This is a genomic window from uncultured Faecalibaculum sp. (assembly GCF_910588395.1).
GTDB lineage: Bacteria > Bacillota_I > Bacilli_A > Erysipelotrichales > Erysipelotrichaceae > Faecalibaculum.
The window spans coordinates 1-48,620 of record NZ_CAJUPA010000017.1 but is presented as its reverse complement, the minus strand read 5'-3'; the positions used below and the strand labels follow the sequence as shown (position 1 = coordinate 48,620).

Here is a 48,620-nt window from a genome sequence, read left to right as displayed (position 1 = left end):
GATGGCCTTGCCTGCATTGAGCCACGCCTTATCAAGCTCCGGTGCGGTATAGGCTGTTCCGTTGGGATCCTTATAGACCGCCTTGACTCGGACCCACAAGAATTTACCATCTTCGTAGTCCGGGTAAGTCGTCCCCCAGGAACCGCCTGTCTGGGCAGTATCAGATGTGGAAAGGTAGTATTCGTTGGTCAGCGAAACCAGCTTTTGTGTGGTTCCGTTGGCACCATCGTTGCCCTTGATTTTGGCCCATGTGTATCTCGCAGGGTCGGGGGAATCGACAGGGTTGCTGTCGTGATACTGTCCAATCCAGTCACCGTCTGGGCTGCTGAATGTCTGGCCGCCGTCGTTGGAGTATTTGACGTGAAGATAATCCGACACACCATCCACCACATTGGCAAAGGTCAGTTCATATTCCGCCTTGATGGCTCCGGTGCTGTCAAAAGCCTTGAATCCGTACACCGCCATGTCATCAAAGTCCGTGCTGGAAACGGTCAGCGTTTTACCATTCCCACACTCAGTCCCTGCCTTGTACCAGCGGATCGTGAATTTGTCGGTGACATCGGTCACGCCATCCCGGACAAAGGCTGTCAGTGTCGTAGTCCCTACACCGTTGACAAAGATGGTCCCGGCTGTGGAAGAGATACCGGCCTGATATGTCTTGTATTTCTCCACCAGCTTTTCCACCTGTGCCTGAATGGTGCTGGAAAGCTGTGATTTTACCTCGGTAAAGTTGTCGAAAGTAGTCTTGCTCCGGGATGGGTCCGTGAAGCAGATTTCCTGTTCAACGACCCTAGCTTGAACGTACAGAGTTGGCTGATAGGCGTCATCCTCAATCGTGAACCGGTCACCGATGGCACCATCCACAAAACCGTCCACCTCGTACTCCAGCTTTGGTACGGAGTTCTTGCGCAGTTCTGCAAGGGCACGACCATACAACATGGCCTGGTCTTCCACATCGCAGTCCCAGTAACGGGCAATGTACCCCTCTGCCTTATCAGGATTGACAGCCGGGAACCTGTCTTTTGCAGACGGGTTCAGGATGTCCTCGCCTCTCAGCCAGATACCGTCTGACTCTTTGGCATGAGAGTATCCCGCAAGAGTCAGTCCATCCTTGCCCCTGGGACGAATGGCGGTGTACAGGTCAGAGACATCCGAAGTCTTTTTGATCCCTTCGATTTCCTTGCCGTACCGCAGGATTTCGCCTGTCCTATCCTTGCCGGTTTGCTTCACGATGTAGAGATTCATATGGGACAGAGAAAAATCCCGGTTCAGGACTGTCTGGAAATCCAATTCCACGTCAAAGCTGTTGGCAAGAGAAAAGAGGCGCTTCAAAATCGTCTCCCGTCCATCCCATTTCAGTTTCAGCGCCCTGTCCGCCACCTCATTGTGGATGATCCTGAGGTCCATCGTTTCAGCGCCCCACTGCTGGATGTAGGCGGCAAGAGTCTTTGCCTCGGGTGCTTCGTACTTGTCAACTTCCTCATTCAGGAATTCAAAAGTCAGACCAAAGCATTCAAAGGATGTGTATACCTCATCCTTTTCTGTCTTCACTATGTTGAGGTAGTAGTCCTTGTTTTCGTGTCTGAATGACAGTTTGTTTCCCACTTCGATGATTTGCGTATCCTCACCGGTAAGCACCTTGCCCTCAAAGGTGTAGGCTGACCCGGCAAGATACAGATGCAGGGCCTCATCGAAGTAGTGGATGGCGTCCGGTCTGTCATTGTCCAAAAAGCCCAGGACATCATCCCGGGCGTTGAGGATCGCAATTCTTGGTGTACTCATAGCCATGCCTCTCTTATCCTTGCAACAACGGTCGGTTTAGGGGAGCAGAAGGATGAGAAGTAGAGTTTGACTTCCGTCTCCCCTGGCTCGGCCTTGAACCACTTCGTCCCCAGAATCTCATCCTGTGGCTTCGGCATCCCGGCCACCAGAAACTGACCGGTGTTGCCGTCGATTTCCAGCTTTGACCCCTGCCAATAGCGGTTGGGAACGTCACGCCATTTGTTGACGTTGCATTTATAGAAATCCAGTGTGTCAAACCCGGCACAGTACATCCGCTTGTTGGGCTGCTGTGCCCACACCTTGCATGTGACCTGCACTTTGGCTGCCACAAGGTTCGCCACTTCTGGGCAGTTGTAGGTGAAATACCCTCCCCAGTAAAAGAAGGTGATTTTGGATCCCTCTTTCTTGAGGTCAACGTGTCCCCAGTCTCCGTACCAGGGATTGTCACTGTGAGTGTGACTGGTCTGATAGGTCCAGGACCTGAGCACATGTCCAGCGTTGACTGCACTGGACGCCTGACCGCCAACTGTGATTTCGTACACCCCGGTGTTGCCGGACATGTCTGTTTTGTACCAGGTCATCCCTGCGATCAGCTGATTGTCGGCAGTCACGACATTGACCGTCATTTCCCCTGTCTGTCCCATCTGGGAGGCCCAGAAACACAGGTGTCCGTAAAGGTACCAGTTCTGAGCACCGGAAGCGCCGTTGGAATCTGCAGGGATGGTCAGGGTCCTGAGCCCACCATAGGCGTTTCCGGAAGCTGTGCCGGGGTTGTCAAGGCACAGGTAAGTCCGGCCATTGTAGCCCATGGTTTTCAGGGTGCCTTTGCATCCATAGTTCGGATGCATGACATCATGCCCGTTTGTGTCGTTGGGGGCAGAAATGAAGTTGTTGATATTTAGCAAGTGCTCCATCTGCTGATAGGTCACGCCGTCCGCTTCTTCCCGCTTGCCAAACTCCATGGCGCCGTGCTCGGAAGCAATCCCGACATAGCCGTTTTCGTGGTTGTGTGTGATTTCGTAGCGGATGGGGACAGGGACTGAGCCGGTATTTTCCACCATGATTGTTCCTGCGCCGTCCATCTGGAAAGTCTTCTCTGTGGTGGAGTACTTGAACGGATCCGTGCAGAAAATCTTGAATTCCCCCGTCGTGATGTTGCTGCCGGGTTCGGGATTTTCGATTTCGGATTTGGTCCCGATGAAGTATTTGTCCGGTTCATCCGCAAAAACGACCTCGACCTGGGCTGGCTGCAGCAGTCGGCAAAGCTGGTTGAAAGCTTGCCGGAATTCGAAGTTCGACTTGGCCGCAAGCAAATACCGAACAGTGATGACCCTGGCAGGGATCCGGCTATTAAGAAAGATTTCACCATTCATCCCGGCAATGGTGTTGGTGTTTATTTCCGTGGAGATGAGTTCACGGCCAGAAACATGAAGTGTCCGATAACCGGACACCTCATTTTCCAGCCACTTCCCGTTGATGCGCACAGCTTCATCAGGCAGGGATTCCGTTGCTGCGGTGGTTTGTCTTACTGTGTCAACAAATTTGTATGTCATCTGTCTCCTCTCAGTTTCTGCTTGATGATTTCCTTGCGCTGCTGTTCTTTGGTCATTTCGTCAGCTGTCGCCCTGGCAATCTCCCTGTCGTTGACGTTGATGGATACAGTCGGGTAAACCTCCACATTCAGGCCGTAAGTCTCATCAACCGACATGGAACCGCCGGCAAAAGAGGCGCGTCTGGGAGCTGCGAACTGACCGTAGGAAATCAGGTCATTGCCAGCCCTGGCGACCATCTTCTGGGTCTTGTCCATACCGATTGCAAGGCCTTCGCCGATGTAGCCACCGATTTCCATGAACACCCTGGAAGGGGAATGCACTTTGGCGGCGGCCGCTGTGGCTCTGGCTGCAGCATTGGCAAGAGACGCCGCAATGCTCTGCACTCTGCCAAGCTGAGACGCCATGCCGTTGGCCAGCCCCATTCCGATGTAAGCGCCGGCGGAGAACGCAGCACCGTAGAATCCGGACATGGCCGCCACGGCAGAAGAACATGCGGATCTGGCGATTGCAGGCATCGGGGAAACGCCGGACCTCAGTCCAGTGCTGGCTCCAACGCCCATGGCTCTGCCAGCCGAAGACATTGCAGAAACACCGGACGTCATGGCCCTGAGCATGGAGCTGACGCCGGAAGTGACTGACCTTGTGGCGTTTCTCATTCCGCTTGTGATGCCAGAAACAACTGTGGACATTCCAGATCTGACAGCAGACGCCATCCTGGACATGCCAGCAGCCGCAAGACTGCTCATTGTCGCAAAGGACGCAGTTGCTCTGAGCGCGGCAGACGCAAGGGCTGTCAGTGCTCCGCTTGCGGAAGATGCAGCGCCAGAGACTCCAGAGAATCCAGAAGCCATGACCAGTGCTGCAGATCCGGCCGATGTCGATGCAGCAGTGAGCTGGGTCAGCCCGGCCGTGAATACTGACAGTCCTGCGACAGCTCCAACCAGTCCAGCCATGGCGGCGACAGCGGAAGCAGAGAACTGGGTGATTGCGTTGGCTGCCGTGGTCACCTGGGGAGCACACGCGCCGACCTGCTGCAGCTGTGTCGTGATGCTGCTGAAATTCTGCATTGCGGCAATGGCACCTTCTGCGGACGCCTGAATCATCGTGAGTCCAGTGCCCAGTGCCTGCATCTGAGTGCCTGTGTCGCCTAAGCCCGAAGAGGCAGCGGCAATCAAACCAATGCCTGTAGCTACAGTCCCAAGACTGGCGCCCATGTCAAGCAGGTTAAGGTTGGTGATCTTCTCAACACCTCTTGCAAGTGCTTCGAAGCCACGTCCACAATTGAGGGCTGCCTTTCCGACAGAATCAATCACTCCGGAGATTCCATCAAAAAAGCTCTTGATGAGCCCGCCGACAGAATCGATAACTCCCGACACTCCATCCAGAGCATCCTCAATCGCACTGCCGAACTTTTTAATTGCATCACCAATCGAATCAATGATCGGTCTAACTTCGCTCAGCAGATTGGAGAAAGCGTTGATGATTTCCGGCAGCTTGGAAACAACCGTTTCCACCATCTGGGTGATGTTGGGGATGAAAGGACCGCAGGCTGTGATGATCTGTGCGATTGCGTTTCCAGCAATGGCAACCAGCTGGTTAAAGTTCTGCATCACAACATCCACAAGCGGAGTGATTGCTTCGGTGATGGTTGCGACCGCATCGGCAATGCCTTGGGCACATGTGGCAAATGCGTTCGCAAAGTTTTCGACATATGGCGCAATGGCGGTCAGAACTTCCGCCAGAGCCGTTCCGATTGCCTCAACGATCGTCCCGATCGCATCACCAAGGGCTGTGACAAACGGCGCTGCATTGGCGAATGCCGTGCCCACACCGGCGATGATTGCTGCTACACCTTGTCCCTGAGATGCCACAAGAGCCAGCGCTGCACCGATGGAGACGATGACAGCGGCAAGGGCCAGCAAATTGACGGGGTTTGCCATCTTCATCGCCTCACCAAAGCCTTCGAACGCAACCCCGATAGAAGCCCCGACAGACTCAATTACAGAGCCAACGCCCTGCAGGGCAGACTTGATTCCATCTCCCAGACCCATGAACAGGTCTCCCATGGAAGATAAAACTTGAGCTACCTTGCTTTTCATGGCTTTTGTGTCTTTTTCAGGCTCATCGGTGCCTTTTTTGAACCGTTTCAAGAATCCTTCGAGGGGGTTAAAGTTCTTCAAGAAGGAGAAGCCTTTGAAGGCCGCAATAGCCGCCATCACACCAGTCACAACATTTCCCAGAATGTCACCATCGATCCCGGCGATGAAGTCGGCAACAGCGCTGGCAGCATCCGCAAGGATACCAACCATCTGGACAAACAGGTCCAGCAGTTTGTCCAGGGCTCCGGATCGGGACATCGTCATGAACATGTCATTCACGACCTGCCCGACCTTGCCGAATGCAGTAGCCACTTTGTTTGCAACACCTGTGTCTGCCATTTTCTGGAACACCTGGCTGACGATTTCCAGCAGTGCCCTGAATTTGGCTGTGATACCGGACAGGACACCAGCCAGGAACGACATGTCGATGGATCCAACCATGTCACCAAACGCTCCGGCGACCTCGCCAACCAGATTGGCCAGATTTGCCAGCTGCTGAGTGATTTGCGGAAGCGCTCCGCTCAGGAAACTCTGGAAAGCCTTGGAAATGCCATCACCGAGCTTTTTGACGCCTGTCATGATCGGCTCAAAGGCTCCGGAGCCCATGGATGTGATTTGGGCAATCATCTGCGCAGCGGCCGCCTGAGCGCCCTTGAATCCCGTGTTGATGAGGCCTTTCAGACTGTCGATCATGCCGGCAATGCTGGTTCCGGAAGCCGCAAGGCCTTCGTCAATGGTCGTCAGCAGGTTAGCCATCCCCTTCTTTCCTGCATTGGCGAGGTTTTTCAGGGATGTGCCGATACCTTCGATGGATTTCCGGGCTGTCTCCGCCATTTTGGATCCAGAACCGGCCACTTTGATAAGCGCATCATTGAACTGGTCCAGCGAAATATTGCCTTTCTGCAGCTGTTCGTACAGTTCCTGGGTATTCCCGGAAGTGATGCCCAGCTCCTTGGCGACCTCTGTCAATGCGTACTTTCCGGCCGTTTGCATGGACATCCACGACTGCATGTCCACTTTTCCGTTGGCAAGCATTTGGGTGTACTGCGTCAGTGCCCGGTCTGCATCCTCGGTGGAAGCACCGGAAGCCAGCATGGCGTTATTGAATGCGATGGCGGTATCGGTTCCCTTGTCCATGTTGCCCAGCGTCAGGGTCAGGTTTTTGGCATTGGCAACGATCCCGTCCAGAGTCGTCGGCAGTCCGTCGATGCCGTCCGACATTTTCTGGATGTTGGCCTGTGCCTGGTCTGCAGAGTAGCCCATCTGAGACATGACCTTCGGAAACTGCTGCAGGGTATCATATCGGCTGATAGCTCCGTCAATGGACCCTGTCAGGGCCGAGAAAGCCTTCTGCCCGGCCGACTGCAGGAAGCCAAAAGCGACTGTCCCGGCAGCGTTTGACAGGGCTGAGAGCTTCTCTTTTACGCCCTGGACCTTCTGGTTGAACGGTCCGTCCTTTGCGTCAATAGTCGGTTCGGCTTTGGTAGTTGCCAGTGCCTTGATCTTTCGCCCTGCCTCGCTGATCAGCTGACTCGCCTTGTCTTTGGCATTGATGATGATGTTCTCCGGGTGAGCTGCAACCTGCTTCAGGCTGGATGCAACCTTGCGGATCTTCTCGGTTGCCTTGTCCTTTGCGTCCAGTTTGGCTGTCGCATTCAGGGCCTTGATCTGGTTGATTGCGGCCTTTGCCTGCTTTGCTGCCGGACTCGCCTTGTCCTTTGCGCTCAGAGTCGCTTCCGCCTTCTGGCTGTCAGCCTTTTTCAGTGATTCTGTGACTTTCTCGACGATGGGGGATGCCCTGTCGTCGGCTGCCAGTTCTGTCTCCGCTTTGGTCTTGTCCAGGCTTTCGGCTGCCCGCTCCACTTTTTTGATGGTTGCGGTGGCTCCGGCATCTTTGGCCTTGAGCATGATGTTTCCGATTCGTTTGACAGTGGCGTCCAGCGATTTCAGCGTGGATTCGACACGTTTCAGCGCATCGGTAAGTCCGTCATCTTTGGCGGAGAGAATGGCCTCGACCTTGTGACTGCTCACGTCATTCTCCCTTCTTCTGCTTCTCCTGCAGATACTTTTTCATGGCCCGGATGTAGGGGTTCTCTTCCTTCTTCCGGGTCTTTCTGGTTTTCGATGTTTCCCGCTTCAGTTCCTTTTCGTAGTCGAACAGGTCGTTCATCCGGTGATAGATGAGCCGGCCTTTCCTGTCCCGGAGCGTCGCCTTGTTGTTGGCAAAGGCCTGCGCATGGATCCAGTATTCCCGGTCGATGTTCTTGAGCCTTTCAGCCTCACAAAGCAGCCGGTATTCCTTCATGTCCAGATTCAGGACCTGCTCCATGGTGTTGTGTCCGAAAAAGCGAAAACAGGTAACAGCGGCGTCTTCGATGATTTCGTCTATGCGGAAAGGCTGGGCGTTTCCGTTGTCTGCTCCGCGATGATTCCCATCTTTTTCAGACGCAGCCTGCAGACATTCGCTTTCGACAAAAAACCGATGACCTCATTCAGCAGTGCCTCGGGGTCTTCGCAGTCGTCCTCGATGTAGGATTCAACCGCCGTCCGTTCCAGAGCGGGCTTCTGCCCCGCATTCAGCGCCCAGATCAGGTCCACCAGATAGCGCAGGTCTCCTGTGTCCCGGGCCATGACGATGGCGTTTGCCAGACCCATGTCGATTTCGGAATCTCCGGCAGCCCGGCGGTCCATGGTCTCGATTTTCTTCAGGAAGGCAAAGGAAGCCTTGAGCGGATAAGTTTTGTTGTTGATGGTGATTTCCATGTTTTCCTCGTCTTTCTACAAAAATAAAGGAGCCGATTTCGGCTCCTTGCTTGATTGGTCTAGGCTGCGGCCTTTTTCAGCACGTCTTCGAAAACGTACTGTGCCATCTCCTGCTGTTCTGCAGTCAGGGTCGCAAAGCCGTGCTGCGGTTTCTGTTCGCCACCGAAGTCGATGGACAGCTCCGCGAAGTCCTCAGAGTTGGAAGATTCTTCGATGTTCGTGATAAAGCCCTGGGCGTACTCCGCCTTGAATTTTCCGGAGTTTTCTCCGCTTCCGGCTTCGTCCATGTTGATTTTCCAGAGCTCGAACTTCTCATCGTTCATCATCGCGTCCTGGTAATCCTGATAGGTTGTGTCACCCTTTGCCACCAGAGAGGTCAGGGAGTATTCGACTTCCGCTGCACCCGGGACACGGACGGTGCCGCTTTTGGTCTTCACAGTGTCTGCATCCTTGGAAATGCTGCGGCTTCCTTCCTTCTGCCATGCCAGCACCTTTGCGTTTTCTTCGGTCTGTTTCGACAGCTGACGCAGTGCAAAGATGATCTTGGATCCCTGGACAGGGTCTCCATCGGCAAACAGCTGCAGGTCAATAATTCTGTTTTTGGTCATTTTTTCCTCCAGTATTTGAATTCGAAAATAAGGACCCCATGCATCAAGGGGTCCTTTGTTGTGTTGTCGGGAATGACTGATTCCTCGCTTCCGCTCAGGCACCAGCCAAAGCTGTCTGTTTCGTTGATGGACCTTGCCAGCGCCTTGGCTTTCAGCATCATCAGGCTCAGATCTCCGCGTCTTCTGGGGTTGTTAATCCAGATGTTGACGGTGATGGACATCCGCCCGAAGGCAGCTCCTTTCACCAGAAACTCTGCGATGTCCTGAGTGTCTCCAAGATGCACGAAAGGATAGGGCGTCCCATCCGGTGGCAGGTCTCCATCAAACACAGAATCCGGCCACAGGGACCGGAGTTTGAGAAGCATCGCTGTGTACAGTTCCTGAGATGCAGGCATGTCACAGCTCCTTCATGATGAGTTTTTTCATATCGTCCAGAAATACCTCTTTCTGCTGGTCAAAGGCAGGCTTCATGTAGGGCTGGGCAGCCATGAACCGGGTTCCCACCTCCACATATTCTGCGTACTCCGCCGTTGCTGTCACCTTGCCGGTCATTCCTCCGTCGGTGATTTCAGGAAGAATGGATCCTTGCAATTGACCGGTCGAATAAGGATGGCTGGGACATGGATAAGGTGCATTGGCTTTTGCTTTTCGGGTCAGTTCTGCAGTGTTCAATTGCACGATTCTGGCAATTTTGCCCTTGTTGACAGGAGTCATGAAGTTCTTCGGAATCTTCATCTTAACCTTGAGTCTCATCCAGGCACCTCGGAGACGATGAACGTCTGCTTTGTTCTAAGTTGGCGTGTCAGGTCGATTTTGTATGTCTTCCCATCGATGCGGATCAGATCCGGCTGCTTCCAATGCCCCATGACATGCAGAGTCTTGCTCCCCTGGGGAATTTTGTCATAGAGCAGATTCAGCATGTCGGTTCCGGTGTCCATGACGCTGGCCCACACAGGGAACGTGTGTTCCCTGTCGGAGTAATTGCCGGTTGTTTTGTCATAATCCCCGGGAATCCGCTTCACAAAATAGACTTTCTGGTCGTATCTCATATGAATCGGATCTTTCTGGAAACATCTCCGGCATTAGCTTCCTTCCATGCCTCGATGTCGTTGGCAAAGGCGGCAAAGTCATCCGTTGCCTGGTAGGTGATACTCTCCCCTTCCACGTTGTGGGATGACATGCCTTCTGACCCAATGCGGTTAAAGCGCAGGACAGTCACCTCGGTAACGATGTAAGCCAGTGCGTCTGGCACTTCGTCCGTGCCCAAAAGAGAGCACAGACGCTGCTGCACCAGCCGCATGATGGTCGTCAGCTGCGGATCCCTGTCAGTATCGGTAAATCCCAGCAGCGCCTTGATCTCTTCCAGCACGGTTTGACCTATTCGGTTTTCGCTGTGTCGGCAGTCACGGCTACTTTGATGACAGCGGACAGGTCTTCGGGGAAGAATTTGACGCCGGACATCACCAGAGTATCCACGGTTGCGCGGTCAGTAGCCAGGCTGTGAGTCATGCCAACCAGCCCGGTCTGGTCAGAAGTCAGGCCGAATGTGTTGGCGACTTCGCCGTTGGATGTCGGGATGTAGGCGCAGAACAGGTTTTCTTTGGCGGTCGCCACCACGGTGCCTGCAGTCAGGGACGGAGTGATGAAGGCGTCACCCATGCCCAGGAAGTTTTCGATGTAGGACATACCGAAAGCAGTCTGCATAGTCACCTGAGCGGTAGCGAGATATTTGGCAGCGTCAGCAGTGCTGATGAAATAGATCGGGGTAGCATCAACATCATCAAACTTCGTCTGCACAGCTCCCCATGCAGCCGCCATGGCTGCCTGCAGGCCGGTAGCAACAGCGGTTGCGGTACCGGTTCCGGTGCCCAGCAGCGTGAAGAAGCTATCCTTGATGTCCTTCTGGATAGACTTGATCAGCACCTGGTCAGTCTGGTCCACTGCGGTGGTGCGTCCGATTTTCTGGATCGCCTCTGCGGAAGTTGCCTTGCGGTACTTGCTCAGGGCAATCTCGAAGGTGTTTTTCAGCTTGCGCTCGATTTTGGTCAGGCCGATGACTTCACCTTCTGCTGCTGCAGTAGTCGGCTTTGTCTTGACCTTTGTTTCGTACATTTTGATGGTGGTTCCCACCGCCATCGGGATCATCTCGTTGGCAGAGATGACACGCAGCAGGGTGCTGATGTTTTCAGACATCCGGCTGGTCAGATCAATGGAGACTGCCGGTTCCAGGTCAGCTGCGGCGGTCAGGTTGGTTTCTGCAGCAAACAGCTGCAGGTCGATTTTCTTGGTCATGTTGTCCTCCTAATTCTGAAAGAGTGCCATGTTGTCGCTGATGAGTTTCAGGCGCTTTGCACGGTCCTTCTCTGCCATGATCTGTTCTCTGGTCAGGGTGGAAGTGGCTCCGGCCTTGGGCTCAGTGACATGCACCCGCTTCTTCACGGCTTCATCCACGGCAGCGTCAAAAGCCTTCGTGAATTCGTCGATGGACGCCTTCGTTTCTTCGGCGTCTGCTCCGATCAGGCGTGAAATCACAGTGTCTGCGAAGGAGTAACCGCGTGTCTGCAGTTCATCGCGGGCAGCCTTCATCATTGCGTTTTCCTGTTTTTCCAGCTCAAACCGGTGGACCTTTTCTTCCAGGTCCTTCATCCGCTGGGCATTGCGTTCAGCCTCAGACATGTTTTTCAGCCTTTCTGCTTGAGCGGCTTCCGCTTCTTTCTGGGCTTTATCAGCAGCTTTTTCCTGCTCCCTCTTGATGCGGCTGGCAATCAGCTGGTTGATGGCTGCCTGCTGTGCATCTGTCAGGGATGCAAGAGGATCCTGATTCTGTTCAGGTGGCTCGTTGCCCTTGGGAGCTGCGGGAGTCGTTTCTGCTGCGCCCTCGGCAAAAAGCTGGAGGTCGTAGCACGGGTACAGAGATTTGATAAATTCGGTCATGTTTTTCCTCCTAGAGTTTTCGGGGTCTTCCTGTCTGGACCACTGTTTCTGCGGAATTAAAAAGGGCTCCGCAGGAACCCTCCAGCTTTTAACGCCTTCCGTACTGGGCGATGTCGTCATCCGTCAGGATGTCGTGACCTTGATGTTTTTGGGGTAGTTGTCTGCAATGGCAGACACCGATGTGATAAACGCCTTCATGAGCAGAGTGGACGCTGAATCTGGGTAGTCGATGGTCAGGTTGTATCCATCTTCGGCTTCAACCACGCTCATAAGACAGTCAGAGTGCGCGTTCAGAGATGTCACAAGACCGCCATAGAGAGCCGAGACAGCGGCGCAGACAATGTCCGTGCCCTTTGGTGCGTATCCGGCATGCCCAGTGATCTGACAGGCTGTGAGGCCTTTTGTGGTGATTTTAATCACAGGGCACCCGCTTTCTTCATGGCCTTTTTCAGTTTGTGCTTTCTCCGCAGGTCCCCAATCCATTCAAAAGAGGCCAATAACCCCGCGAAAATAAGCGCCAGGAATCCCAACACAAGGACAAGCGTCCAGGGGATCCAGAACGGAGAAAGTACCCATAGCCATGGGATGGCTGTCAGGTTCAATGCTTTCAGGATAACCAGAATGGTTCCCAGCAGGTAAAACCAGCTGAAACCGAGTTTTGTGTCTTTGTCTTTCTTCATATGTTTCCTTTCTTCAAAAGAAAAAGAGCCTTGTGGCTCTTCCGTTTTATGTTCTGCTTTTTTGATAAAAATAAAAGCCCTGGATAAGGGCTAACATAAAGATGGCATAATAGGCTTTGTATTTTTCCACTTTTCGTAGATCTTACGGATGTTTTCTGGTGCATCGTCACGTAAGACCATTCCATCTTCTTCCCAAGAAAAAATAAGCCACGGTTGAAACTGTTTTCGCATTTTTACTCTTTTTTCATCATATACAGTCATTTTAATGTGTCTTCAATGAGCGTCTGTAAAATCGGGTCTCTTAAACCGTTTCTCTGAATCAATACACACCCATCCGCTATAAGTTCGTTCAGTTTCTTATCTTCAAAAAAGCCGTCTGCCGCATTAGCGCTAACATATTTTTCTATATACAGAGGATCCAAAGCTAACTGATTACGAACATATGTTCTAAGCTCATTTTCCATCCTTTCTTTTGCCTCTTCTATTGTAGCATTTTTATTAGTGTTGGAATCTTTTGCAGTTTTGATTTTATCCCAGTGCTTCTTATGAGCAAGTTCATGCATTAGCGTCTCTTCCCCAGTTCTTGCCGCAAAATATCCTTTGTCTTTTTCATAACGCTCAATTTCATCCTTTTCGAAGAGTTTCTGACTTATGTACAGTTTGTTTTTTTCGTAATCATATGCTGCCAATCCCGGAATATCCTTGTCATTCATGATGTAGACGCCGTCCAACTTTAAGCCTTTGCCTACAGTTTGAAGAATCCTCTTCGTTTCCTGCAACGCCTTTTGAGCATACTTAGAATTTGTCTGTGTATAAAAAAGACCAAATTCATCTGCTTGATGGAATTTATATTTGCCTTTTCCAAAGCTGACAGTTTTCTTGATGGCTTTACCCATGAAATCAAATCCGACCGCTTTATCACGACTCAATGCTTTCCACTCCTGCCAGCTAATGCCCGACTTCTCATAGTCGGCCATCCATTCATCGAAGTGTGAAACATCCTCATCAGATATCTTGTCAATTCCCAGATCCTTCTCCATCTGTTCCCGGTCAACGGCAGGAGCAGTGAAACACCGGCAGTTGGGGTGAAGTGGCGGAGCGGTCTTCCCAGGCTCCATTTTCCGCATAGGATAAGTGCGTCCATCATGCTTTCTGCATTCTGGACAGCAGCTTGGATTGGTCAGGTACATGAAGTCGTTGAAGCCACACTTTTCGTATGCATCCTGTTCTGCTTGCGTCTGCACTCTGGCCAATTCTGTCCTCATGAGACGTGAGGCCTGCGCTTTAGTGGTGTTCCCAATTTTCTGGAGCTTCCGTGTGAATGGTGCTGCCCCTTTGCCCAGGATGAGGCATTCAGACAGCGCCTTGTTAAGCTGCTTCTGCAGCTGCGTCTGCTGTTTTCCCCAGATTCGCTTGGAAAACTCCTGTCCGTGGAATGAGGCCCTTGCGATGGTCTCCACCATTGGCTGGATGTCGTCCAGCACGGTGTTTCCGAGGATCCCGGCCTGATGCTGAAATGTGTCGTAGGTCCGCTGCCACAGTGCCATGTCGATGGTCTCTTCCGTCTTGGATTGAGCCTTTAAAATACGCAGTTTCATCTGCGATTTGAGCATTTCCAGCCGGTTGATGCGCATTGTTGCGTTGTACCTGAGCATTTCCTCGTTGGCTTCATCCGAGAAGTAGATGGAAGCCCGCTTGTCTGTGCCTTCCGCAAAGTCCTTCGCTGCCAGTTCGCAGTAAAACTTGGCTCTTGTGGCGTACCAGTCAATGTCGGTCTTGCTCAGGTACTTTCTGGCTTCCGCCATGGACATTTCTGCGTTGTTTGCAAAGCGGCTGTAAAATAGCGCGATCTCGTCATCCAGTTCACTGATCATTCTTTGATAGATCTGGTCAATCTGGTCTTCCCAGTCTTTTTCTTCCTTCTTCAGGCGCTTGAGGTTTCTCTCTTCCCTCTTGCGCCAGTATTCGTAACCTTCCGGGAGCGCAGTCATGACTGCCTTTCATCGTCTTCTTCCGGATGTTCCTCTTCGTCCTCGTGGTCGTGAGCGTTGAAGTCGTCCAGCGGTTCCGGCTGGGCTTTTTCTTCTTCCTCGATCCGCTCAATTTCAGCCTGCACATTGTCCACGATGGACAGAGTTTCCAGCTGCGTCCGCCTGGAAACGATGCCTGACAGCTGTGCGGCCGTCTGAGCCTCTTCCAGGGCGTTTGCAGGCAGGTTCGGAGTGAATCTGTACCGGAGTTTTCCCCAGTCGTCAGCTTTCGTCTTGCCGTTGATGAGAGGGTGAGAAAACAGCAGCTGCCACCGCCGGTTCATGCCGGATTCGAACTTCCTCTGTTTCGCCTTGAACAGGTTCAGGGTGTTCAGCAATTTGTACTGCATGGCAATGCCACTGGAAGTGCCGAACTTCTCATCATTGATGTTCGGTACCATGCAAATCTGGTAAATCAGTCGCTCCATGGTGTTAAGCAGATGCTCCTGGGTTTCGTCGGCATTCGGTTTGCCCATGAACTCCACCACCAGCTGCTCCCCACCGATGTTTTCGAGGTTGATGATGCGCTGATTCCGCAGCTCCAGCTTGTCCGCTTCGTCCATCTTCGCCCCGAGGATCTTCAGGTAAGCATCTGCGAAATAGTCAACATCGTTGGCCTTTTCGGATAACGCTTTATTGAATCCGTTTATCAGCGTCATGGCTGATTCGTAGATTCCCTGCCGTTCGTCGTTTTCAATGAACTCTGCAGCTGGTACTCCTTCAAAGTTGTGGGGGACAGAATCTGTGATTTGATAGCTGCCCTCGTTGCGCTTGAAGTAGTAAATGTGGGTCGCATCTGAATAGGATCCCACTTCCTCATCGTCCGCGTTTTTGTACCAATGGACGAAGTACAGCGGGTCTTCAACGACTCCTTCGTCGTAGATCATGAAAGCCTCTGTCGGCGGCAGGTAGGTGATGCCCAGTGTCTTGTTCCGGGTCACGAAGTACATTTCGTAAGCCTTGCCGTAGATAGATGTCAGCTTTGCCAGTTCGGCGTTGTTGTCGTCCTGGTCATTCATGTTCTGGACCTGCTCCACGATTTCGGCGATGGACTCTTCGTCGCATGTCGTCTTGACCGGATTGCCGATGAAGAATCCATTAAAAGTGTCGACAATGTACTTTGCGAAGTTCACGACCAGCCGGTTGTCTGGCTTGTATTGCGGCTTTGCTTTCTGGCTCAGGATCGGGTAAACGCCCTTGTAAGCATCTCCCAGGGGCTTGTATCGCATGGCAACCTGAGCCTTTGCTTTCGCAATGTATTCCGCCAGAATGTCCGGCGTCATCTGTGTGTCTCTTGAGATTCTAAAAATCACATGTCCTCTCTTCCACCCGGTTCAACCGGACCTTCCTGTCTTTGCGCCACTCCTCGACTCCGTATCTCAGGGCGGCGATGGCATCGTCAAAAAAAGGAACCGGGTCATCCAGGTAAGTGTTGGACTTTTCGTCCTTCTTCCACTTCCACTGACTCAGTTCCTTTATCGTGTTTTTGCATGATGGATGGACAAAGATGCGCCGTCCTTTGAGCCAGTCTATCTGCGACTTGACGGAGTTCGGCTCCTTGCTGACAGGCTGGCATTTGTATCCGGCCCGCCGCCACATCTTGATGCGGTCAGGCTCCGCGGAATCAGCCCAAATCCGGCGATTCTTTGGCAGCCCCCGTTTGTTGGCAATGTCTATCCATTCTTCATTGTCTTTTTCGTACCCGTAAATCTCGTTCAGGATGAAAATGTCACCGTCTCGGTATCCCAATGTCAGGATCGCCTGGGCGTGATTATATCCAAAGTCCATCCCGATGCAGATGTCGGAATAGTCCTCGAAATTCTGGCTGATGTCGTCCGATTTCCAGTTCTGGAGTATCAATCCAGCCGTCTCGCCCCATTCCCCAATGCCATAGACTCTGTATCCTTCCGGGTCCCGCTCTTTTCGCATCATCATCCGGCGATGATAGGCCTCGTCAATGAAGCGGTTTTGGAGATAGTTGCTCTGATGTGTGAACACATCCGGGTGCTGGATGTCGAAATACTTGGATTTTATCCAGTGAGTCGCCGAAACCGGGTTGAAGCTGAAAGTCATTTGGTAAAACAGGTTCGGATTGAATGACAAATCGCCTCGAAGGCGGTCATCCAGAATGTCCACATCCGCCTCGTACAGCTCTGTGGCTTCCTCAATCCATATCCATGTCAGTTTTCCGTTGGCGAAGGTGATGGATTTCACTTTTTCGCGCTGTCCGTCGTCCTTCATGCCCCGGAAAATAACCATGTTTCCCGTTACCCTGCAAATCAACTCCATGGGGTTCTGACGAATCTGCCAGTAAAGCTCTGCCTGCTGCCCGAATATCTTGTAAATGGCGCTGCGCAATTCCGCATAGGTGCTGTCCTTGTTGGATGAGTCCACTTTGCGAACACAAAGAAGATTTGCACCGCGGTATTTTGGATCCGAAAGCTTGAGAATGAAGTCCTGGGCGATGTTCACGCTCTTCCCTGACCCGGCGCTGCCTTTGGCCAGTCTGTACCGTTTACGGCAGGCATTGAAGTCCTTGAACGAAGCATTGAAACCAACTTTAACTGTCTTCGCCATAGTCGACCTCTATCTTGATGCCCAGATCACCGGTCAGATTGACGTTCTTCTCGAACAGTCCGTGAGCCTTTCCCAGCAGTTCAGCGGCCTTGTTGCGGTCCCTGGAGCTCACCCTGACCTCTTTTGCGATTCCGTCCATGGTCAGCAGTTCGTCCTGCTGTTCACCTCTCATGACTGCTGTCAGGTACTCCATGACTTCCTGTGCATCGGCAGTCTTTTCTGTCTGGATCTCTTTCATTCGCTGCCGGATGTACTCTTTGACCTCGGGATAATTCAGCATCCTGCAAGAGTTTGCGTAGGCCGCGCTTTCACTTTTTGTGTTTCTGTAAACGGCCAGGTATGCCTTTGCGGCCTGGAAGCCGTTTGCAAGGTATTCGTCCGCGAACATCTTCTGTTTGTCTGTCATGTCGGCCTCCTTTCTGGGTTCCTTTGCAAAAAACCGACAGCCGTTGAAAGGGGTAGAACGGCTGCCAGTTTTTAGAAAGGAAATCTATGAAGATAGGGCCCTGCAGGACTCGAACCTGCAACGGTCATGCGACCGCCCCGCCAGATGGTTAAGGGCCCATGTGTCCACCCCTCAAAGCCGGAGACCATAGGCGACGCGATTGCGACACGGAAAAAGCTAAAGGTGTTCATCACCATGGTCTCCAGATTTCAGGGGTGGTCAGCAGAACATCACTTGCAAAAGATATTTCTTGAAATGCTTCAGCATTTCTATTTGGTCCTGCTCATGCTGCATTTCCATTTCGTACAAAAATTGTTCAGCTGAAATGTACTTCTGGATATTCATGTCAGCGAAGTACCGAACCGGGAAGCGGTCCAGGATCTGGGGTCTTATGTTCAACCCCGTTTGCTCCTTGCTCAGGAACTCCGGCATCCCTTTTTGAAGGATCCGATAAAAGAAGAATGCATCCACTCTGTCCCGATCCGGTTCGATTACGCAGTATTTTGAATCGACCGTCTGGTCTTCATGAAGATACACCAGCTGTCCTTTAGTAGCTGACACCTGCAGAAGCGTGCATCCTTTTGGATATACCTTGCCTTTCTTGGCCCGCTCATAAGTGGCTACATCAGGCAGCTTACACCTGACTGTTTTGGCGTTGATCATAGGTTGGTCCACTCCTCGAACAGCTCCACGAATTCCTGGAACTCTTTTCCAGTTTCAACGTTTTCGGCCTGCATCTGTTTCATCATTTCCAGAAGCTCCAGCTCCTGCTGCTTTATTTCCTTGTGTCGGTCAATGATGGCCCGCATGGACTCCGTCGGCGGTGGCAGCACTTCTTCCTCGAAGTTTGACACGTATCGCGGGATATTCAGGTTGTAGTCGTTTTTCTCCAGCTCCTGGAACGTCACCACATGAGCCAATTTGTCGATGTCACGGCGCATTTTGTAGGCGCTCATGACGGTTTCAATGTGCTGCGACTCCATGATGTTCTGCTTCGGCCTGTGCGTCATTTCATTTTCGGCGTTGATGACCAGTAGGTCGTCAGAGTGATTGCGAAAGACCATGACAGCCACCGGAATGTCTGTTGCCGCAAACAACGCCCGAGGCAGTCCGATGACTGCGCTCACTCTGTGGTCACAGAGCAGCTGCTTGCGGATATCCGCTTCGGTGTTGCCTCGAAACAACACGCCATGTGGCAGGATGGCTGACATGATGCCGTCATCCTTGAGCATGTCCAGCCCGATCAGGACAAAAGCGTAATCGGCCGCCTTTTTCGGTGGTACCGAGTAGCTGCCGAACCGGATGTCATGCACCCCGTTCCACTTGAGGGAGTAAGGCGGGTTGGTGATAACCGCATCCACCTTGTCATGCGGAAAGTCGTCTGCTTTTGTGACTGTGCCATCCTGGATCCGATAGACAGCCTGCACGTCCTCTGTGAGCAGGTCACCGTGCACGACCCATGCAGATATAGACCGGACAGCGAGGTTGAAGCACAGGAAAGGCACTGCCGCAGATGACAGCTCGTAGCAGATGAACTCCGCATCCGGGTTCCTGCTCCATGCTTCCAGCGTCAGAGAGCCTGTCCCTGAACACAGGTCAGCAATCAGCTGCCGATTTCCGGTTATCTCTGCCACGATCTGGCAGATGCTCTCCGGCGTATAGTCCTGCATCAAGTTCGACCTGTCCGCTTGATTCTCCTGGAAGTAATCCCGGAGATAATCGTGCTTTGTGTTTGGAAACATTTTTTTGTAATTTGAGCATATTACTGACAGCTTTGTGCTGTCGTTGATGACTTCCATCATCGCTGCAGGCAGTTCGTGAGGCTCTTTGACTCCAAAAAGCTCATGGATCTTATCTCTGATTTCTGACATGCTGCGGCCCCCTTCCGGCGTGATGACAAAACAAAAAGGGCGCACACGGTACCATGCACGTCCTTGTTGTTTTTGTCTGGTCGATTTCTTCGACACTATCATTTTACACCCTTGACCAGGGTGACTAGTCACCACTTTCAGAGGATTTTGTCCAGTTCCCGGTACAGATGGCTGTGGATCTTGCCACGTGCATATCCATATTCGTCTGCGATGCAGTCCAGGGATTTGGACGTGTGATACAGATCGTGAAGCATCGACTGGTCTTCCGGACACAGGAGACTGGCTTTTTCGGCCTGCAGCAAACTGTAAGTCAGCCAGTCCAGCTTCTTTTCCAGTTCGTCTTTTTTCTCAATCAGCCAGAGCATCCGCTCATCTCCCGTTGACGGGCTTGTTGTCGTGGGCATGGGAAGGGATGACCTCATCTGCTCCGGCGTCATTTCGATGCCGTGATGGCTGAGACCTTTCATGTCCTGGACCACCTTCAGGATCTCCAGATTCGTTTCGTCGATGTCTCTTTTGATGCGGTATTTTTCCCGGTAAGCCGCCAGGAACATTCTTGTGCTTGCCTTCAAATCAAACTCCCTTTCGTTCACATATCCCGAATGACTGTCTTGACGGAATCAATGCAGGAATCCCATGCGGCTGCTGTGTAGCCTTCGGATTTCAGCTTCATGTCTTCCAGCTTTTTGAGCAGCCGGGAGCGGGAGATTTCATCCCGCCGTGCCCAGTTGTAAGCGAATGACGCAAGATTGAGTCCTGCCGTGAACCACATCAGCCCTATTGCCCAGTGTGCTGCATTCTCCATGTCAGATGACCCCCGGCTCCATGCGCCGTGCCAGCTCTTTCTCGGCCAGCTCCAGGACTGCAGCAACATCGCCCTCTGCTGTGTCTGTGATGGACTCTGCGGAGTCCTTGATTGCGAACATCGCAAACATCAGCTTTTTCACTTCATCAAACCTCATCTTTTCGGGCACATTCACTTTCTCTTCTGCTTTCATTTTCCTTTCCTCTTCCAGTTCTTTCCTGATTTCGTCCATCCTTGCGCCGGCAGCCAGTTCAGCTGCCTGCCGGATCGTGTCGTTCTTTTTGTAGGCCTGCTGCTGCTCGTTTCGCCAGTTGCGTTCTGCGGCGTTGTCGTGAGCGCGACGGCCCTTTAATTCCGGCAGGGGTGCTGCGGCTGGCATTCCACCAGCCTTTTCGTAAGCCCGCTGCTTCTTTGCCAGGGCCGCTGTCAGCTGGACACGGATGTCGTCAGGGGGCTGTATGAGGCCCCGCTCCCATTTGCTGACGATGGACTGGTCTGTACCGACAGCCCTTGCCACCTGCGTCTGGCTCCATTTATTTTTCTTGCGCCATTCGGCGATTTCAGATCCGGTCATTTTTCCTCCAAAGGCTCCACCTTGAAATTGACGATTTCGTTCATGGCATACCTGTACAAAAAATCCGACATCAGCAGTCCCAGACTATCTCCTGTGTAAATAACCCGTGAGCATAAGAGTTCGCCGGGGTCCTTTTCACCCTTGAACAGGATCGTTACTTTGAGTTTCATTCGTTCTCCCCCATCCAGCACAGCGCTGCTTTTTCATCATCAGTCAGACTCTCGATTGCACGACGACAGTCTGCTTCAGTCTCAAACCAGATGTCGAAAGCTGTAACATTGCGTTCTTTAGCACTCATCAATATCTTGTCGCCTCGCTGAGGATAGACGTGGTATCTATCTCCAAACACCAAACCATCCATTCCCTCATGTCCCCCAGCATCCAGAAATTTCTTTCTGGCTTTCAGGCGATGAACCGTGCGTTCGGCTTCTGCTTTGGTCTGGAAGACGTTTCCCATTTCCTTCCTCAAATCATCCATTAAACAATCTACCCATTTGAAAGTCTCAACTGAACCGCAGCCGTATATTGTGTAATATTTCTCTTCACACTCCGGCTTCCACGGCCCCTTTTCTTCCAGAATACGGATCGTGCCGTCGTCCTGGATTTCGATACGCTTGTCGCCGTTTTCGGCGACGAATTCTTCGAGTGTCATTTCACTTCCCCCAAAATCACTTTCACTTCATCAAGAGCCTGGCTGACTCTCTTATCCAACTCGCTAGGCCAAAAGTTCTCTCTTTTGCTTTTGATCCGCATGGTCCTCAGACACTTCTCTTCATGCCTGAGGACCATCACTGCTCTCTCAATCTTTTCGATGGCTTCGTCGATGGTCATTCCTGGTCCTCCAATTCCTCAAGTTTGTATGCGTTGTTTTCGGTTTTCTCGTACGAATCGACATAGTATTCTTTTTTGTCACCGTTGTAAGTGACCTCAAACAGTAACTTCAGTGCTGGAAACGCGAAGATTCCCTTCCAGTTTTGGAGCGTCTTGCAAGACCAGACAAGCACAAAATTTTCGGTTGAAATTGGATATTCGTCTTCAGGTTCTTCCATGCTCCGTGCAATCAGGATTCGTGCGTTTTCTTCATGGTTCACAGTTTTCATTTCCCCTCATCCTCCAATTCCATCCGCAGATACTCCATGGCCTTGTGCAGGTCTTTGTCCCTGCTCTCCCCGTCCTTGTGTCCTGCTCTTGCAAGGTACTTGATCACATTCCCCAGACAGAATCCCAGGTCCCATCCCTTGATGACGTCGATGGGTTCGGGGGTGAGCTTGTAGTGATCGGGTGTTGTGTGGGAAGGCTTGATGAGTTCCGCATCCTCTCCCAGTGTCAGGATGGGGCCGTCTTCCTTTTCGAACCTCTCCAGGAAGTCTTCGATGTTTGTCCCAAGGGTGGCGGTACAGCCATTTTTGTACTTGACGATTCGTTTCCCGCGCAGCCGGCAGTAACCGTCAACAATTTTCACGATATAGCGGTCATCGCCCTTTGACCTCCACCACTCGCCGGTTTTCGGGTCCGGCTCCTCTTTCCTGGCTTCATCCACTGCGTCGATGATCGCCTTTTTGATGGTGATGCCTTCGGCATTGGCGTCGTTCAAATGGAGCAGTGCGCACTCTGATCTCCCACCAGGCAAGCCATCAAACGGACATTCACGGCAATCTACCCCATGGCAGTTGATGCTTGACTGGTCAATAAGTTTTACAAGCGTTTCAATTTTTGTCATTTTCCTAAAGCCTCCATGATTTCCTCGATGCTGAATGCTTTTGTCGTTCCGTCTGGCAGCCGCATGTTCGGAACGGCGATGAAGGGGATCTCCTGACCTTCTTCCAGGCTGGGGAAGTCTTCCTTTGTGGCGACCCCCGAAATCACGTTTCGTTTAATCCATTCTTTTTCTTTTTTGCTTATCATTTCTTATCATTTAACCAATTTATGCAAGTTGTACTTCATCCGTTCGCAAGTAGTAGACAAGTCCGGCCCGTGTCCTGACTGTAAGTGGATGGAGTGCGTCGATGTCGACGCTTGTGATGACTCCCTTTGCGGGGACTGGCATACAGGTGATGAGTCCAGGCTTGAGGATCCTGACGGGAACTCCGATTTCGTACTCATCGGGAACGCTGCGGCCCAGGTTCTGGCGCGCTTCCATCTCCAGCTCGTGTCTTGCTTTCTCGAGCTCCTCGCCTGCGAGCCTGCCATCGGCGAAATGCAGACCTTTGCAAGCCCTTCCCAGCAGCACGGACCTTCTGACCGTTTCGCCTGTTTTATACCCAATGGCCCTTGCCGCTTCGTTTGGATTTGGATAGGTCTTACCGGTCTCAAGACAGGTCATAGGACCCCAGTTGCGGTATCTGTCCGGTCTGACTTTCATGACCGACCTCAGTATCCCTGGTCCTGCCGCTGGTGATTGATCTTGTTCTTCGCCAGATAAGCCTGGTACACATCCTTGAAATCCAGCTTGAGGTTGCGCATCAACCACATGAGCTGACTGACTGGCGGATAGTTGTTCCATTCACTCAGGCGCAGCATCATCGGCTGGAAGGCGGAAACGACACGCCGTGTCTCAGTGGCGGCAATGGGGTTTTCGTACTCACTGAAAGCAATTGCAGTAAATTTGGACAGCGGCAGCCCGGTTACCTCGTGATGGGCAAGCTGCCAGCTGAGGACGAAGTGCAGGACATCCACGAATTCCTCCATCACCTTCTTGTCGTCCACCGGCGTCTGCGTCTTCTTCCACCAGCACCAGTCAGCTTTCAACTCATGGTTGAGTTCTCCGATTTCGTCCAGGATTGCCGCTACGTACAAGTTCCCATCCAGCAGGTCTTTGTAGGTGATGCCATTGCCCTTGACGATGCGCTCGTCCAGCTTTGCCTGCAGCTTGAGCATCTTCCGCCAGCGGGTGATGAACGCCTTGCGGTCCATGAGTTCTGTCATGCTGCCACCTCTGCATTCAGCCATTTGGCGATCTCTTCCGGGTCCGGTGCGGCTGAGGATCCGTAACTGGGGCAGGCCCCGCTCTGGAAGACAGGGCAGGTGTCACAGTCGTCGAATGCAGCTACGCATCCTGATTCCAGATAGGTCAGCAGTGTCATTTCCTGGACTCCGTGAGGTCCGTCTGCTGCATTTGCCAGTGCGGCGGAAATCTCCGCTGCGTATTTTTCGTGATTTTTCATTTCCGTTTCCCTTTCCGTGCCTTGTGGATCCTGTCCCAGGCTTCGATTCCTTCCCACACCTGCGGGATGCCGCAGGTGCAGAGCGCCTGCCCCAGATGGAGCTGCCGGTTACAGTCTGCGCATCGGTAGACTTTCACGAACCGGCCGCCCAGCAGTGTGGCCTTGTCATTCCATTCCATGGAAACTTTCGGCTTCATGATGTCCGGCATCATTTCCATCCCGCTTTGTGCAAATTATCGTAGGCCTCTCTCAGGTCTTTTCTCATCTTTTTTAGCTTCGTTTCCAGGTCAGAAATCCGGTATTTCTGGCCGTATTTTTTGGCCTCGTTCAGCTCTCTGTGGACTGCTCTCATGGCTGCCCGCTGCTGCAAAATCATGGGGTGTTCGTCAGCGATTTTGATTGTTTCCATGTCTGTTTTTCCCTCTCTCAAAACGGCAGGTCGTCAGCTTCCAGCGCCAGCGTTTCATCCGGGCTGTAGGGGTTGTCGTGACTGGGTCTGACATTCCCGTCATATTCGAAGCCGCTCTGACGGCCATTTCCAGCCCCGTAGGAGCGATTCTGTGTCCGGACGGGTGAATATCCGCCGTAAGTGCTTTGCGGCCTGTCAGCGGGCTGTGTGCCGTTGTTCCTGCTGTCCAGAAGGTCCATGGATTCGACGATGACTTCTGTGATCTCAACATTCTGTCCCTGCTGGTTCTCGTAGCTGCGATTCTGCAGCCTGCCGGTCACTCCGATCTGGCTGCCCTTGTGGGTGTACTGATTCAGGACCTCTGCTGTCTTCCCCCATGCCTGGCACCGGAGGAAGTCTGCATCCGGCTGTCCCTGTGACTTGAACCGGCGATTGACTGCCAGTGTGAAGTTGGCAACTGTCTTTCCGGCCTGAGTGGTTCGAAGTTCGATGTCCTTTGTCAGCCGGCCTGTAAGGTTGGTGATGTTCATGCCTGTTCTCCCATGAATTCGTTTGTCAGCCACACCTGACCTTTGCCCGTGACTTTGGTCGTCTTGGTGATCCGCACGGATCCGTCCGGGTTGGAGATGGTCCGCTCCCTGATTTCGAAATAGCCTTTCTCCACGGCCTTCTGTGTCGGCATGTTCCGGCTTTCCCCGGTCTTCATCAGCCAGCCGTTTGTCCTGAGCCAGTCAAACAGCCGTCTCTGTCCGACTTCCACGCCGTTCTGCCGCAGCAGCTTTGCCATGTCTCCGATCAGGATGCTCGTGCTGGATGTCTCCACTGCTTCTGCAAACAGGGCCTTTGGCTTCATCTGTGCGTTCTGGAGTTCTAGCTGCCGGCGGGCTTCCCGTTCTTCCTTGAGCGCCTGGAATGTCCGGATCAGGAAGTCTGGATCGCTGATCAGCTTTTCAGCGGTTTGAGCGTTAGCATAGACGCCATGCTTTCTCAGTGCGGGCAGCACTTCACTGGTCACCCATCGCTTGAAGCGTTTCGCCGATGGCATCTTTGATCCGAGGATCAGACTGTACAGGCCGCTCTCATTGACCAGCCACCCGCCTCTTTGCCCTAACTCGATCCCGAAATGGGACTGAGTTTTTCCATCGACCATCTGTCTGTCTTCCTCGTCAACATGGTCAACGATTGCTTTGTTTGTTCTTTCGTACCCGAGTACCTGGGCAACATCCTTACCGACGAAGTAAGGTTCATCGCCGATTGTGAGTGTGCGGATCCCGGATCCGTCAAAATCAAATGTCTGAATTTCGTTCATTTTTCCCCTTTCTCTCCCAGGCTGAACTGTGCCCGGGCTTTTTCCACTTCCGCCAGCATCTGCTGACGTTCCTGTTCGTTTTCAAAATCCCGTCCCATGTCGCTGTACCAGTCCGGCAGCTGTCCGGAGAATGGTCCGGTTTTCGGTTTCGGCTTCATGTCAGGATCTGCAGCAATCATTTCCAGATACTTCGGCACATTCGTGACCTTTTTCTGCGGATCCCGATACAGCCTTTCGCTCAGTTCGTCGATTGCCGCCTGTCCAGTTTCCGGAAAGTGTGAAAGAAATTGGTCAAGCTCAGCAGCGGCCATTTTCACGTTGTTGTGGGGCCCTATAGTAATTACTTTTTGCTTGCTGCTTTTATATTTTTCTTGCATTCTTTCATTCTTGCTTTCTTTTATAGTGGTTGCTCGCTGGTTGGTCGCTGGTTGCTCGCTGGTTGGTCGCTGGTTACATACTTGGTTGGTGTCCTGATATTTTTCGTAGTTTGTCAGCTGTATAAGCGTATATGTGGACGTTGTTGACTTGGTTATCTCGCTGGTTGATTCTAGCTTGTTTAGAGCGGTCCTTATTTGTTGTTGCGACAACCCTGTTTCTTTCGCCAGCTTCTCCCGGGACGTGATTTTTGCGCCTTTTGGCACGTCAACACCTCGCCATTTGCCTGGCTTGCTGTTGGCTGTCAGGAGAAGGTGGATGAACAGCGTCTTGGTCGGAACATCCGTATACCACTCCCAATCAGTCATTTTTCTGTGGAGTTTTATCCATCCGCTGTCCATCAAATTCCCTCCGCTTTCCTGGCTAGATTTCTGACAGAGTCACGCAGACCTGCGGGGAGATCGCCCAGTGTTTTTCAACCTCCAGATAGACGATTTCTTTGTCGTCTCCGTAGGCGATTCCGTTGAGAGCATCCAGCACGATCTTGGCCAGGTTGTCTGCGTCCGGCCGTTTCTGGGGGCGCAGCTCGTCTGTCAGCATCTGTTCCCGCTTTCGCTGGCTGGTGCTTTTCGGGATGGTGAAATAGGCGCGGATGTGGGCTTTTATCGGCCCATTCAGGCGGTGTTCCTGCCCGACGTGATGCATGTATGCCAGCTGCACAAGCTGCTCATACTGGGCCGTTTTTTGAGGTGTGACAGCCCTCCCGGAGGCCCGCACGAAGCGGGGGCGGCCCTTGGCGCAGGGCTCGCCCGGGATGGTGAAACTAATCTGCTGCCGGCTCATCTCTCACCTCACCAGTCACAGGGTCTGTCCTTGCGTCCAGGTCATCCTGCTCCGGGGTTTCTTCGTATTCCGCTTCGATGTACTCCGTCTCATCGTGAGCCAGCGTCAGGTCCTTCATCGTGTCCTGGTCAGCGTTCGGATCGTAGTGCTTGATGGTGGAATCGGACTGAACCTGCATGGCGATTTCGGTACTCATTGGTGCGTATTTCAGCACCCGTTTCAGCAGCGTTTTCTTCGCCATTTCGTCGAAATTGGTCTTCCACGGAGACGAATAGCCCTTGGAATAAGCCTGACTGTAGGTCCGGGCGAACTTGTCCATTTCCGGCTTGTAGGCGACTTCAAACGCATAGTCGCCGGACTTGGTTTTGTAGAAGGCGTAGTAGGCGACTGCCTTGCCCCTGTCTCCCTTTGCAGGGACGTGCTTCAGGACAGGATCCAGACCGAGCTCGTATGTAAACTCATCGTTTTCATATACCGTCTGAGCCTGCAGCATGGTGATTTCACCGGAGCGTCTGGCAAGCTGGATTAAACCTTTATCACTTAGCCCTCCGGTTTCCCATCCCGGAGGAGTGGACTATCTCTTCATCCATTACTGGATGCCACGCACTTCGAGCGGTAGCTCATCTTCCGCCCTACCTGGCTACATTCATCACCAGTAGTCTCTACACCACTTTCCAAACCTTATGACCTCTTATCGTTCCGCCCCTTTTGAGGATCTTCGATAAGGTTGCTGCGTCCGTTTTGTAATACGCAGCACACTCTTTAACGCTCTCGAATGTTCTCTCATCTGTACTGACCTTTTTTCGGTGCCCGGCATTTGTTTGCGGGTGGGTCAGGTGCCGCTTTTTGAGGCTCTCGCTTTGCTTTTTTCTGGTTTCTGGAGACGCCTTCTTGCCTTTGTTGGCCGCACTTAACCTGGCTTTGGTCTCATCCGATCTAGGCAATCCCAGTGTGTTATATTCAGGGGCCTCATCGTGGATGTATCGGAGTTCTTTTTCTTTGAGTGTTTTTCTGGTTGTGTCGTCAGGAAGTATTTCGAGCATTTCAAACCGAAAATTTTCTTTGCCATATCTTTCGATGTCTTCGGCAAATAGGGTGCTGTGGAAGATGTTCCATTTTGCAAAATGGTCTTTCTTTCTACGCTCTATATTTCGTGATTGGCCGATATACTTCCTGCCGTTTATAAGGTTCGTAATTTTGTAAATTCCTACCATGGTTCCTTTCCATGGTTTGGAAAATGGCACGGTATTGCCCGATTTATTGGAGGGTTTCACCGTTAGCCCTGTTAAGGACACCCCTGAGCATCAGGGTTCACGCAGTTTTAGTTGAGCCTAAAGAGTTAACCCAACCTGGAACTGCACTTCCATGCGGCCTTTGTTTCGGTAAGGAATCAGGTAAGCCTGACCAAGCGGAGTGTTGGGCTCCAGACCCAGCTGTGCTGCATTCATGACGGCGCCGATGAACGATGCGGGGGTGCATTCACCTAGCTTCGGGTTGGTGGTAAGCGCTGTCATGCAGATGCGGTTGAACCTGTCCGGTCCTATCTGTGCAGGCAGCGCCCGTGCGATTTCCGAGGTGTAGGCTTTCAGCCAGCCTTTGATGGTCGTCGGCTGTCCACCTGCCTTGACTGCGTTGTGCGCTGCTGCCTTCTGGATGGCTCCTGACTGGTTCGGTGCTTTGGCTGTTGTAGTTGTTGTCATGCTCTTGCTCCCTTTCTTTTTCTGACGACAAACGGCCTTGTTGTGGTCGTTGTGAGATACTCTGTGTATTCATCCGGGTGGTCTTCCCGGTAGCTTTCCTTGTCAAAGCTGGTCCTCTTCTGAGTCTTCCAGCTGATGCTGTACAGCCCGCAGTTGCCCTTCTGGGCAGTCTTCATCTCTTCCTTGAGCTGGGCATCCAGTTCCTTCTTCTGGGCCGTCAGGTCCTTGATTTTGGCTTCCAGCGCTTCCCTGGCCTGCAGAGTGTCTTCCATGTAGTCCAGTTCGACTTCTTCGTCGAAGGACTCCGGGTACAGCTTTGCAAGTGTCTCAGAGGTGCTGTCAGAGCCATCAGGATCCGGCGCCTCCTTTGTCTGGACTTTGCTCCAGAACTCCTTTTCCGCCGCCACAAGGGCCTGGATTTCGTCCTCATCGCGTTCGATGCGGAACCAGTGGAATCCCTTGCCCATGACAAGGATGGCGATGTACCAGGCATCTGCCCCTGTCACCGCCATGTAGTGGTAACACTGGGCATAATAGGCGGCAGGGATGTCGCCGCCGGAGTAATCTGTTTTCGTGAGGGCGTTTGCCGTCTTGCACTCAAGACCTGCATTCTCCCCGACGATCAGCCGGTCCACATTGCCCAGCATCCACGGATGTTCCTTCGACTGGAAGGAGTAACCAGAGCGCTGGACCTTGAGCCCTGTGGATTCTGTGAATCTTTCCGCCACGTACTGTTCCAGGTCCCGCCCGACCCTCATCGCCTCGTTGTCCGGGATGTGAGAGTCGATAAGCCCGGTCTTTTCGGCCCACAGGGTATAGGGAGATTTGTAGGGGCTCAGACCCAGGACTGCCCCGGCGTCAGATCCGCCCAGCCCTTTGTTGCGCTGTTTCAGCCATTCATCCCTGCTGTCTTCCAGCTTGTGGGCGATAGCGTGTTTTTTTATTTGAGCGATGTTCATGCTCTTTCCTTTCTTTCCGGCAGGCCTGTAACGCCGAAGGAGTGGCGCCCAGGGCGATGGATTTCAAGAAGGAGTTTTTAATGGATGTTCATGGACAAAACAGTCGTTTCGATGCCTGTGATGGCGCGCTTCTGCATCGTCCCTGACTCCTTCGGCCTTACCGGCCTGCCGTTGTGTCTTAGATCCGGCCCTCATGCGAGAGGGCATGCTATAAAAACATAAAGTTGATCCAGAGGGTTACACCTCGCTTTCTTGATTTTTTTGAACGAGAAATATTAGAATAAACGCCCTCTCTCATCAGAACCGGATCTTTGTGTTAAAATCTGGCTGTGTGTGTCGCCTGGCTCTCAGTGGAGTCAGGCCTTTTCATTTTCCCGGATGTATCTCCAGTGGTATCCCCCGCAGCAGAACCCCCTTCTCGCTGCCTGATAAATCGTGTTGGGCGACCTTCCGGCAAATTTCCCAGCTTCCACTGCACTGTGAAAGGTCTCCCCGGTCTCGATGCAGCGGATTTTCAATCTTGGTTTCTTTTTGTAATGGCAGACACCCCGGTTCGGGATAAATCTCAGGCGATGCCCTGCGACGGTGACTTCCGGTCCACACAGTTTTGCGACAGCTGACAGGTCACCTCTTGTGATGCCCAACGCAACACCGCATTCGAGGAGCGACGGGTAAATGGTGCCAGTGTCCAGATTCTTGACAATTGTTGATCGTGCCATGTCAGCCAAACACCGCCTGCATCACTGTGGGAGCCACCAGAACAGCCGCAACCAGCAGAGGCACTCCTACATAGCGGATGATGTCGTCGATCAGCTCGCGCTTCTGCCGGCGTTCGGCTTCCTGCCGGTCAAGTATCATCTGGCGGTCTGTTTCCTGCCGCCAGGACTCATAGAAATCCGGAATCATGGCCGAACCTCATCATCCAGCAGGTCCATCAGCTGCCGGAGCTTCTTTTCTGCGTCTTTGACTTGTTCTTCCGCCGAACATGCAGCCGAGCTGGCGGAAGATGCCCATGACTCAGCTTCATCGGCTATGTCGGCCGCGTTTTTCGCCTCTCGCTTTGCTTCTGTGAGCAGGCTGCGCATGTCTTTGACCGCCTGGATGATCTTTTCTTTTTTGGAGTCAGTCATTTCTGTTCTCCTTTCTTTCTGTCTCTCTCTGCCTTCCAGGCTTCGAATCCCTCAAGATTGACCGGATCCGAGAAGAAGTCCGCCAGCTTCTGGGGTGTGATGGCCCTTGCCAGCGCGCTGATGGTTGCGTTATCCAGTGTCATGCTTTCGTCCTCTCCATTACCGGAAGAACCCCTTCCTTTTTAAGCAGATCGTAGATAAACAGCCTGCCTTTCTGTGTCCAGTAGGTATGGACCCTGCTGTGGGCTTCTCCGTCAGATCCGCCAAATGTCTGGGTCTTTGTTGAGGTGTAACCCTGGTCCTGATACTTCGCATACAGCAGCCAGATATCTCCTTGCCTGTACTGGACTCCGGCATCATGCAGAAAGCCGTTCAACCATCTGGCCGACTTTCCAAAGTCTTTTGCTATCTTGCTAATACTCAGCAAATCTTTGCAGTTCAGAACCACATCGTAGTAAGAAGCCTTCGGCTGCAGCTCCTGGATCTGTTGCGACTGGATGGCGTTTTTCATCTCCAGCTGCTTCCGTGCTTCCTGCTCCCTGATCCAGACTTTTGCCCTTTCGATCGGGTCTTCGATCATGTATGAGTCCTTATGATTGATAGCCTTTTCCAGGTCAATGAGCTTCTGTCTGATGGCTTTACCTGTCTCGGTTCGCTGGATCATACAGATGTGTTTGGCCATGTCGAATTTCAGAAGATGCTCCTTCCTAGGCTTGCCTGATAGACCGTCCGACCTATTCGCCAAAAATGGCGAATAGTCTTTTTGTTCCTCAAAACCGTATTCGCACATTTGTTTGAACCAGTTTGAGTAGTCTCTTTTAATGTTCAGCTTGTCATGCAGCTCTCTGCCAATGACCACCTTTTCGCCGGTGTCAGTTGTATAGACCGGAATCAGGTCCGAGTTGAATATCTGTAATTCGTTCATTCAATTTCCTTTCTGCTATGCTTCCCCTTAGAAAGGGGGTGAAGAAAATGAAGTTGATTTATGCATGTCTCCTGGGGAACTGGGTATGTCTCAACGATGACGAGAACTGTACCATCGGAGATAACAACCAGAGCCCTAGTGTTTGGTATGAGGAATCAGCACCCGTCTATGCTCCGTTGAAAAGAACTGCGGCGGATTCTTATTACCAGCTGAATTATGTGAACCTTGTCTATAGAGGGGTTCACTACAGAATCAACCCCGTATTCATTCAAGTAACTGAAGGGTAGTGACTGGCAATCTTCGCAATCACATCTCCGGGATCCTCCAGACAGAGTTCGTTCCTTTGCTGGAGGATCTTTTGTTCAAACACCCGATCAATACCGAAACGGATTTTCTCCCAGTCCCGGTAAGACAAACCTTTAACAGCATCAAGAACTTGATTCAGTTTTTCTTCGGTCATGACATCTTCCTTTCCTCTTCGTCCAAAACATCGAATGTGTGTAAAGTGATTTCTACAGTTCAAACAGAAATCGCCAGGCTGCATACACAGCACAAACAACGAAAGCGTAGATTCCGTAGATCACGACCACAGCTTTTGCCTCGTCCTTCCCAAAAGGAAGGTGGAGCAGAAACATGAGAAGCGACCCCAGAACCGCGACCGCCAGGACGATAAGGATATTTCCGTCGACCTGAATCATTCGGAGATTTTCTTTTCGTTCATGCCGCCATCAACTCCTCTGAGTTGTCGAACGGTATTCCGTCCCACAGGCCGAGGGTCACATCCAGGTCGAATGGAAGTTCGCACAGTTCCCAGTCTTCTGCGAGCAGGTCATTTGTGCTGAATTAAGCGTGGTCAAGCCAGGCACTGTAGCCGTCTACCGTCTGCAGCGTTGCCCCGTACCCATTTGTTGGGTAGAAGCATTTTGGATAGCGTTTCTCTCCGTTCCAGAGGTCTGTTTCCCAGTGAGGTCGGCGAATCGCCATCTTCTTTTCCTGTGCAGTTTTTGTTGCTTCGATGATGTTCATGTGTGTCTCCTTTTTTTTGCTTATCCCTTAACGGTCTGCGATTCCTGACCGGTTGCGGCTCCTACCAGCGGCTGTGCCAATGTTGCGCCCAGCAGGACATATGCGAGCTTTTCTTTCTGAGCATCGTCCAGTTTCTGGACTTGCTCACTGAGGAAATCGAAGGCTTTTTCCTTCTCTGCTTTCAGCTTGTTATCCACGTGGTTTACGTCCTTTCTATGCGCCTTTGCGTCTTACATACATATATTAATGTCTTTAAGACGGATTTGCAAGGCTTAAATACGGATTTTTATTGCCTTAAGACGCAAAAACGGTTATTGTATATTTGGAAAGGAGGCCACATGAATACAATCGGCGAAAGAATCAAAAAGATTCGAACCGACTCAGATCTTTCGATGGATGCGTTCGGAAAACGAATTGGAGTCAACTCATCTTCGATAGCGAAGCTGGAGCACGGGGTGAACAGTCCGGCTGAACGAACGGTGAAACAGATTTGTTCTGTGTTTAGTGTTAATTACTCATGGCTGACAGAAGGCGAAGGCGAACCCTATTCCAACGTCGGGAACACCATTCTTGACATGCTCGTTGATGAGTACAACCTTTCGGACCTGGACCGCAGAATCATGCAAATGTACCTCAGCCTCACGGATGCGCAGCGTGAGGGGATCCATGCATTTGTTAATGGCATGATCCAGTCAGAAAACAAAAAAAAGGCCGACTAATGTCGGCTTTTTTTTACTGTCGGATAAAGAAATGCTGGACTAATTCCATGATCTTGGTGAGGGTCCTGGTGTCATCTATCTGTTTGAGCATCCAGATGATACGCGAAACGATGTCTTCCTTCACTGTTTCCCTCCTTCACTGCGCTGTTGACAATATGATTATATGAAATCTGTACGCAATTTCAAACAAATTAATAATGGATTTTGCGAAATTCTTTTCATGTAAATGCAATTTTCACTCTAGTGTTGTTCTTTCGTTGCGTACCTAGTACGATTATATGAAAGATATTTATTATTTTTCAGAGAGGGACACAAGAGTATGGGATTTTTTTCAAAACTCGCCGAAAAGGCCGAAGCTGATGAACTGGCTCGTTCAGTCGATTTTGATATCGAACATTACGCATCTCCGACGATGAATATCAACGGAGATGACGTGGAACTGGAAAAGTCTAAGAAACCGGGAATCTGGAATGTGATTCACGACGATCATGTGGTGGGCTGGATCCACGGACCAACAGAATATCTGGTGGACCATGCTGATGAAATCAAAATCGTGATAGGTGAAGATATTCCAAAAGTCAGGATCGTGAAGCCAGAAGATTTTGACGAAGCAGAAGAAGAGGAATTCACCGGTAAAGACACTTCCATGGTAGGTGATTTTTTGGGATGCGGAAAATCCGCTATCCAAAACTGGAACCAGACAAGGAAAAAGCACAAATCTGAGCTGAGCACACGGATAAAACCGCACAAGTCAAAAAAGGTGTTGGGCATCGGTGGACTGAACGGTGTCATCATCCGCCAGCAGGCTGACGGGCTGATTTACTTCAATAACGAAGAGAAGTTCTACCGACTGATCAGCTATTCCTGGTCAGGCCCGCAATATCAGCCGGTAACAAGCACAGAGACCGTTTCTCAGACGACAGGGAAAACAAAACGAAAAGGCAGACTGCTGGGAGCTGCCGTCGGGAGCATGGTTGCTCCTGGAATCGGAACCGCAATTGGAGCAATGGCAGGAACTGGAAACAAGAAGACAAACGATAAAACGGTTTCTCAGTCAGTGTCTCAAGTGGGGATGGCCGAAATAGCGATGCCTGCGGTCCTTGTCTTGAAAGAAGTTGACAGCGGTGCGCAGATCCGTCTGGATTTCGACTGCCTAAGCGAAACCGACAAAACGCTGTCTCAATTTGCGTTTGGCACAATTTCGCAGGCAGCTGCATCCAACACGGAAAATGAAGTAACCAACCCGTCGTCATCTTCTCCGTTGGATCCATACGAAGAATTGAAGAAACTGAAAGAACTTCTGGATATGGGGATCCTCACGCAGGATGAGTTCGACAAGAAGAAATCAGAACTACTGAGGCTGTAAAAAAAGACTGAGGAAGGATCTGACAGGTCCTTCTGGTCTATTTGTTCGCCGTTTATATAGGAGAATCCTATGTCACTCAAAAACAAGATAAGAAGCTGGCTTTTAAAAAAAGAATCAGCACCTAACGACAATCGGCCCAATATCCCGCCACACCAACAAGTGCTGACAGATCAGTACCTTCCTGTTTCGGATCCAAACGTTGCCCGTCTCTCAACGTATGTCACGCAAATCAATGACATCTTGGCAACAGCCTGCAAACTTGCAAAACAGAGCTTTGACCCAATCGATATTCACGAGCTAACGAGAGTCGAGTTCGTAACCAATCCCCCAACGAAGACCGGCAGACCTCCGAGGGTATTTGAAAAAGCCACATTTGGCAGGGACAGTGTTTCTGACAACGCTATGTATGGCAATGTGTCGTTGGATCAGGCAGGGAAAGTCCTGGGGTTAAACGTGACAGCATGGAAGGCTCGCGGGCGCGGGTCGCTTGGAATGCATGTAACCACAGGAGCCAACGATGGTGACATCCAGATCACAAAAATAACGATGTTAGATTCGGATGGGATTAAAACCGTCGTTTACGATCGGCCAAAGACAAAAAAGCCGAATACAAATAAAAGCCGAGTCCACGAAATAAAGGATGACGAAGAAAGGGCTGCTCTATTGCCGGCTTCGCAAAAATACATTCAGTCGATCGTCGGAAGCAAATACCAGAACTTCCCGGAGCCTCCTTTTATATCCGAATATAGAGAAAAATTCACTCAGTGGAAAAAGCACATGAATGATGCTGTGATGCCGACCAGAACCGTTCCCCGTGAACGAATGGTGCGTACAGACGGACTGCTTCCGGGAGACGTTTATCTTCTTTACTGGGTAGATAAATTTGGAATGAGTCGGAAAATCCCGGTCTATTTTGAATTCGATTTCGGTATAGATTTCGTGAAAGAGTACGAAATGTTACTGAAAAACAACTACATTTCGAATGACGGTATCACTTTGACACCCAAAGGAAAGTCGGTTCTAGAAGAAAGATACCAGATTGTCAAAGACTGGAACGAAGGAAGAAGGCGATAAAGCGAAAAGCGCCAGGACTTAGGATCCTGACGCTTTAGGGAACTCCTTCTACGTTGGCAGACGAGCTGTTTGCATTATACCATGCTATAATCAGTCCATATAAAGCGGGGCCCTTGATGGACCTCACTGGGTGCCGGTCTAACGCAGGCTAGACATGACGATGATGCCTGCCACACGATATGCTCCTGCTGTCCCATCGTCAGGAGGATGGCGAAAGGAAACCTCGGGTGTACAACCGGGGTTTTTGCTTTATAATTCATACATAAGAGCGACCGGTACTCCACGGAGCCGGTACGTGCAGAAGCCTCCCAGATCTGTGTGACGCGGGAGACTTTTGTGTTTATTAAAGCTGGAAGGTGTTAAAAAACAGCGCTTTTTAACACCTTGAAAAACGACGTTATTAAAAATTGCTGATTTTTGCGAAAGTCTTCTTAACATTCCCAATCCTTGTGATGGTGTATCATGGACTTGCCGGAAATGTGCTTGATGGCAGGCCATCCAGCTCACATTCCGAGCTTTTTGCCCCATCCAGCGTAAACACGATTTTGATTTTGGCGTTTGTCTTACCATCATCGTCATCATACAGGTAAACCTTATCCACAAACGTCTGAATCAGTCGGGCTTCTCCGCCGGGAACGTCTGCGATGTTGGTCTTGAGCTGCTGCAGATAATACCGGGCATGTTCAGGTCCCAGGGGCCTTTCCTGCGCCCTGACAATCGCCAGTTCTTTCTGCAGTGCATCCTGCCGGGCTTCCAGCTCCGTCATCTTTGCGATGATCGTGCGGGGAGCGTTGCCGGCCATGACAACCTGGGTGAGTGCGTCCAGCTGCTTGACGTTTTCGACGATTTCCTGCTCCATGGCTCTGGCCTTGCTTACGGTCTCCTGATCCACAAGGATTTTGGCCACCTCCTGCACCAGGTAGTCGATGCGCTCATCTGTCAGCATCTCCTGACACATCTGCACCACTTTGGCTTCCAGCACTTCTTTCCGGATAGGCTTTTTCGTGCATCCGCTGTTTTTCTTCTGGCCAAAGCATTTGTAATAGCGGTACACCGTGCCCTTCTTGCCCTTGCCGGACTCTCCGAGCATGGCTTCTCCGCAGTTGCCGCAGAACAGTTTTCCGGTCAGCAGGTAGCTGTCTGGCTTGTTGGTATGTCGCTTTTTGCGTCCCATGGTTTCAAGGGCCTCCTGTACCCTCCAAAATACGTCCGGATCCACAACCGGATCTGTCTGGTCTGGTATCTCCAAACCGTTGTAGCAATAATATCCGATGTACTTTTTGCTGCGGAGTACCGTCCTCAGAGATGACCTGCCAAAGGGTGCCCCCTTGCGTGTCCGATACCCTTTTTTGTTGAGGATATCGGCCATGACTGCGAAAGAAAGCCCCTCATCCGCCATGCTGAAAACCTCCCGCACGATGTGGATCGTGGTAGGGTCTTCCACCAGTTTTCCATCAACGTTCATCAGTCCCAGGGGCTGCGGTCCACCCAGGTGGTGGCGTTTCTCCACTGACTCCCGGATGCCGCGTTTGACTTTCTGGCTCAGCTCTGCGGAGTAATACTCTGCCATGCCTTCCAGCAGTCCTTCCATCATCAGTCCTTCCGGAGTCTGGGGCACTGCTTCCGTGGCGCTGATGACAGTCACTCCGTTGTCTTTCAGCTTTTTTTTGTAAATTGCGGAGTCGTACCGGCTGCGAGCGAACCGGTCCAGCTTGTAGACCACGACAGTATCAAAGCGTCCTTTTTTGGAGTCCTTGATCATGCGCTGGAACTCCGTCCGCTTATCCACATCATGGCTGGCGGACTTTGCCCTGTCAATGTAGCTGTCGACGATCATGATGTCGTTATATCGGCAGTAGTCCCTGCAGACTCGATCCTGTCCCTCGATACTTTGCTCGTGCTGCTTTGCACTGGAATACCTCAGATACAGGACGGCGCGGGCTTTTGGTGATATACTGTTGATAAACTCTTGATTACCCCGTGGCTCAGCTGCGGGGCTTTTTTTTCGTGTCATGGTCCTCCTTTCAATCAAGTTTTTAATTAAAAACTTGATTCATCGGCCGTGTTTGACGCTCCACGCCATAGACACCAGGCACAGAGCCGCAGGGATGGCCGTCAGCACTGTGGTGATGCCCAGACAGGCGCCGGCCTGGATGTACAGCAGCGCAGATACCAGAGCCGTCCAGCGGTTCCAATACCCGAGCGCTGCGAGATTGCAGCAGAGTGCTGCCCCCAGCAGGAAGAAAAACGGCATGACTCCGTAGAGCATGATGTCACTCAGAAAGTAGGCGACGATGCCAGGCATACAGAAAATGATGTACGTCATGAGCGCCAGCTCACCGATTGCCAGCAGCAGGGAAACCAGCAGGCACCAGCTGAAACGCCGGTACCAGGGCAGGGGACGGCCCAGATCGGGACCGCCGGCTATACAAGTTTCCATCCTGAAATTAGGGGAGCTAGGCTCCCGGCATCGGACTCACACAAAACCCCGGGTTTCTGCCCGGGGTGATTTTTTTGTGCCACAAATGGTGAGCGTTTGAGGCAGATGATTCGCAAAGAGGGTTGATTGCCTGTGATACGATTGAGACACAAAAAAAGCTCCCCTGCCAGATGACAGGGGAATTTGGATGGTACATCCAACTGTTGATCCAGTCAGATTGTATCATCCAACGAAAGGATGGACAAATGGACAAAACAAAAACAGCAGCCATCTATGCCCGTTACTCTTCCAGCAACCAGCGGGAAGAAAGCATCGATGCACAGCTGCGGGTCTGCAGGAAGTACGCCGAAGAAAATGGGTACTCAATCGTTAAGGAGTACACCGACAGCGCGATCAGCGGCCGCACAGACCAGCGTCCTGCTTTCCAGCAGATGATACAAGATAGCGCAAAGGGTGGCTTTGATACGCTCCTGATTTACTCTCACGACCGATTCAGCCGCAACAAGTATGACACGGCAACTTATAAGACACGCCTCAAAAAGAATGGGGTGCGGATCGTTGCCGTCACCCTGCCGCTGGATGACTCCCCGGAATCAGGGTTGATGGAATCCATCATGGAAGGATTCGCTCAATATTACAGTGAGAATCTGGCCCGATCGACAAAGCGGGGGCTGGAAGAAAATGCGCTGCACTGTAAATCCAATGGGCCGCTGCCATACGGTTACAAATCAGAAAATGGTGAAATCGTCCTGGACCCACTTCCGGCCAAAGTGGTCAACCTGATCTATCAGCTTTACTCCGAGGGGTACGGGAAAAAGATGATTTGCAACACCCTGAACCGTAACGGCTATAGAACCAATCGAGGTGGAGAGTTTAAGGTAAACGCCCTGCACACAATCCTGTCCAACGAACGGTACAAAGGCATTTATATATACGGAGATAAGCGGATAGAAGGCGGGATGCCCGCAATCGTCAGCGAGGAGCTGTTCGATAAGGTACAGGACCAGGTGAAACGGAACAGGAGAGCGAGGAAGGCCATGAAAGACGAAAACGAATACTTGTTGAACGGGAAAGCGTTCTGCGGGAAGTGCGGATCCCCACTGGTCGGAGAGTCCGGACGCTCAAGCACCGGCGAGGTCTACCGTTATTACAAATGCGCCGCCAGAAAGAAAGACCCCCAAGCCTGCCAGCTGCACACAGAGAGAAAGGAAGATCTGGAAGACTTTGTGATCGGCTATATCTGCAGAGAGGTCCTGACAGACGACAACATCCAGCGGATCGCCGAAAGAGAGTTTGCCTTACTGGAAGAGGACGCCGCAGACAAAACGCTCCTGATGGCGCTGCAGGCCGAATACAGGCAAGTGTCCGCGAAGGTGGAGAACATACTTGAAGCCATCGAGCAGGGCATTTTCACCCCGAAGACCAAGGAGAGGCTGCTTGAGCTGGAAAGCCGACAGACGGAGCTGGAAGACAGGATCGTTCGGGAAAAGCTGAAAAAGCCGGAGTTCACCGTGGACCACATCGTCTATTGGCTCACCAAGTTCCGACAGGGCGACATCAAGGACTTCGAATTCCGCAGGGCGGTCATCAATGCCCTGGTCAATTCCGTCTTCGTCTATGACGATGATACGGATCCCAACAAAAAAGGGCGCATCATTATTGCCCTGAATCTAAAAAACGGGCCAGTGAAGACACTGACCCGTTCGGATGTACATAAAATGGGGCGGCTGACGCGATTCGAACGCGCGAGTGACGGAGCCACAATCCGCTGTGTTAACCACTTCACCACAACCGCCATGTGCTTTTCAATTATATGAAATGCACCTCTGTCTGTAAAGAGAAAATCTCACTTTTTCCAGAATTTTTCGTTATTCATTTTCCAGCGTTCTTCCCCGCAGCCCGTCATAACGCTGTCCCTGTCAGCATCCTGCAGCGGCCTGAAGCCTGGAAAAAGCCGGCCAGGCAGCCGGCCTTCGTCTCTGTCAGCTGAATCAGTCGGTTTTCCCATCGGCATCCAGGGTCCGGATGCCCCGCAGAAAATATACCACATGACCGCACCACACCAGTACGAGGATCGCCTGTGCCCAGGGCACTTTGCCCATCATGACAAAGCCGAAAATCATTGTCAGCGTAATGATGCACATCACCCGGATTTTGGCTTTCCGGGTCATGCCCCGCTCCCGGATCCAGTCCGCCAGATTGTCCTGATACAGTTTTGTATTCCTGAACCATGTGGTCAGTCTTTCACTGCTCTTTCCGAACCCCCAGGCGGCCATCAGCAGAAAGGGAAACGCCGGCAGCAACGGCAGTGCCGCACCCAGAGCTCCCAGCCCGAGTCCCAGAAAGCCGATGAGCAGATACAGAGGCTTCCGGGGATCTTTTCCCGCCAGGGCATGGCGGATCACCATGCCGGGTTTCCTGAACAGCATCCGGGGTCCGCTGTATTTCATCACTTCCCGGATCTGTTCCCGTTCCTTCTGCCCGTAACAATGCACCCGGCACTGGGAACAGAATGTTTTTTCGGCCATGAAAGGACATTTGTCGATGCGGCTGCAGGCATACGCCTTCAATGCTTCGCCTTCTTCGCTGCCTTTGTAGCGGATGTCAATCATCATGGAGACCGTTTCCTTTTCCGCAAGCCGTTTTCTCCGGATCTGTTCCGGCTCCATTCCCTGATGTTTTTTTGTGTTCACTGCTTCGCTCATACCCTTTCACTTCCTTTCGTTTTGCTGTTCTGGCCCTGCCGGGATCCACCGGATCCATTCTTCTGCATGGACAGAACCTGATCCGCAAAGCCCAGCGTGGATTTCCGGTGTGTCACCAGGACCACCGTCTTGTCCCGCATCTGTCTGTCAATTGCCTGGAGAATGATGCCTTCGTTCAGAGAGTCCAGATTGCTGGTGGGTTCGTCCAGAAACAGAAATTCACCATCCTGCAGAAAGGCTCTGGCCAGACCAAGCCGCTGCCGTTCGCCTCCCGACAGGGTGCTTCCCAGTTCTCCGACCATCGTGTCATACCCCTGGGGCAGGGACAGGATGAATTCATGAATGGCTGCTTTCCGGCAGGCATCTTCCAGTTCCTCTCTGGTGGCCTGTGGTCTGGCCAGCCGCAGATTCTCCGCAATGGTGTCATGAAACAGATCCGTATCCTGCGTGACGAATCCCTGCGCATGACGCAGGGAGTTTGTGGAAAGATCCCGGATGTCACGGTTTCCGGAAAGAACCTGTCCCGACTGCGGGTCCCAGAAACGCATCAGCAGCCGCAGCAGGGTGCTTTTGCCACAGCCGGAGGGACCGCAGATGCCCAGGATCCTGCGTTCGGGAATATCCAGCGTCATATCCTGCAGCACCGGCCGGTCTTCGCCTTCGTAGCCGAAAGTGACCTGATCCAGCGCCAGGGGCCCCAGAGGCTGAACAGTCCCCGGGACCTCGGCAGTGACAGGGGTTTCATCCAGCAGTGTGAGGATCCGTTCGCCGGCTCCCAGCGTCTGAGACAGGCCTGTGCCCAGATTGGCCAGCGCAATCACCGGACCAAAACTGGAGATCTGCACCAGGAAAGACACCAGCATATCCTCCGGCAGGATTCGTCCCTGCCCAAGCAGCCATCCGGCGGCAGCCAGAACCGCGCTGGAGCAGAGAATCACAGCCAGTCCTGTGCAGGCCTGGGTGCTGCCCTGCATGGACTTCAGCTCTTCTTCCGTCCGGGCCAGTTCTTCCGTCCGGGCTTCCAGCTGTTTCAGCCGGCTGTCAATGGCTGAAAACTGGCGGAGTTCCTTCTGACCGCGGATGGTTTCCAGGACTGCGGCTGTCAGATCGCCGGATTTGCGCCGGTAGGCTTTTCCCAGCACCGCTGCACGGCGGGTCTGCAGCCAGGGCAGCAGAACGCCTACACACAGATAGGACAGCAGAGACAGAAGTCCCAGCAGCCAGGACAGACTGCTTTGCCAGATGACGAAAATCAGGCTGACCAGAACGGCAATGGCCACCGGACTGATGGTGTGGGCATAAAACACCTCCAGCAGTTCCACGTCGCTGGTGATCATGGAAATCAGGTCTCCGCGGCTGCGGCCTTCCAGCTTTGCCGGCGCCAGTGTCCGCAGTTTCCCGAAGACAATGTCCCGGATCCGGGCCAGCAGACGGAAGGCAATATAGTGATTGCAGGCCTGTTCTCCATAGCGCAGCACCCCCCGCAGCAGGGCGCAGATGCCCATGGCCCAGAGCAGCGCAGTCCCCGGCTGGAACAGCGCCATGCCGGCGAAGACGGGAATCAGGATCGCGCACAGAAATCCGGCGGTGCCCAGCAGAATAGCCAGAATCATCCAGCCGGTCATGGGACGGACCTGACCAATCAGACGGTGGAGAATGGTCAATGGTTTCATGCGGTCTCCTTTCCATAGCGTTCCAGCTGCTGCTGGGTTTTCCAGAGAACAGAATATGGTTCACAGTCTGCCAGCAGCTCCTCATGCGTACCGCAGCCGGCGCTTTGTCCTTTGTCCAGCACCAGGATCTGCTGCGCATCCTGCAGATTTGCAAGCCGGTGCGAGATGATGATCAGAGTCTTGCCCTCCAGTTTCTTCACCGCCTGCATGATGCTGTTCTCGCTGGCGGCATCCACGGCACTGGTGGCTTCGTCCAGAATCAGGATGGGGGCATCCTTCACCAGAGCACGGGCCAGGGCGAGACGCTGCCGCTGGCCTCCGGAGAGATTCGAGCCGTTTTCGTGAATCTCCAGATTCAGGTCCAGGTCAATTCCGGCTTTTTCCATGGCAGTCAGGAGGGCTTCATCCCCTGCGGCGGCATTGCCCAGACGCAGGTTCTCCGCCACGGTTCCCGCAAACAGAAATCCCTGATGATTCAGAACCGTGACATGTTCATTCAGCCAGACAGGATCGATGCCGGAAACCGGGATCCCGCCAATGCAGACCCCCTGTGCAGGACGGCGTCCGCAGATCAGCGCAGCCAGGGTGCTTTTCCCCGACCCGGATTTCCCGGCAATGGCAGTTGTCTGCCCCGGCAGGATTTCCAGGTTCACATCCCGGAGCACCGGCCGGTCCAGGTCATATCCCCAGGTCAGATCATGAACCGAGATTTGACAGGTGTCAGGAATCTTCGTGCCGGCAGCATCCTCCGGTGTGTCCAGGATCGCAAACAGCTTGTCTGCTGCAGCCTGTCCATTCATCGCAATGTGAAAGTAACTGCCCAGAGCCCGCATGGGGAGAAAGAACTCCGAGGCAATGAGAATCAGAAACAGTGCCTGAAACAGCGAAGCCTCATGGCTGCGGTACGCCAGGATACCCAGAATCATGCCCAGCGCTGCACCGCCGTAAGCCACCAGATCCATGATGGAAATCGAATTGAGCTGCATGATGAGCACCCGCATTGTGATTTTGCGGAACTTTTCCGCCTCTTCGTTCATCTTCCGGTGCCGGGCTTCATCTGCCTGATAGATTTTCAGCGTAGTCAGCCCCTGCAGATTCTCCAGGAAAGAATCTCCCAGGGTTGTGTACTGACCCCAGTAGCGGGCCAGCAGCTTTTTGGCGAACTTCTGCACAGCCACAATGCTCACGGGAATCAGCGGAACGCAGATCAGCAGGGCAAACGCCGCACCGGGATTCAGAAACAGCCCGATGACAAACAGAGTCACCGGTGCCAGCAGGGCGTAAAAAAACTGCGGAATGTAGCTGGCGAAATAGGTCTCCAGCTGCTCGGTTCCTTCTCCTGCCAGCTGCACCAGCTCACTGGTGTTCCAGTCCCCCAGTCTGGACAGGGACAGGCGGGAAATCTTGTCCAGCATCATCTTCCGGATGGTTCCCTTGGCACACTGACTGGCACCGGAAGCCGCTTTCACCGCCTGCCCCGTGGCAAAAAAGCGCAGAGCCAGGGCGCCGGCGGCCACAGCCAGTTTCCAGCCGGCGCCGGTCACGGACTGCTCCGTGATCAGTCCGGCAGCCACGGAAGCAAGCACGCCGTAAACTGTCACGGTGCAAAGCATAGACAGCCACTGGAACAGCACATTCCGTCTGATGTAAGGCACAGCCGCAGGGACGGTGTGCAGAAGTCGTTTATTCAGCATAGTTAGTCCTTCCTAATACCGATTAATAGTAACTAACTGCTGTTTCACCTGTCAAACCGTTTTGCGGATCTTCCGGCTTCCCGGATCTGTCCGGCCGACAAAAGAGGCATGAAACCGGATTTTGTCCGCTTATTGGTCAATAATGAACAGTGAACAACAGCGAGGTAAAACCAACATGTTTGAAAAAGAAATGCGCAATCTCACCTACGGACTGTTTGTCCTCAGCGCCGCTGCAGACGGCAAAAGCTCCGGCTGCATCATCAACACAGCGATGCAGGTGACGGACACACCGCTGAAAATGGCAATCTGCGTGAACAAAAGCAGCTATACCGGCCAGCTGATCCGGCAGTCCCGCCAGTTTGCGGTTTCCATCCTGGATGAAGACGCAGACTTCGAAATATTCCGGCATTTCGGTTTCCAGTCCGGCCGGGATACCGACAAGTTCGGCCAGTGGAAAGACACCATCACCACACCTTCTGGCATTCCCTGCAACACCAGAGGCGCCAATGCCTGGATTTCCTGTGAAGTGGATGAAGAAATCGATCTGGGCACCCACATCATGTACATCGGTTTCGTCAAAGACGCGGCATCCCTGAGCGATGTGCCCTCGGCTTCCTACACGTATTACCACGAGCACATCAAGCCCAAGGCAGCCGAAAAGAAGGAAGGCCGCAAAGCCTGGCGGTGCATCATCTGCGGCTATATTTACGAAGGCGAAGACCTGCCCGCAGACTTCATCTGTCCCTGGTGCAAGCACCCGGCCAGCGACTTTGAACCCGTCTGGCTGTAACCAGGCTCATCTTTCTGTACATGCCACAAGCAGCGCAGCTGTTCAGGATGTCCTTTCTCATCCGCAGCCCGCTGCTTTTTCGTATCCGGGTTTCCCGGCAGCAGCCGGCATCCCTGCCCGGCACTTTGGCTCTCTGTCCTGCAAACCGGCGACAAACCGCCGGATCCATGCCCAGGCCCTGCTCCTCCGGCGTATGCTGAGTCCATGAAATCACCCGGAATCCGACAAATCGACTATGGAACCGGCAGCATTGTCAAGGCTGTGCTCGCCGGTGCCGGACCCATGGTGTTCGCCCAGTGCCTGTCGCTGCTGTACAACATCGTGGACCGCATGTACATTGGCCGCATCCCAGGGCAGGGTGCGCAGGCACTGGCGGGCATTGGCATCTGCTTCCCGATTCTTACCCTGACAGCCGCTTTTGCCAGCCTCTTCGGCAGCGGCGGCGCCCCTCTGGCTGCCATGGAAAGCGGAAAAGGCAATCACAGAGAAGCCAGTCTGTACCTCAACGCCTCCTTCTCCATGCTGGTGCTCTCCGGCGGGCTGCTCATGATTCTCTGCGAACTCTTCGCCCCGCAGATCCTCACACTCTTCGGCGCCTGCGGTGATTCCCTGGAAACAGGACTGATTTACCTGTATCCGGTGCTGAGCGGAACGGTCTTTTCCATGATTGCCTCCGGCATGAATCCCTACATCAACGCCCAGGGCTTTCCGCTCATGGGCATGATCACCGTCCTGATCGGCACGCTGCTCAACATCGGCCTGGATCCGCTGTTCATCTTCGTCTTCGGCTGGGGCATACAGGGCGCCGCCCTGGCCACGGTGATCTCCCAGGTGATCTCCGCTCTGGCCGTCATCCGGTTTCTCACCGGTGCCCGGGCAGTCTCAAAACTCTCGCCCAGCCTCTGGATCTCCAGCCTGCAGCCAGCCCGCGTCAAGGCCATCACCTCCCTGGGACTGGCAGGATTCATCATGCAGGTCACCAACAGCCTCGTGCAGGCCGTGGCAAACAGCACCCTTTCCCTTCACGGCGGCGATCTGTACATCTCGGCCATGACCATCGTCAGTTCCGTCCGTCAAATCGTGGAAACTCCCCTCTCCGGCCTCCGGGACGGCGCCAGTCCGGTCATGAGTTTCAATTACGGCGCCGGAAAAACCAGCCGTCTTCGCCGGACCATCACCCTGATCACCGGCATGTCCGTCCTCTACGCCGGAGTGATCTGGGCACTGATTCTGGCATTTCCCTCCGCTTTCACCAGCCTGTTCTCCCGGGATGAAACCCTCGCCGCCACCGCCATCCTCTGTCTTCATGTGTATTTCTTCGCGTTCGTTTTTCAGGCCCTGCAGTTCTCCGGCCAGACTGTGTTCACCGCCCTGGGCCGTCGAAACCAGGCAGTCTTCTTTTCTCTGTTCCGGAAAGTGATCCTGGTCGTCCCCCTGACACTGATCCTTCCCCGCCACCTCGGTGTCATGGGCGTGTTCGCTGCCGAACCGGTGTCCAACGTCATCGGCGGCATCGCCTGCTACGCCACGATGTATCTCACTGTCTGGAAAAAGCTGACCGCTGCCACCCGGGAACAGTAAGCCGGTCTGACAGGACCCTGCAGATCAGGACTGCCGATGAATGCCGGGGCTTTTACCCCGCAGCTGTTCCCGCCGGCTGCATCTGACAGGAAAATCAAAAAAAGCCAGAGAGGCCGGGTGCTCAAACCGGTCTGATCTGGCTTTTCTGCATGCAGGACATCCGCCCTGCTGTGTGTATGGAGGATTCAAATCAGATGGAACAGAACTGTGCCAGGGCAGATGCCGTCAGTCTTCGTACTGCAGGGCATCCTTGCCGGTCTCGCCGCTGGAGATCCGGATGACATCGTTCACGTCGTAGACGAAGATCTTGCCGTCGCCCATGCTGCCGGTATACAGGGCATGTCTGGCTGCATCCACCACAGCCTGTACAGGCACCTCGGAGACAACGATTTCCACTTTCATCTTCGGGAGCAGGCGGCTTTCCACCTCGGCTCCGCGGTAGTAGTGCTTCTGACCTTTCTGAACGCCCATGCCCATGACATTGGTCACCGTCATGCCGCCAATGCCGATCTTGTCCATTTCCTGTTTCAGGGCCTCGAACTTGTCCGGCTTGGTCAGGATCGTCACTTTGGACATGGAGCCTTCACCGGCCACTTTCCGGGCGGGAATGGCATCCCGGACTTCCACAACCGGCTGTTTTGCATCTGCAGGAAGAGCCACTTCCACATCCGCATAAGGTGCGGTTTCGGTCTCGAAGACAAATCCGCCATAGGCGCTGTCCAGACCGTGTTCTTCCTTGTCCAGGCCTTCAATCTCTTCATGCGGTGTGACACGCAGACCGATCGTCTTTTTGATGCAGAAGAATGTCAGCCAGATCGTGACACCGGTCCAGAGACCGATACACAGCAGACCCAGGGCCTGCAGACCCAGCTGGTGCCAGCCACCGCCATAGAACAGACCGGCGGGAACCGGCATGGTTTCCGTACCGCAGGCAAACAGACCCACAGCCAGGGTACCCCAGATGCCGTTTCCAAAGTGAACCGCCACAGCGCCCACGGGATCATCCACTTGCAGCTTGTAATCCAGCAGCCACACCAGGAAGCAGCAGACAAAACCGGAGACAATACCAATGATGCAGGCACCGAAGACATTCACCACATCGCAGCCGGCGGTGATGGCCACCAGACCAGCCAGCGATCCGTTCAGGGTCATGGATACATCCGGCTTGCCGTATTTGATCCAGGTGAAAGCCATCACCGTGCAGGCCGCCAGAGCCGGAGATACCGTTGTGGTGGCAAAGATTGTCGCCAGCTGCAGCCCGCTGGTGGCAGCCGCACCGTTGAATCCATACCAGCCGAACCAGAGAATGAATACACCCAGCGCACCGATGACAATGTTGTGACCGGGAATGCCCATGGGTTTGCCGTCCTTGAACTTGCCGATGCGGGCACCCAGCATGGACGCACCGATCAGGGCACACAGACCGCCGGCGAAATGGATCACGGCACTGCCTGCAAAATCATGGAATCCCATGGCTGTCAGCCAGCCATCCGGTCCCCATACCCAGTGGGCTTCAACGGGATAGATCAGAAGACTGATCACGAAGGAGTACACACAGTAGGAGATGAATTTGGTACGCTCCGCCATGGCACCGGATACAATGGTCGCTGCTGTGGCGCAGAATACCAGGTTGAAAGTGAATGTGCTCCAGTCTGTGCCGGCGAAATCCGTCAGCGGATGACCGCCCCACCCCACAAACGGTGTGCCCTGGGATCCGCACAGCAGGCTGAATCCCAGAATCAGGAACGCCACGGTTCCCAGACAGAAATCCATGGTGTTCTTCATGATGATGTTGCCGGCGTTCTTGGCTCGTGTGAACCCGGCTTCCACCATGGCGAATCCCGCCTGCATAAAGAATACCAGTGCGGCTCCGATCAGATACCAGATGCCAAAGATCTGGCTGATTGCTTCTTCGATCATATCTCTCTCTCCCTTCGATCGACCCAAAGTCTGCTGAAAAAAGGAATATCCGAATATTGTTGAGGTCGCTGAGCACCTCTAAAGTTTCTGAATCAAA

General features: G+C 52.8%; 61 protein-coding genes, 2 tRNA genes and 1 pseudogene. 6 read left to right on the top strand and 58 right to left on the bottom strand.

All coding sequences use genetic code 11. The annotated features are described in order from the left end of the window. The 51 genes from QZ305_RS06215 to QZ305_RS05965 all read right to left on the bottom strand — a co-directional run. A partial coding sequence (locus tag QZ305_RS06215; protein ID WP_294730859.1) for a phage tail spike protein occupies positions 1-1,782 on the bottom strand: 1,782 nt, incomplete at its 3' end. Beyond that, positions 1,779-3,335, bottom strand: a complete 1,557-nt coding sequence (locus tag QZ305_RS06210; protein ID WP_294730858.1) for a distal tail protein Dit — start codon at positions 3,333-3,335, stop codon at positions 1,779-1,781. The genes QZ305_RS06215 and QZ305_RS06210, both read right to left, overlap by 4 nt. Further along, positions 3,332-7,465 carry a tape measure protein gene (locus QZ305_RS06205; RefSeq protein WP_294730856.1) on the bottom strand — a complete coding sequence of 1,378 codons (4,134 nt, stop codon included), beginning with the start codon at positions 7,463-7,465 and terminating at the stop codon, positions 3,332-3,334. The genes QZ305_RS06210 and QZ305_RS06205 overlap by 4 nt, the downstream gene beginning before the upstream one ends. Position 7,466: 1 nt before the next feature. Next, on the bottom strand, positions 7,467-7,763 hold the full coding sequence (locus tag QZ305_RS06200; protein WP_276907001.1) for a hypothetical protein: 297 nt from the start codon (positions 7,761-7,763) through the stop codon (positions 7,467-7,469). A gap of 56 nt (positions 7,764-7,819) precedes the next feature. After that, positions 7,820-8,197, bottom strand: coding sequence for a tail assembly chaperone (locus QZ305_RS06195; RefSeq protein WP_289684127.1), 378 nt, complete (start codon positions 8,195-8,197; stop codon positions 7,820-7,822). Between the two features lie 59 nt (positions 8,198-8,256). After that, complete coding sequence (locus tag QZ305_RS06190; RefSeq protein ID WP_289684125.1) at positions 8,257-8,805, bottom strand: phage major tail protein, TP901-1 family; 549 nt, start codon at positions 8,803-8,805, stop codon at positions 8,257-8,259. Continuing rightward, positions 8,802-9,200: a hypothetical protein gene (locus QZ305_RS06185; RefSeq protein ID WP_294730855.1), complete on the bottom strand. Its 399-nt coding sequence runs from the start codon at positions 9,198-9,200 to the stop codon at positions 8,802-8,804. Before QZ305_RS06185 ends, QZ305_RS06190 begins: the two co-directional genes overlap by 4 nt. A gap of 1 nt (position 9,201) precedes the next feature. Beyond that, positions 9,202-9,558: an HK97-gp10 family putative phage morphogenesis protein gene (locus QZ305_RS06180; protein ID WP_289684121.1), complete on the bottom strand. Its 357-nt coding sequence runs from the start codon at positions 9,556-9,558 to the stop codon at positions 9,202-9,204. After that, on the bottom strand, positions 9,555-9,854 hold the full coding sequence (locus QZ305_RS06175; RefSeq protein WP_289684120.1) for a hypothetical protein: 300 nt from the start codon (positions 9,852-9,854) through the stop codon (positions 9,555-9,557). The genes QZ305_RS06180 and QZ305_RS06175 overlap by 4 nt, the downstream gene beginning before the upstream one ends. Continuing rightward, on the bottom strand, positions 9,851-10,174 hold the full coding sequence (locus QZ305_RS06170; RefSeq protein ID WP_294730854.1) for a phage head-tail connector protein: 324 nt from the start codon (positions 10,172-10,174) through the stop codon (positions 9,851-9,853). The genes QZ305_RS06175 and QZ305_RS06170 overlap by 4 nt, the downstream gene beginning before the upstream one ends. Positions 10,175-10,182: 8 nt before the next feature. After that, a complete protein-coding gene (locus QZ305_RS06165) occupies positions 10,183-11,097 on the bottom strand; it encodes a hypothetical protein (RefSeq protein ID WP_294730853.1) in 915 nt (304 codons plus the stop codon). Positions 11,098-11,106: 9 nt separating this feature from the next. Further along, a complete protein-coding gene (locus QZ305_RS06160; RefSeq protein ID WP_294730852.1) occupies positions 11,107-11,739 on the bottom strand; it encodes a DUF4355 domain-containing protein in 633 nt (210 codons plus the stop codon). A gap of 123 nt (positions 11,740-11,862) precedes the next feature. Then, positions 11,863-12,159 carry a ribosomal-processing cysteine protease Prp gene (locus QZ305_RS06155; protein WP_289684114.1) on the bottom strand — a complete coding sequence of 99 codons (297 nt, stop codon included), beginning with the start codon at positions 12,157-12,159 and terminating at the stop codon, positions 11,863-11,865. Further along, complete coding sequence (locus QZ305_RS06150) at positions 12,156-12,419, bottom strand: hypothetical protein (protein ID WP_294730850.1); 264 nt, start codon at positions 12,417-12,419, stop codon at positions 12,156-12,158. Before QZ305_RS06150 ends, QZ305_RS06155 begins: the two co-directional genes overlap by 4 nt. A 257-nt stretch (positions 12,420-12,676) precedes the next feature. Next, on the bottom strand, positions 12,677-14,410 hold the full coding sequence (locus QZ305_RS06145) for a minor capsid protein (protein ID WP_294730849.1): 1,734 nt from the start codon (positions 14,408-14,410) through the stop codon (positions 12,677-12,679). Beyond that, positions 14,407-15,732, bottom strand: coding sequence for a phage portal protein (locus QZ305_RS06140; protein WP_294730848.1), 1,326 nt, complete (start codon positions 15,730-15,732; stop codon positions 14,407-14,409). The genes QZ305_RS06145 and QZ305_RS06140 overlap by 4 nt, the downstream gene beginning before the upstream one ends. Positions 15,733-15,751: 19 nt before the next feature. Then, positions 15,752-17,026 (bottom strand): PBSX family phage terminase large subunit, encoded by a 1,275-nt coding sequence (locus tag QZ305_RS06135; RefSeq protein ID WP_294730846.1) that lies wholly within the window; start codon positions 17,024-17,026, stop codon positions 15,752-15,754. Continuing rightward, entirely contained in the window at positions 17,010-17,432 is a 423-nt protein-coding gene (locus tag QZ305_RS06130) for a terminase small subunit (RefSeq protein ID WP_289684104.1), read from the bottom strand. Before QZ305_RS06130 ends, QZ305_RS06135 begins: the two co-directional genes overlap by 17 nt. A gap of 94 nt (positions 17,433-17,526) precedes the next feature. Next, positions 17,527-17,590: transfer RNA gene (locus tag QZ305_RS06125), tRNA-OTHER, on the bottom strand. 100 nt (positions 17,591-17,690) lie between these two features. Then, positions 17,691-18,134, bottom strand: coding sequence for a hypothetical protein (locus QZ305_RS06120; protein ID WP_294730844.1), 444 nt, complete (start codon positions 18,132-18,134; stop codon positions 17,691-17,693). Beyond that, positions 18,131-19,342, bottom strand: coding sequence for an N-6 DNA methylase (locus QZ305_RS06115; RefSeq protein ID WP_294730843.1), 1,212 nt, complete (start codon positions 19,340-19,342; stop codon positions 18,131-18,133). Before QZ305_RS06115 ends, QZ305_RS06120 begins: the two co-directional genes overlap by 4 nt. 137 nt (positions 19,343-19,479) lie before the next feature. After that, complete coding sequence (locus QZ305_RS06110) at positions 19,480-19,914, bottom strand: hypothetical protein (protein ID WP_294730841.1); 435 nt, start codon at positions 19,912-19,914, stop codon at positions 19,480-19,482. Positions 19,915-19,931: 17 nt separating this feature from the next. After that, positions 19,932-20,147 carry a hypothetical protein gene (locus QZ305_RS06105; RefSeq protein WP_294730840.1) on the bottom strand — a complete coding sequence of 72 codons (216 nt, stop codon included), beginning with the start codon at positions 20,145-20,147 and terminating at the stop codon, positions 19,932-19,934. 1 nt (position 20,148) lies between these two features. Then, entirely contained in the window at positions 20,149-20,721 is a 573-nt protein-coding gene (locus tag QZ305_RS06100; RefSeq protein WP_294730839.1) for a helix-turn-helix domain-containing protein, read from the bottom strand. Continuing rightward, positions 20,718-20,891: a hypothetical protein gene (locus QZ305_RS06095; RefSeq protein WP_242324571.1), complete on the bottom strand. Its 174-nt coding sequence runs from the start codon at positions 20,889-20,891 to the stop codon at positions 20,718-20,720. Before QZ305_RS06095 ends, QZ305_RS06100 begins: the two co-directional genes overlap by 4 nt. Next, a complete protein-coding gene (locus QZ305_RS06090; protein ID WP_294730837.1) occupies positions 20,888-21,373 on the bottom strand; it encodes a hypothetical protein in 486 nt (161 codons plus the stop codon). Before QZ305_RS06090 ends, QZ305_RS06095 begins: the two co-directional genes overlap by 4 nt. Then, positions 21,370-21,552, bottom strand: coding sequence for a hypothetical protein (locus QZ305_RS06085; protein ID WP_294730836.1), 183 nt, complete (start codon positions 21,550-21,552; stop codon positions 21,370-21,372). Before QZ305_RS06085 ends, QZ305_RS06090 begins: the two co-directional genes overlap by 4 nt. Next, entirely contained in the window at positions 21,549-21,821 is a 273-nt protein-coding gene (locus tag QZ305_RS06080; RefSeq protein WP_294730834.1) for a DUF6275 family protein, read from the bottom strand. Before QZ305_RS06080 ends, QZ305_RS06085 begins: the two co-directional genes overlap by 4 nt. Then, positions 21,818-22,441 carry a DUF3310 domain-containing protein gene (locus tag QZ305_RS06075; protein ID WP_294730833.1) on the bottom strand — a complete coding sequence of 208 codons (624 nt, stop codon included), beginning with the start codon at positions 22,439-22,441 and terminating at the stop codon, positions 21,818-21,820. Before QZ305_RS06075 ends, QZ305_RS06080 begins: the two co-directional genes overlap by 4 nt. After that, positions 22,438-22,626, bottom strand: a complete 189-nt coding sequence (locus QZ305_RS06070) for a hypothetical protein (RefSeq protein WP_294730832.1) — start codon at positions 22,624-22,626, stop codon at positions 22,438-22,440. Before QZ305_RS06070 ends, QZ305_RS06075 begins: the two co-directional genes overlap by 4 nt. A gap of 19 nt (positions 22,627-22,645) precedes the next feature. Next, positions 22,646-23,083 (bottom strand): hypothetical protein, encoded by a 438-nt coding sequence (locus QZ305_RS06065; RefSeq protein ID WP_294730830.1) that lies wholly within the window; start codon positions 23,081-23,083, stop codon positions 22,646-22,648. A gap of 8 nt (positions 23,084-23,091) precedes the next feature. After that, a complete protein-coding gene (locus tag QZ305_RS06060) occupies positions 23,092-23,670 on the bottom strand; it encodes a dUTP diphosphatase (protein WP_294730829.1) in 579 nt (192 codons plus the stop codon). Continuing rightward, the gene (locus QZ305_RS06055; protein ID WP_281790489.1) at positions 23,643-23,885 is read right to left on the bottom strand and encodes a hypothetical protein; all 243 of its coding nucleotides are present in this window, start codon (positions 23,883-23,885) and stop codon (positions 23,643-23,645) included. The genes QZ305_RS06060 and QZ305_RS06055 overlap by 28 nt, the downstream gene beginning before the upstream one ends. Next, on the bottom strand, positions 23,882-24,082 hold the full coding sequence (locus tag QZ305_RS06050; protein ID WP_294730827.1) for a hypothetical protein: 201 nt from the start codon (positions 24,080-24,082) through the stop codon (positions 23,882-23,884). The genes QZ305_RS06055 and QZ305_RS06050 overlap by 4 nt, the downstream gene beginning before the upstream one ends. Positions 24,083-24,093: 11 nt before the next feature. Further along, complete coding sequence (locus QZ305_RS06045; protein ID WP_294730825.1) at positions 24,094-24,294, bottom strand: hypothetical protein; 201 nt, start codon at positions 24,292-24,294, stop codon at positions 24,094-24,096. 17 nt (positions 24,295-24,311) lie between these two features. Further along, a complete protein-coding gene (locus QZ305_RS06040) occupies positions 24,312-24,824 on the bottom strand; it encodes a single-stranded DNA-binding protein (protein ID WP_294730824.1) in 513 nt (170 codons plus the stop codon). Continuing rightward, positions 24,821-25,603, bottom strand: a complete 783-nt coding sequence (locus QZ305_RS06035; RefSeq protein ID WP_294730823.1) for a phage antirepressor — start codon at positions 25,601-25,603, stop codon at positions 24,821-24,823. The genes QZ305_RS06040 and QZ305_RS06035 overlap by 4 nt, the downstream gene beginning before the upstream one ends. Further along, the gene (locus QZ305_RS06030) at positions 25,600-26,379 is read right to left on the bottom strand and encodes a hypothetical protein (protein ID WP_294730822.1); all 780 of its coding nucleotides are present in this window, start codon (positions 26,377-26,379) and stop codon (positions 25,600-25,602) included. Before QZ305_RS06030 ends, QZ305_RS06035 begins: the two co-directional genes overlap by 4 nt. Before the next feature lie 22 nt (positions 26,380-26,401). Continuing rightward, a complete protein-coding gene (locus QZ305_RS06025; protein ID WP_294730821.1) occupies positions 26,402-26,821 on the bottom strand; it encodes a RusA family crossover junction endodeoxyribonuclease in 420 nt (139 codons plus the stop codon). Next, positions 26,802-27,347, bottom strand: a complete 546-nt coding sequence (locus QZ305_RS06020; RefSeq protein WP_294730861.1) for a recombinase RecT — start codon at positions 27,345-27,347, stop codon at positions 26,802-26,804. Before QZ305_RS06020 ends, QZ305_RS06025 begins: the two co-directional genes overlap by 20 nt. A gap of 136 nt (positions 27,348-27,483) precedes the next feature. Beyond that, complete coding sequence (locus QZ305_RS06015) at positions 27,484-28,035, bottom strand: GIY-YIG nuclease family protein (RefSeq protein ID WP_242324532.1); 552 nt, start codon at positions 28,033-28,035, stop codon at positions 27,484-27,486. Between the two features lie 117 nt (positions 28,036-28,152). Next, on the bottom strand, positions 28,153-28,521 hold the full coding sequence (locus tag QZ305_RS06010; RefSeq protein WP_294730820.1) for a recombinase RecT: 369 nt from the start codon (positions 28,519-28,521) through the stop codon (positions 28,153-28,155). Continuing rightward, positions 28,518-29,480, bottom strand: a complete 963-nt coding sequence (locus QZ305_RS06005) for a YqaJ viral recombinase family protein (RefSeq protein ID WP_242324528.1) — start codon at positions 29,478-29,480, stop codon at positions 28,518-28,520. The genes QZ305_RS06010 and QZ305_RS06005 overlap by 4 nt, the downstream gene beginning before the upstream one ends. 720 nt (positions 29,481-30,200) lie before the next feature. Further along, the gene (locus QZ305_RS06000; protein WP_294730819.1) at positions 30,201-30,386 is read right to left on the bottom strand and encodes a hypothetical protein; all 186 of its coding nucleotides are present in this window, start codon (positions 30,384-30,386) and stop codon (positions 30,201-30,203) included. Next, positions 30,383-30,610 carry a hypothetical protein gene (locus QZ305_RS05995; protein ID WP_294730818.1) on the bottom strand — a complete coding sequence of 76 codons (228 nt, stop codon included), beginning with the start codon at positions 30,608-30,610 and terminating at the stop codon, positions 30,383-30,385. The genes QZ305_RS06000 and QZ305_RS05995 overlap by 4 nt, the downstream gene beginning before the upstream one ends. Next, positions 30,607-30,753, bottom strand: a complete 147-nt coding sequence (locus QZ305_RS05990; protein WP_294730817.1) for a hypothetical protein — start codon at positions 30,751-30,753, stop codon at positions 30,607-30,609. The genes QZ305_RS05995 and QZ305_RS05990 overlap by 4 nt, the downstream gene beginning before the upstream one ends. Continuing rightward, positions 30,750-31,535, bottom strand: a complete 786-nt coding sequence (locus QZ305_RS05985) for a phage antirepressor KilAC domain-containing protein (RefSeq protein ID WP_294730815.1) — start codon at positions 31,533-31,535, stop codon at positions 30,750-30,752. Before QZ305_RS05985 ends, QZ305_RS05990 begins: the two co-directional genes overlap by 4 nt. A gap of 268 nt (positions 31,536-31,803) precedes the next feature. Next, positions 31,804-31,995 (bottom strand): hypothetical protein, encoded by a 192-nt coding sequence (locus QZ305_RS05980; RefSeq protein WP_289684488.1) that lies wholly within the window; start codon positions 31,993-31,995, stop codon positions 31,804-31,806. 52 nt (positions 31,996-32,047) lie between these two features. Next, positions 32,048-32,233, bottom strand: coding sequence for a hypothetical protein (locus QZ305_RS05975; RefSeq protein ID WP_294730813.1), 186 nt, complete (start codon positions 32,231-32,233; stop codon positions 32,048-32,050). Between the two features lie 145 nt (positions 32,234-32,378). Further along, positions 32,379-32,561, bottom strand: coding sequence for a hypothetical protein (locus QZ305_RS05970; protein ID WP_294730812.1), 183 nt, complete (start codon positions 32,559-32,561; stop codon positions 32,379-32,381). Positions 32,562-32,581: 20 nt separating this feature from the next. After that, the gene (locus tag QZ305_RS05965; protein WP_294730811.1) at positions 32,582-32,758 is read right to left on the bottom strand and encodes a hypothetical protein; all 177 of its coding nucleotides are present in this window, start codon (positions 32,756-32,758) and stop codon (positions 32,582-32,584) included. Positions 32,759-32,899: 141 nt separating this feature from the next. Here QZ305_RS05965 and QZ305_RS05960 point away from each other — a divergent pair, with 141 nt between their 5' ends. The 3 genes from QZ305_RS05960 (at position 32,900) to QZ305_RS05950 (ending at position 35,720) form a co-directional block, all read left to right on the top strand. Then, a complete protein-coding gene (locus QZ305_RS05960) occupies positions 32,900-33,280 on the top strand; it encodes a helix-turn-helix domain-containing protein (RefSeq protein ID WP_294730809.1) in 381 nt (126 codons plus the stop codon). A gap of 319 nt (positions 33,281-33,599) precedes the next feature. Beyond that, on the top strand, positions 33,600-34,646 hold the full coding sequence (locus tag QZ305_RS05955; protein WP_294730808.1) for an SHOCT domain-containing protein: 1,047 nt from the start codon (positions 33,600-33,602) through the stop codon (positions 34,644-34,646). Positions 34,647-34,715: 69 nt separating this feature from the next. Then, positions 34,716-35,720 carry a hypothetical protein gene (locus QZ305_RS05950; protein ID WP_294730807.1) on the top strand — a complete coding sequence of 335 codons (1,005 nt, stop codon included), beginning with the start codon at positions 34,716-34,718 and terminating at the stop codon, positions 35,718-35,720. Positions 35,721-36,180: 460 nt separating this feature from the next. Here the strand turns inward: QZ305_RS05950 and QZ305_RS05945 are convergent, their stop codons facing one another. Together QZ305_RS05945 and QZ305_RS05940 are read right to left on the bottom strand one after the other, a co-directional pair. Next, positions 36,181-37,734 carry a recombinase family protein gene (locus QZ305_RS05945; RefSeq protein WP_294730806.1) on the bottom strand — a complete coding sequence of 518 codons (1,554 nt, stop codon included), beginning with the start codon at positions 37,732-37,734 and terminating at the stop codon, positions 36,181-36,183. A 39-nt stretch (positions 37,735-37,773) separates the two neighbouring features. Then, the gene (locus QZ305_RS05940) at positions 37,774-38,160 is read right to left on the bottom strand and encodes a hypothetical protein (RefSeq protein WP_294730805.1); all 387 of its coding nucleotides are present in this window, start codon (positions 38,158-38,160) and stop codon (positions 37,774-37,776) included. Between the two features lie 170 nt (positions 38,161-38,330). Here QZ305_RS05940 and QZ305_RS11785 point away from each other — a divergent pair. Further along, positions 38,331-39,389: pseudogene (locus QZ305_RS11785) on the top strand (recombinase family protein); the annotation flags it as partial. Positions 39,390-39,879: 490 nt separating this feature from the next. On the opposite strand, the gene QZ305_RS05935 reads toward QZ305_RS11785, so the two are convergent. The 4 genes from QZ305_RS05935 to QZ305_RS05920 all read right to left on the bottom strand — a co-directional run bounded on the left by QZ305_RS05935 (position 39,880) and on the right by QZ305_RS05920 (position 44,232). Next, positions 39,880-39,955, bottom strand: a tRNA-His gene (locus tag QZ305_RS05935). A 196-nt stretch (positions 39,956-40,151) separates the two neighbouring features. Continuing rightward, positions 40,152-40,865, bottom strand: coding sequence for a nitrous oxide-stimulated promoter family protein (locus QZ305_RS05930; protein ID WP_294730804.1), 714 nt, complete (start codon positions 40,863-40,865; stop codon positions 40,152-40,154). After that, positions 40,862-42,538, bottom strand: a complete 1,677-nt coding sequence (cydC, locus tag QZ305_RS05925) for a thiol reductant ABC exporter subunit CydC (RefSeq protein ID WP_294730803.1) — start codon at positions 42,536-42,538, stop codon at positions 40,862-40,864. Before cydC ends, QZ305_RS05930 begins: the two co-directional genes overlap by 4 nt. Further along, positions 42,535-44,232, bottom strand: coding sequence for an ABC transporter ATP-binding protein/permease (locus QZ305_RS05920; protein WP_294730802.1), 1,698 nt, complete (start codon positions 44,230-44,232; stop codon positions 42,535-42,537). The genes cydC and QZ305_RS05920 overlap by 4 nt, the downstream gene beginning before the upstream one ends. Before the next feature lie 175 nt (positions 44,233-44,407). On the opposite strand from QZ305_RS05920, the gene QZ305_RS05915 reads away from it, so the two are divergent. Both QZ305_RS05915 and QZ305_RS05910 read left to right on the top strand, forming a co-directional pair. Next, positions 44,408-45,022 (top strand): flavin reductase, encoded by a 615-nt coding sequence (locus tag QZ305_RS05915; RefSeq protein WP_294730801.1) that lies wholly within the window; start codon positions 44,408-44,410, stop codon positions 45,020-45,022. Between the two features lie 204 nt (positions 45,023-45,226). After that, positions 45,227-46,603 carry an MATE family efflux transporter gene (locus QZ305_RS05910; protein ID WP_294730800.1) on the top strand — a complete coding sequence of 459 codons (1,377 nt, stop codon included), beginning with the start codon at positions 45,227-45,229 and terminating at the stop codon, positions 46,601-46,603. A 225-nt stretch (positions 46,604-46,828) separates the two neighbouring features. Here QZ305_RS05910 and QZ305_RS05905 read toward each other — a convergent pair whose 3' ends face one another. Beyond that, positions 46,829-48,523: an ammonium transporter gene (locus QZ305_RS05905; RefSeq protein ID WP_294730799.1), complete on the bottom strand. Its 1,695-nt coding sequence runs from the start codon at positions 48,521-48,523 to the stop codon at positions 46,829-46,831. Between the last annotated feature and the right edge of the window lie 97 nt (positions 48,524-48,620).

Excerpts from the sequence above, each read along its gene's own strand:
- QZ305_RS06210 (WP_294730858.1), bottom strand. The coding sequence starts at position 3,335 with ATGACATACAAATTTGTTGACACAGTAAGACAAACCACCGCAGCAACG.
- QZ305_RS06200 (WP_276907001.1), bottom strand. The coding sequence starts at position 7,763 with ATGGAGCAGGTCCTGAATCTGGACATGAAGGAATACCGGCTGCTTTGT.
- QZ305_RS06195 (WP_289684127.1), bottom strand. The coding sequence starts at position 8,197 with ATGGAAATCACCATCAACAACAAAACTTATCCGCTCAAGGCTTCCTTT.
- QZ305_RS06190 (WP_289684125.1), bottom strand. The coding sequence starts at position 8,805 with ATGACCAAAAACAGAATTATTGACCTGCAGCTGTTTGCCGATGGAGAC.
- QZ305_RS06185 (WP_294730855.1), bottom strand. The coding sequence starts at position 9,200 with ATGCCTGCATCTCAGGAACTGTACACAGCGATGCTTCTCAAACTCCGG.
- QZ305_RS06180 (WP_289684121.1), bottom strand. The coding sequence starts at position 9,558 with ATGAGACTCAAGGTTAAGATGAAGATTCCGAAGAACTTCATGACTCCT.
- QZ305_RS06175 (WP_289684120.1), bottom strand. The coding sequence starts at position 9,854 with ATGAGATACGACCAGAAAGTCTATTTTGTGAAGCGGATTCCCGGGGAT.
- QZ305_RS06165 (WP_294730853.1), bottom strand. The coding sequence starts at position 11,097 with ATGACCAAGAAAATCGACCTGCAGCTGTTTGCTGCAGAAACCAACCTG.
- QZ305_RS06160 (WP_294730852.1), bottom strand. The coding sequence starts at position 11,739 with ATGACCGAATTTATCAAATCTCTGTACCCGTGCTACGACCTCCAGCTT.
- QZ305_RS06150 (WP_294730850.1), bottom strand. The coding sequence starts at position 12,419 with ATGAAGAAAGACAAAGACACAAAACTCGGTTTCAGCTGGTTTTACCTG.
- QZ305_RS06145 (WP_294730849.1), bottom strand. The coding sequence starts at position 14,410 with ATGACTGCGCTCCCGGAAGGTTACGAATACTGGCGCAAGAGGGAAGAG.
- QZ305_RS06140 (WP_294730848.1), bottom strand. The coding sequence starts at position 15,732 with ATGACGCCGGACATTCTGGCGGAATACATTGCGAAAGCAAAGGCTCAG.
- QZ305_RS06135 (WP_294730846.1), bottom strand. The coding sequence starts at position 17,026 with ATGGCGAAGACAGTTAAAGTTGGTTTCAATGCTTCGTTCAAGGACTTC.
- QZ305_RS06130 (WP_289684104.1), bottom strand. The coding sequence starts at position 17,432 with ATGACAGACAAACAGAAGATGTTCGCGGACGAATACCTTGCAAACGGC.
- QZ305_RS06120 (WP_294730844.1), bottom strand. The coding sequence starts at position 18,134 with ATGATCAACGCCAAAACAGTCAGGTGTAAGCTGCCTGATGTAGCCACT.
- QZ305_RS06115 (WP_294730843.1), bottom strand. The coding sequence starts at position 19,342 with ATGTCAGAAATCAGAGATAAGATCCATGAGCTTTTTGGAGTCAAAGAG.
- QZ305_RS06105 (WP_294730840.1), bottom strand. The coding sequence starts at position 20,147 with ATGGAGAATGCAGCACACTGGGCAATAGGGCTGATGTGGTTCACGGCA.
- QZ305_RS06100 (WP_294730839.1), bottom strand. The coding sequence starts at position 20,721 with ATGACCGGATCTGAAATCGCCGAATGGCGCAAGAAAAATAAATGGAGC.
- QZ305_RS06095 (WP_242324571.1), bottom strand. The coding sequence starts at position 20,891 with ATGAAACTCAAAGTAACGATCCTGTTCAAGGGTGAAAAGGACCCCGGC.
- QZ305_RS06090 (WP_294730837.1), bottom strand. The coding sequence starts at position 21,373 with ATGACACTCGAAGAATTCGTCGCCGAAAACGGCGACAAGCGTATCGAA.
- QZ305_RS06085 (WP_294730836.1), bottom strand. The coding sequence starts at position 21,552 with ATGACCATCGACGAAGCCATCGAAAAGATTGAGAGAGCAGTGATGGTC.
- QZ305_RS06080 (WP_294730834.1), bottom strand. The coding sequence starts at position 21,821 with ATGAAAACTGTGAACCATGAAGAAAACGCACGAATCCTGATTGCACGG.
- QZ305_RS06075 (WP_294730833.1), bottom strand. The coding sequence starts at position 22,441 with ATGACAAAAATTGAAACGCTTGTAAAACTTATTGACCAGTCAAGCATC.
- QZ305_RS06070 (WP_294730832.1), bottom strand. The coding sequence starts at position 22,626 with ATGATAAGCAAAAAAGAAAAAGAATGGATTAAACGAAACGTGATTTCG.
- QZ305_RS06065 (WP_294730830.1), bottom strand. The coding sequence starts at position 23,083 with ATGAAAGTCAGACCGGACAGATACCGCAACTGGGGTCCTATGACCTGT.
- QZ305_RS06060 (WP_294730829.1), bottom strand. The coding sequence starts at position 23,670 with ATGGCTGAATGCAGAGGTGGCAGCATGACAGAACTCATGGACCGCAAG.
- QZ305_RS06055 (WP_281790489.1), bottom strand. The coding sequence starts at position 23,885 with ATGAAAAATCACGAAAAATACGCAGCGGAGATTTCCGCCGCACTGGCA.
- QZ305_RS06050 (WP_294730827.1), bottom strand. The coding sequence starts at position 24,082 with ATGAAGCCGAAAGTTTCCATGGAATGGAATGACAAGGCCACACTGCTG.
- QZ305_RS06045 (WP_294730825.1), bottom strand. The coding sequence starts at position 24,294 with ATGGAAACAATCAAAATCGCTGACGAACACCCCATGATTTTGCAGCAG.
- QZ305_RS06040 (WP_294730824.1), bottom strand. The coding sequence starts at position 24,824 with ATGAACATCACCAACCTTACAGGCCGGCTGACAAAGGACATCGAACTT.
- QZ305_RS06035 (WP_294730823.1), bottom strand. The coding sequence starts at position 25,603 with ATGAACGAAATTCAGACATTTGATTTTGACGGATCCGGGATCCGCACA.
- QZ305_RS06030 (WP_294730822.1), bottom strand. The coding sequence starts at position 26,379 with ATGGACAGCGGATGGATAAAACTCCACAGAAAAATGACTGATTGGGAG.
- QZ305_RS06025 (WP_294730821.1), bottom strand. The coding sequence starts at position 26,821 with ATGAGCCGGCAGCAGATTAGTTTCACCATCCCGGGCGAGCCCTGCGCC.
- QZ305_RS06015 (WP_242324532.1), bottom strand. The coding sequence starts at position 28,035 with ATGGTAGGAATTTACAAAATTACGAACCTTATAAACGGCAGGAAGTAT.
- QZ305_RS06010 (WP_294730820.1), bottom strand. The coding sequence starts at position 28,521 with ATGACAACAACTACAACAGCCAAAGCACCGAACCAGTCAGGAGCCATC.
- QZ305_RS06005 (WP_242324528.1), bottom strand. The coding sequence starts at position 29,480 with ATGAACATCGCTCAAATAAAAAAACACGCTATCGCCCACAAGCTGGAA.
- QZ305_RS06000 (WP_294730819.1), bottom strand. The coding sequence starts at position 30,386 with ATGATTCCGGATTTCTATGAGTCCTGGCGGCAGGAAACAGACCGCCAG.
- QZ305_RS05995 (WP_294730818.1), bottom strand. The coding sequence starts at position 30,610 with ATGACTGACTCCAAAAAAGAAAAGATCATCCAGGCGGTCAAAGACATG.
- QZ305_RS05990 (WP_294730817.1), bottom strand. The coding sequence starts at position 30,753 with ATGACACTGGATAACGCAACCATCAGCGCGCTGGCAAGGGCCATCACA.
- QZ305_RS05985 (WP_294730815.1), bottom strand. The coding sequence starts at position 31,535 with ATGAACGAATTACAGATATTCAACTCGGACCTGATTCCGGTCTATACA.
- QZ305_RS05980 (WP_289684488.1), bottom strand. The coding sequence starts at position 31,995 with ATGACCGAAGAAAAACTGAATCAAGTTCTTGATGCTGTTAAAGGTTTG.
- QZ305_RS05975 (WP_294730813.1), bottom strand. The coding sequence starts at position 32,233 with ATGATTCAGGTCGACGGAAATATCCTTATCGTCCTGGCGGTCGCGGTT.
- QZ305_RS05970 (WP_294730812.1), bottom strand. The coding sequence starts at position 32,561 with ATGAACATCATCGAAGCAACAAAAACTGCACAGGAAAAGAAGATGGCG.
- QZ305_RS05960 (WP_294730809.1), top strand. The coding sequence starts at position 32,900 with ATGAATACAATCGGCGAAAGAATCAAAAAGATTCGAACCGACTCAGAT.
- QZ305_RS05955 (WP_294730808.1), top strand. The coding sequence starts at position 33,600 with ATGGGATTTTTTTCAAAACTCGCCGAAAAGGCCGAAGCTGATGAACTG.
- QZ305_RS05950 (WP_294730807.1), top strand. The coding sequence starts at position 34,716 with ATGTCACTCAAAAACAAGATAAGAAGCTGGCTTTTAAAAAAAGAATCA.
- QZ305_RS05945 (WP_294730806.1), bottom strand. The coding sequence starts at position 37,734 with ATGACACGAAAAAAAAGCCCCGCAGCTGAGCCACGGGGTAATCAAGAG.
- QZ305_RS05940 (WP_294730805.1), bottom strand. The coding sequence starts at position 38,160 with ATGGAAACTTGTATAGCCGGCGGTCCCGATCTGGGCCGTCCCCTGCCC.
- QZ305_RS05930 (WP_294730804.1), bottom strand. The coding sequence starts at position 40,865 with ATGAGCGAAGCAGTGAACACAAAAAAACATCAGGGAATGGAGCCGGAA.
- cydC (WP_294730803.1), bottom strand. The coding sequence starts at position 42,538 with ATGAAACCATTGACCATTCTCCACCGTCTGATTGGTCAGGTCCGTCCC.
- QZ305_RS05920 (WP_294730802.1), bottom strand. The coding sequence starts at position 44,232 with ATGCTGAATAAACGACTTCTGCACACCGTCCCTGCGGCTGTGCCTTAC.
- QZ305_RS05915 (WP_294730801.1), top strand. The coding sequence starts at position 44,408 with ATGTTTGAAAAAGAAATGCGCAATCTCACCTACGGACTGTTTGTCCTC.
- QZ305_RS05910 (WP_294730800.1), top strand. The coding sequence starts at position 45,227 with ATGAAATCACCCGGAATCCGACAAATCGACTATGGAACCGGCAGCATT.
- QZ305_RS05905 (WP_294730799.1), bottom strand. The coding sequence starts at position 48,523 with ATGATCGAAGAAGCAATCAGCCAGATCTTTGGCATCTGGTATCTGATC.